The following is a 54,363-nucleotide window of genomic DNA, read 5'->3' as shown; positions in this document are numbered from 1 at the left end:
GTCTTCCTGGACCTCGTCCGCGGTGAGCGCGTACCCCGTGTTGGCGTCGTCGAGCGACTTCGCGAAGACCACGCCGTACACCTTGCCTTCGGGTGTGAGCAGCGGGCCGCCGGAGTTGCCCTGGCGCACGTTCGCGTAGAGCGAGTAGACGTCGCGGCGCACCGTCTTGCGGTGGTAGATGTCCGGGCCGTTGGCCGTGATGCGGCCGCGCACGCGCGCGGGCTGGACGTTGTACGCCCCGTTCTGCGGGAAGCCGGCGACGATCGCGTTGTCGGCGCTGGTGGCGTCCTCGGTGGTGAACTGCAGGGCGGGCGCGTCCAGGTTCGGTACGTCGAGTACGGCGATGTCGCGCTCCCAGTCGTACAGGACGACCGTGGCGTCGTACTTCTTGCCCTCGCCGCCGATCTGGACGGTGGGCTCGTCGACTCCGCCGACCACATGCGCGTTGGTCATCACGCGGCGGTCGCCGAAGACGAAGCCGGTGCCTTCGAGGACCTTGCCGCAACTCGTGGCGGTGCCCATCACCTTGACGATGGACTTCTGTGCGCGGGTGGCCACGGCGCTGTTCGCGAGGGCCGGGTCGGGGGGCTGGACGTCGGTGATGGGCTCGTTGGCGAACGGGCTGAAGACCTGCGGGAAGCCGTTCTGCGCGAGGACCGAGGAGAAGTCCGCGAACCAGGTGTCGGCCTGGTTCGGCAGAGCCCTGGAGACGCCGAGGAGGACCTTGGAGTTGCGGACCTCCTTGCCGAGCGTCGGCAGCGTCGTACCGGCGAGGGCCGAGCCGATCAGCCAGGCGACCAGGAGCATCGCCACGACGTTGACGAGGGCGCCGCCCGTCGCGTCCAGGGCGCGGGCCGGGGACCATGTGATGTAGCGGCGCAGCTTGTTGCCGAGGTGGGTGGTGAGGGCCTGGCCGACGGAGGCGCAGACGATCACGACGATCACCGCGACGACGGCCGCCGTCGTACTCACCTCGGTGTCGTTGGTCGCCCAGCCCCAGATGACGGGGAGCGCGTAGACGGCGACGAGGCCACCGCCCAGGAAGCCGATCACCGACAGGATGCCGACGACGAAGCCCTGGCGATAGCCCACGATCGCGAACCACACAGCGGCGACCAGCAACAGGATGTCCAGCACGTTCACCGCTTCAAGCCCCGCCTCGTCACTTTCCGGTCGCGATCGTCCGGCCGGGGGTCCGGCCCGCCGCACAGCGGCAATGGAACAGCACTGCGCACCCCGGGAGAACACAGCACGGGGGCCACCCTGTCATGCGCGCCAGTCGAGCGGGACCTGCTTCTCACGGTCCCAGGGCAGCTCCCAGCCCGCGTAGTGCAGCAATCGGTCGATGATCCCCGCGGTGAAGCCCCACACCAGGGCCGATTCGACCAGGAATGCCGGACCTCGGTGGCCGCTGGGGTGCACGGTCGTCGCGCGGTGGGCGGGGTCCGTGAGATCCGCCACGGGGACCGTGAAGACGCGGGCCGTCTCGGCCGGATCGACCACGCCGACCGGGGTCGGCTCGCGCCACCAGCCCATGACCGGGGTGACCACGAAGCCGCTCACCGGGATGTACAGCTTGGGCAGCACGCCGAAGAGCTGGACGCCACGAGGGTCGAGGCCGGTCTCCTCCTCGGCCTCACGAAGCGCGGCCCGCAGCGGCCCGTCGGCCTTCGGGTCGCCGTCCTCGGGGTCGAGGGCACCACCGGGGAAGGAAGGCTGCCCGGCGTGCGAGCGCAGCGAGCTGGCGCGCTCCATCAGCAGCAGCTCGGGGCCTCGGGCGCCCTCGCCGAAGAGGATGAGGACGGCGGACTGCCGCCCCGCGCCGTTCGTCGGCGGCAGGAAGCGGCTCAGCTGGAGCGGCTCCACCGTCTCCACGGCGCGCACCACCGGGGTGAGCCAGGGGGGCAGGCCGTCCTTGCTCACCTGCACCTGACCGTCGTGCGCGTTGCCCGTATGGCTCGCGTGCGTCATCGCCACCCCCGTTCTGCTGTTTCCAACGCCGGGCGGCGCCGTGTTCGTTCCGTCATCCGGCGCCCAGTGGGGGTGCCGGGATGCCGCCCGCGTCCAGGTAGGCCTGCGGGGGGTTGAGGCGCTGGCCGGGGAATCCGCCCTTCTCGTACTTCAGCAGCTTCCTGGCCTTCTCGGGGTCCGTCTCGCCCTCCCCGTACGCCGGGCAGAGCGGGGCGATGGGGCAGGCGCCGCACGCGGGCTTGCGGGCGTGGCAGATGCGGCGGCCGTGGAAGATCACGTGGTGGGACAGCATCGTCCACTCGCTCTTCGGGAAGAGCGCGCCGACGGCCGCCTCGATCTTGTCCGGGTCGGTCGCGTCGGTCCACTGCCAGCGGCGCACGAGCCGCTGGAAGTGGGTGTCCACGGTGAGTCCGGGTCGCCCGAAGGCGTTGCCGAGCACCACGAAGGCGGTCTTACGGCCCACCCCTGGCAGCTTGACGAGGTCTTCGAGGCGGCCGGGGACCTCGCCCCCGAAATCGTCCACCAGGGTCTTGGAAAGCCCTATCACCGACTTGGCCTTGGCCCGGAAGAACCCGGTCGGGCGCAGGATCTCCTCGACCTCCTCCGGGTTCGCGGCGGCGAGGTCCTCGGGGGTGGGGTACTTGGCGAAGAGCGCCGGCGTCGTCTGGTTCACCCGCAGGTCGGTCGTCTGGGCCGACAGGACGGTGGCGACCACCAACTGGAAGGGGTTCTCGAAGTCCAGCTCCGGGTGGGCGTACGGGTACACCTCGCCGAGTTCGCGGTTGATACGGCGGGCGCGGCGGACGAGGGCGGTGTGGGACTCGGTCTTGGGCGGCTTCTTGGCAACGGCTGCCGTGAGCGGCTTCTTGGCGGCAGCCTTCGCGGCCGACTTCTTGGCGACGGCCTTCGCGGCCGACTTCTTGGCGACGGCCTTCGCGGGCGGCTTCTTGCCGACAGTCTCCGCGTCTGACGCCCTTTTGGTCGCGGCTGTCGCCTTTTTGGCGGACTTCTTCGCCGCCACCTCCACCGGCCTCGCTTTTGTCGCTTTTGTCGCTTTCCCGCTTCCGCCGGAGGCCTGTTCGCCCACAGCGGAATCCTTACGTACAACCACCCGCCCAGCCCCCTTGGCCTGTGCTCTCACCGGTGATTTGGACACCCGGCCAGCCTAAAGCCCAGCACCGACATCCGCCCTGGACCCAGAAGATCAGCCCCCAATTGGCCCCCTGCCGCACTGCCCGGGACGCCGGTGCGGCAGACTTGTGACTGATCACACTGTTTGGACCGTCCGGCAAGATGGGGAGCACGGTCCCCTGGTAGCACCGGGGAGCAAGATCCCCTGAGCAGGTCGACAAGGAGAGAACTCGTGGACGACGTTCTGCGGCGCGCCCCGCTCTTCGCGGCGCTCGATGACGAGCAGGCCGCGGAGCTCCGCGCCTCCATGAGTGAGGTGACGCTCGCACGCGGCGACGCTCTCTTCCACGAGGGCGACCCCGGCGACCGCCTCTACGTGGTCACCGAGGGCAAGGTGAAGCTCCATCGCACCTCCCCCGACGGCCGCGAGAACATGCTCGCCGTCCTGGGCCCCGGTGAGCTCATCGGCGAGCTGTCGCTGTTCGACCCGGGTCCGCGCACGGCCACGGCCAGCGCGCTGACCGAGGTCAAGCTGCTCGGCCTCGGCCACGGCGACCTCCAGCCCTGGCTGAACGCGCGGCCCGAGGTCGCCGCCGCCCTGCTGCGCGCCGTCGCCCGGCGCCTGCGCAAGACCAACGACCAGATGTCCGACCTGGTCTTCTCGGACGTGCCCGGCCGCGTGGCCCGCGCGCTCCTGGACCTCTCCCGCCGCTTCGGCGTGCAGTCGGAGGAGGGCATCCACGTCGTGCACGACCTGACGCAGGAGGAGCTGGCCCAGCTGGTCGGCGCGTCCCGCGAGACGGTCAACAAGGCGCTCGCCGACTTCGCGGGCCGCGGCTGGCTGCGCCTGGAGGCCCGCGCGGTGATCCTGCTGGACGTGGAGCGACTCGCGAAGCGCTCGCGCTGACCGAACATCTTCACCTCTTCGGAGGACATCCCGTGGTACCTCGGCGGCCTGCTGGTACATCGCCGTAGTGAAGGGCCCTGCCGAACGGCGGGGCCCGTCGCGTGTCGCAGGACGTGGGACGCGGCGCGGCCAGGGTGCTCCCCACCCTCCACGCAGTGAGCGAGAACGCGGAGCAGCCGAGCGGGTCCTGACACGGGAAATGTCATGAGCCCCTGCCGCCCGCCGTTGCACAGTGGTCTCATGCACAACAAGGGGCTCGACGGCCAGGGATACATCGCGCGCGAGGGCTCCCTCGGACTGATCCCGCGGGAGTTCCGGCCGGTGGTCGCCACGGCCCGCGACCGGCTGCTGGACGTCTTCGGGGCGCGGATGACGAGCGCGTACCTCTACGGGTCGATTCCGCGTGGCACCGCGCGCGTGGGCCGCTCCGATCTCGATCTGCTGCTCGCCCTGCGCGAGGAGCCCACCGAGGCGGACCGGGCGGCCGCGCGGGCGCTCGACGAGGCGCTCGACAAGGATTTCGCGCAGATCGACGGTGCCGGGACGCTGCTGTTCAGCCGTGGGCGGCTGCTGAGCGACCTGGAGACGTACGACCTCGGCTGGTTCGTCGCCTGCCTCTGTACGCCCCTCCTGGGCGAGGACCTGGCCGAGGACCTGCCCCGCTACCGCCCCGACTCCCGCCTCGCCCGCGAGACGAACGGCGACCTCGCCCTGCTCCTGCCGCGCTGGCGCGAGCGGATCGATCTGGCCGCCGACACCGAGGAGGCCCGGCGCCCGCTGGTCCGCTTCATGTCACGCCATCTCGTCCGGACCGGCTTCACGCTGGTCATGCCCCGATGGAACGGCTGGACCAGCGACCTGAAGGAGATGGCTGAGGCATTCGGCGCGTACTACCCGGAGCGGGCCGCCCCCCTGCGGGAGGCGGCCGCCCTCGGTCACGAGCCGAGCGGCGACCCCGCCGTCCTGCGGTCGTACGTCGACGACCTCGGACCGTGGCTGGCCGACGAGTACGCGCGCGTGCACGGCGTCAAGGCTCCGCGGCCGGACTGAATCCGGATCAGATCCGGATCAGATGAGGCCGTGCTCGCGCAGGTAGTCCATCTGGGCCCGGACGGAGAGTTCCGCCGCGGGCCACAGCGAACGGTCCACGTCCGCGTACACGTACGCGACGACTTCGGTCGGCAACCGGTAGCCGTTCTCGACGGCCGTCTCGACCTGGGCGAGGCGGTGGGCGCGGTGGGCGAGGTAGAACTCGACGGCGCCCTGGGCGTCCTCGAGGACGGGCCCGTGCCCCGGAAGGACCGTGTGGACACCGTCGTCGACCGTCAGCGAGCGCAGCCGCCGCAGCGAGTCGAGATAATCGCCCAGGCGGCCGTCGGGATGGGCCACCACGGTCGTGCCACGGCCGAGGATGGTGTCACCCGTCAGGACGGCCCGATCGGCCGGGAGATGGAAGCACAGCGAGTCGCCGGTGTGGCCGGGGGTCGGTACGACGCGCAGCTCGAGGCCGCCGACGGTGATGACGTCCCCGTGCGCCAGCCCCTCGTCCCCGAGCCTCAGCGCCGGGTCCAGCGCCCGCACCTTCGTCCCCGTCAGCTCCGCGAACCGCGCGGCGCCCTCGGCGTGATCGGGATGCCCGTGCGTCAGCAGGGTCAGCGCGACCCGCTTCCCCGACTTCTCCGCGGTGTCCACGACATGGCGCAGATGTACGTCGTCCAGGGGCCCGGGGTCGATCACCACCGCGAGCTCGGAGTCCGGCTCCGCGACTATCCAGGTGTTGGTGCCGTCCAGGGTCATCGCGGACGCGTTGGGGGCGAGGACGTTGACGGCACGCGCGGTGGCGGGGCCGGAGCGGACCTCGCCGCGCGGCTGGCCGGGGAGGGCGGCGGCGTCGGTCATGCGGGGGCTCCACCGGTCGGGATGTGCTTGGTGAACTCGTCGTGTCCGGGCCAGGCGAGGATCACTTCGTCGTTCTCCAGGCGGGCCTTGGCCAGGACGGGGGTCAGGTCGCGGGCGGGCGCGGCGGCGAGGACGTCGGCGGGACTGTCGTACGGGACGAGCTGGCGCAGCGTCGCGATGGTGGGCGGCATCATCAGGAGCTCGCCCTTGTCGTACCCGTCGGCCGCGTCCGCGGGGCGGATCCAGACGGTGCGGTCGGCCTCCGTGGAGGCGTTGCGGGTGCGCTGGCCCTCCGGGAGGGCGGCCACGAAGAACCAGGTGTCGTAGCGGCGGGTTTCGAACTCCGGGGTGATCCAGCGGGTCCAGACGCCCAGGAGGTCGGACCTGAGCACGAGCCCCCTGCGGTCGAGGAACTCGGCGAAGGAGAGATCGCGGGCGACCAGTGCCGCGCGGTCCGCCTCCCAGTCGTCGCCGGTGGTGTCGCCGACCACGGTGTCGGGGGTGGGGCCGGCGAGCAGAACGCCGGCCTCCTCATACGTCTCCCGGACCGCCGCGCACACGATGGCCTGAGCGGACGTCTCGTCGACGCCGAGCCGTTGCGCCCACCACGCGCGCGTGGGGCCCGCCCAGCGGATCTGGTGGTCGTCGTCGCGCGGGTCCACGCCGCCGCCCGGATACGCGTACGCGCCTCCGGCGAAGGCCATGGAGGCGCGTCTGCGCAGCATGTGCACCACGGGGGTGCCGTCGGTGTCCTTGAGCAGCATGACAGTGGCCGCACGCCTGGGGGGCACCGGTGTCAGCGTGCCCTCCGCGAGCGCGCGGATCCTTTCGGGCCACTCCGGTGGATACCACTGCCCATTTGCCATGGCGGGAGGCTATCCCGAGCCGGGCGAATGTTCGAGTGGCCGTCGGGGATCACGGGGGGCTGGGCCAGGGGTCTTCGCCCCCGCCGCCCCTACCCGTCCCATCCCTACCTGGGGGCTCCGCCCCCAGACCCCCGTTCGGCCTGGACGGCCTCGTCCTCAAACGCCGGACGGGCTGGGATGCCTGGCGGGGTTTGGGGGGGCGGAGCCCCCAAGGATGGGACAGGTAGGGGCGGCGGGGGCGGACGAAATCCACACCCGGCGTCTCCCGCCTACGCCTCCGTCAGCTCCACCTGGAGTTCGACCTCCACCGGGGCGTCCAGCGGGAGGACCGCCACGCCGACCGCGCTACGGGCGTGTACGCCCTTGTCGCCGAGGACCTCGCCCAGCAGCTCACTGGCACCGTTCAGGACCCCGGGCTGCCCGGTGAAGTCCGCGGCGGAGGCCACGAAGCCGACGACCTTCACGACCCGCGCGATACGGTCCAGGTCGCCCGCCACCGACTTGACGGCTGCGAGCGCGTTCAACGCGCAGACGCGGGCCAGCTCCTTGGCCTCCTCGGCCGTGACCTCCCCGCCCACCTTGCCGGTGACCGGAAGCTTGCCGTCCACCATCGGAAGCTGGCCGGCGGTGTAGACGTACACCCCGGACTGCACGGCCGGCTGGTACGCGGCCAGCGGCGGGACGACGTCCGGCAGACTCAGCCCCAGCTCCGCGAGCCTCGCCTCGACGGCGCCACTCATGCCGACTTCTCGCGCTTCAGGTAGGCCACCAGCTGCTCGGGGTTGTTCGGCCCGGGCACGACCTGGACGAGCTCCCAGCCGTCCTCGCCCCAGGTGTCCAGAATCTGCTTCGTGGCATGGACGAGCAGAGGCACGGTTGCGTATTCCCACTTGGTCATACGGCCGACTGTAGCCGTTGCCGTCCGGGGCCTCGCGCATACGTTGTCCACAGCCTCCTGCGTAGTCCGGCGGCAGACTGGTTAGGCTCGAAGACGTGAGCAGGCTCCAGGTCGTCAGCGGCAAGGGCGGTACCGGCAAGACCACGGTAGCCGCGGCCCTCGCGCTCGCCCTCGCCACCGAGGGCAAGCGCACTCTCCTCGTCGAGGTCGAGGGCAGACAGGGCATCGCGCAGCTCTTCGAGACAGAAGCGCTGCCCTACGAGGAGCGGAAGATCGCCGTCGCTCCAGGGGGCGGGGAGGTGTATGCCCTCGCCATAGACCCCGAACTGGCCCTTCTGGACTACCTCCAGATGTTCTACAAACTGGGCGGCGCCGGCCGCGCCCTGAAGAAGCTCGGCGCCATCGACTTCGCGACCACCGTCGCGCCCGGCCTGAGGGACGTACTCCTCACGGGGAAGGCGTGTGAGGCCGTACGCAGGAAGGACAAGAGCGGACGGTTCACCTACGACTACGTGATCATGGACGCGCCACCCACAGGGCGCATCACCCGCTTCCTGAACGTCAACGACGAAGTCGCGGGGCTCGCCAGGATCGGCCCGATACACAATCAGGCACAGGCAGTGATGCGCGTTCTCAAGTCCCCGGAGACGGCGGTGCACTTGGTGACGCTGCTCGAGGAGATGCCCGTCCAGGAGACCGCGGACGGCGTCGCCGAGCTGCGGGCCGCGACGCTGCCGGTGGGGCGGATCATCGTGAACATGGCGCGGCCCGCGCTCCTCGACGACGCCGACCTGGAGCTCACCGGCGCCGTCTCCCGCAGCGCCATCGCCAAGTCGCTCTCCGCGGCCGGACTCGGCGGCGCACGCCGCGGAGGGAACGCCGAGCGGCTCGTCGGCCCCCTCATGGAGCAGGCCGAGGAGTACGCCGAGCGGCACACCCTGGAGCGCGAGCAGCGTGCCGTCCTGACCGAGCAGGGCCTGCCGTTGCACGAACTCCCCCTGCTCGCCGAGGGAATGGACCTGGCGGGCCTGTACGAACTGGCCACGGAACTGCGTCAGCAAGGGATCTCATGAGTCCGGACCCGGCCCACACCCAGGGCTCCGAACGCGCCCAGGGCTCCACCCACACACACGACCCCGCCCGCGGACACGACCCGGCCCGCGCGATCGGCTCCGCCCGCATCCTGGACGTCGACCCGCTGCTCGACGACCCGGACACCCGCATCGTGGTGTGCTGCGGCTCGGGTGGCGTCGGCAAGACCACCACGGCGGCGGCCCTGGGACTGCGCGCCGCCGAGCGCGGCCGCAAGGTGGTCGTACTCACCATCGACCCGGCGCGCCGGCTCGCCCAGTCCATGGGCATCGACTCGCTGGACAACGTCCCGCGCCGGGTGAAGGGCGTCGACGACTCCGCGGGCGGCGAGCTGCACGCCATGATGCTCGACATGAAGCGCACCTTCGACGAGATCGTCGAGGCGCACGCGGACGGCGAGCGGGCGGCCGCGATCCTGAACAACCCCTTCTACCAGTCGCTTTCGGCGGGCTTCGCGGGCACGCAGGAGTACATGGCGATGGAGAAGCTGGGGCAGCTGCGGGCGCGGGACGAATGGGACCTCATCGTCGTCGACACGCCGCCGTCCCGCTCCGCGCTCGACTTCCTGGACGCGCCGAAGCGGCTCGGCTCCTTCCTCGACGGACGGCTGATCCGGCTTCTGACGGCCCCGGCGAAGCTGGGCGGCCGCGCGGGGATGAAGTTCCTGAACGTCGGGATGTCGATGATGACCGGCACCCTGGGGAAGTTGCTGGGCGGACAACTCCTCAAGGACGTCCAGACATTCGTGGCGGCGATGGACACGACCTTCGGCGGGTTCCGTACGCGCGCGGACGCCACGTACAAGCTGCTCCAGGCGCCCGGCACGGCCTTCCTGGTGGTGGCGGCCCCGGAGCGGGACGCGCTGCGCGAGGCCGCGTACTTCGTGGAGCGGCTGGCCGCCGAGGACATGCCGTTCGCCGGTCTGGTGCTCAATCGGGTGCACGGCAGCGGCGCCGCCCAGCTGTCGGCCGAGCGGGCACTCGCCGCCGCGGAAGATCTTGACTCCGCGACCGTAGAAAATCTTGACGACACCCGCATTGTCGATCAGGAGGGCGGGAAAGCTGGACTTCGTAACTCTCCCGACACGTACGGCAGTTCAGAATCTCTCGCTTCCGAAGCACCAGTTCCTGACCCTGGTCCTGACTCTGGTCCTGAAACCGATCCCGAGTCCGATGCCGACTCCGATGCCGACTCCGATGCTGGATCCGACCCTGAATCCGGTGCCGAATCCGATCCTGACGAAGGCTCCCCCGCCGCCGCTGACAGGACCGACACCAAGGACAGGGACCGGGCCGCCGCCACGGACGACACCGGCCGGACCGTCGAACAGCTCACCGCAGGCCTGCTGAGACTGCACGCCGAGCGCATGCAGTTGCTCTCCCGCGAGCAGCGCACGCGTGACCGCTTCGCCTCGCTCCACCCCGAGGTGGCCGTGGCCGAAGTGGCCGCGTTGCCCGGCGATGTGCATGACCTCGCGGGGTTGCGGAACATCGGGGACCGGCTCGCGGCCAATCGGCCGGAGCTGCCCGAGTCCGGCGTCTGAGCCGAGGCCGCGAGGGCCTGGCTGACGCCGCGATCGCCTGATCGCCCAGGGGTGGCCCTGCACCGGCCTCATGGCGAAGAGGACACAACCGAGGCACGGACGTGCCCTTGGCCAGGCAGGCCGACGTGACCAGCCAGGCACCGGGCAGGCCGATGCGACCGGGGCCGCGGGCCATGACCCTCGCGGACCCATGCGCGGCCGGAGCCCCGGAGCCGTGGCCCATGCCGGCCCATGCGTGCGCCGGCCCATGCGTGGCTGAGGGGGGCCGGGGGTGACCGCCCCGTCCCACCCGGTGGCCCGAGGGGGACGCCCTCAGCCCGCCGCCGCGTAGCGCTCGTACACCTCTTCCTCGTCGAGGGGCAGCAAGCCCGCACCGCGCTCGTACTCGATACGCGCGGTCTCCAGCAGGCGACGCCACGAGGTGACGGTGGGACGCCTGCGCAGCAGTGCGCGGCGCTCCCGCTCCGTCATGCCACCCCACACGCCGAATTCGACGCGATTGTCGAGCGCATCGGCGAGGCACTCCGTGCGTACCGGACATCCGGTGCACACTGCCTTCGCCCTGTTCTGCGCTGCTCCTTGAACGAACAGTTCATCTGGATCGGTAGTGCGGCAGGCCGCCTGCGCACTCCAGTCGGTTACCCAGCCCATACCGGCGCCGTCCTCTCCCGAATCGAGGCTCCCCCACGGCGGCAGCGGCATATTCACCGCCGCCAGTTGAGGACGTTACGGAAGGTGGGCACAGCGCAACACCCCCTTCGGGCCCAATCTTGAATGGCCCGAACGGACTATGCGTAAGCGACAGATCACCCGGGGGAGTGAGCCGAGGACATGCGTAACCATCCCGGCAAAGCGGGACAGTTCAGCTGAGTCACAACGGACGCCCGGTGACGCATGAGGCTGATTCGGACACGACCTCAACGAACCCCCGACAAAAAAGTTGGGGGACCTCCGGAACGATTCGGGGTCGCCGGACGTATTGATACGTGGCCATACTGCTGTGACAGTTGAGAGCAGCTTAGGCCAAGGCCTATACGCGTGTCCGGCGAATGAGAACGTAGGCTGCCCTCATGCCAAAGAAGCGCTCGGGTGGGGGTCTGTCGGCAACGCAGCAAGCCGCCAAGTTCCTCGGTGTCAGTGTGCTCGCGGGAGCCGTGGCGGCCGGAATCGCGCTGCCCGCCGCGGGCGCGCTCGGCCTCGCGGCCAAGGGATCGGTCCAGGGATTCGACGAGATTCCCGACAACTTGAAGAGTCCGGCGCTCAGTCAGCGCACGACGATCCTGGACAGCGAGGGCGGCCAGATCGCGACGGTCTACTCGCGCGACCGCACGGTGGTCGACCTCAAGGACATCTCGCCGTACATGCAGAAGGCGATCGTCGCGATCGAGGACTCGCGCTTCTACCAGCACGGCGCGGTCGACCTGAAGGGCATCCTGCGCGCCCTGAACCAGAACGCGCAGAACGGCGGAGTGGCCCAGGGGGCCTCCACGCTCACCCAGCAGCTGGTGAAGAACTACTTCGTCGAGGAGGCCGGCGACGACCCGACGAAGGTCGCCCAGGCCACCCAGCAGACCCTCGGCCGCAAGATCCGCGAGCTCAAGTACGCGATCCAGCTCGAGGAGAAGCTCGGCAAGAAGAAGATCCTCGAGAACTACCTGAACATCACGTTCTTCGGTGAGCAGGCGTACGGCATCGAGGCCGCCGCCCAGCGCTACTTCTCCAAGTCCGCCAAGGACCTGAACCTCCAGGAGTCGGCGCTGCTCGCGGGCATCGTCCAGTCGCCCAGCCGGTACGACCCGGTCAACGACGAGGCGGAGGCCACCAAGCGCCGCAACACCGTGCTGCAGCGCATGGCCGACGTGAACGACATCTCCCAGCGGGACGCCGACGAGGCCAAGGAGACGAAGCTCGGCCTCAAGGTCAGCCAGCCGAAGAACGGCTGCATCACGGCGGTCAAGGGCGCGAGCTTCTTCTGCAAGTACGTGGAGAAGGTCTTCCTGAGCGACCCGGTCTTCGGCAAGACCAAGGAGGACCGGGCGAAGATCTGGAACCGGGGCGGCCTGACCATCCGGACGACGCTCGACCCGCAGGCGCAGGACTCGGTGCAGGCCTCGATCAAGAGCCACGTCAACAAGTCGGACTCGGTCGCCACGGCGGCCACGCTGGTCGAGCCGGGCACCGGGAAGATCGTCGGCATGGGCCAGTCGAAGCCCTACGGCTACGCGAAGAACGAGACCGAGTACAACTACTCGGTCGACCGTGACATGGGCGGCTCGAACTACGGCTTCCCGACCGGTTCGACGTTCAAGCCGTTCGTGGCCGCGGCCGCGCTGGAGGAGGGGCGCCCGGTGACACAGCAGTACTCGGCGCCGTACAAGATGTCCTACCCCAGCCCCGTACAGACGTGCGGCAGCGCTCCCTGGACCAACCAGGGCAACGAGACGCTGTCGAACGAGAGCACCTCGGAAAAGGGTCCTTACCCGCTGAAGGAGGCGATGGCCCTGTCGGTCAACACCTACTTCGTGCAGATGATCTCGGACATCGGCATCTGCCCGGTGGTGAACCTGACCGACAAGCTGCACGTCGTTCAGGGCAACGGCGACAAGCTGCCCGAGGTGCCCGCCATCACCCTCGGTTCCAAGGGCATCTCCCCGCTGACCATGGCGAGCGCGTACGCCACCTTCGCCAGCCGGGGCATGTACTGCACGCCGATCGCCATCGAGTCGATCACCCAGCAGGTCGACGGCAAGCAGAAGTCGCTCGAGGTGCCGAAGTCGACGTGCTCGCGCGCGATGTCGGAGAAGACCGCCGACAGCATCAACACCCTGCTGAGTGGTGTGATCGACTCCGGTACGGGTCAGCAGGCCGGTCTGACGGACCGCGCCAACGCCGGTAAGACGGGTACGACGGACGAGCGCAGGAACGCCTGGTTCGTCGGCTACACGCCGAACCTGTCGGGTGCGGTCTGGGTCGGCAGCCCCAAGCAGGACGTCAAGATGGTGAACATCCAGATCGGCGGCGTCTACCACGCCGAGGTCTACGGCGGCCAGGTGCCGGGCCCCATCTGGAAGGACGCCATGACCGGCGCCCTCGCGGGCAAGGAGTCCCCGTCCTTCAATCTCGTCAGCATTCCCGATGTCGAGAAGGACAAGGACAAGGACAAGGGCCGGGGCGACGGCAACAACGGCGGCGGCAACAATGGGAACGGGGGCGGGAACGGGAACACGACCTTCGGGAACACCATCAGCGGACTCACCACCGGTGGCACCGACGGCGGCCAGACCGGCGGCGGCACGATCCCGACGCCTTCCTTCTCGATTCCCGAGGGCTTCATTCAAGGGCAGAACGGCACGGGGGGTCGTAACGAGTAACGGGTGACCCCGTAACCCTGTAACTCCACGACCGGGAGGGCCTGGCCTCACTGGCCAAGCCCTCCCGGTCACGCCGATCAGACCTACGGGCCCGGGCCCGGCCTGTGAGAGGTGCCCCGCGTCGGGGCGGTGAACCCCTGGCCGAGAACCTCCCGGCGCTGGATCAGCCCGCGAGCAGCTGCTTGACCAACGCGGCGACGCGGCCGCCCTCGGCCTGCCCCGCGACCTTGGGGTTCACGATCTTCATGACCTGGCCCATGGCACGCGGCCCCTCGGCGCCCGCCGCCCTGGCCTCCTCGACGGCCTGCGCGACGATCTGCTGAAGCTCCTCGTCGGACAGCTGCTTGGGAAGATAGGCGGCGAGGATCTCGCCCTCCGCCTTCTCCCGCTCGGCCGACTCGGCGCGGCCGCCCTTCGCGAAGGCGTCCGCGGCCTCACGGCGCTTCTTCGCCTCGCGGGTGATCACCTTCTGTACTTCGTCGTCGGAGAGCTCGCGCTTCGTCTTGCCCGCGACCTCCTCATTGGTGATCGCGGAGAGGGTCAGCCGGAGCGTCGAGGAGCGGAGCTCGTCGCGCTCCTTGATGGCGGCGTTGAGGTCTTCCTGCAGCTTCGACTTGAGCGTGGTCATGTCGTCGATTGTCGCAGGTGTGGTGAGCCGGTCGCCTGCTGATTTCGACGCGCGCTGCCCGCGCGCGCCCGAGGTTGTCCACAGGGGGGACGCGGGGGACGCGGGGTCTGACACGATGGTCGTATGCGCGCGCTATACGGAGTACCCCTGGGAATCACGGCGGTGGGCGCCGCCGGACTGTTGTACGCGGCGGGGTTCGAGGCCCGTTCCTTCCGCCTCCGGCGGGTGACGGTCCCGGTCCTGCCACCGGGCATGCGACCGCTCCGTGTCCTCCAGGTCTCCGACATTCACATGGTGAGCGGCCAGCGCAAGAAGCAGCGCTGGCTGCGCTCCCTGGCCGGACTGCGCCCCGACTTCGTCATCAACACCGGGGACAACCTCTCCGACCCGGAGGGCGTCCCCGAAGTCCTGGACGCCCTCGGTCCCTTGATGGAGTTCCCGGGTGCGTACGTCTTCGGTTCGAACGACTACTACGGCCCCAAACTCCGCAACCCCGCCCGGTACTTGGTGGAGAAGACCCAGGGCCGCCACGGGCTGAACGGCAACAAGCCGGTCGTGGACGCCGTCCACAACCCGTGGGAGGACCTGCGTGAAGGCTTCGACACGGCGGGCTGGCTGAATCTGACCAACACGCGGGGGACGCTGAAGATAGAAGGCGCCGAGATCGAGCTGACCGGCCTCGACGACCCGCACATCAGGCGGGACCGTTATGCGCGCGTGGCCGGCGGCCCGTCGGACTCGGCCGACTTCTCGCTCGGCGTCGTTCACGCCCCGTACCTGCGCACCCTCGACGCGTTCACGGCGGACGGCTACCCCTTGATCCTGGCCGGCCACACTCACGGCGGCCAGCTCTGCCTGCCCTTCTACGGCGCCTTCGTCACCAACTGCGACCTGGACACGGACCGCGTGAAGGGCCTGTCCACCCATACGGCGGAGGGGCGGACGTCGTACCTGCACGTCTCGGCGGGCTGCGGCACGAACCGCTACACGCCGGTACGGTTCGCGTGCCCGCCGGAGGCCTCGCTGCTGACGCTGGTGAGCCGGCAGTAGTCGGCCGGCCGGTCGGGGAGGTCGACGGGGCGGTCACCGGCCGCCCCTGGCAGACCGGGGACGGGAGCGACGGCCCGGGCCGACGTCGGCGCGGCGGTACGAGACGGAGGGCGCGGCGGAGTCTCGGCGCGGGGCGGCGAGCTCTCGGCACAGTTCGGCGGACGCTCTGCGCAGCTGGGCGCTGCGCGGTGTCGGTACGGAGCGGCGTCCGCACGGAGCGGCGTCCGCACAGAGCGGTGTCGGCACTGCACGGCACCGCCGTAACTCGCCCAGACGACCCATATCGCCCGATTCGCCCGCCCCGCTTAGCGTGAGGGCATGATCGCCCCGATACCCAAGGACATACCCGGCCTGCCCGCGATCCCGGGCATCCCGGCTCTGCCCCCCTCCATCGTCCCGGCGACAGCGGTGGTGGCCCCCGCGCGTCGCCGACTGGCGGCGGTCTTCCGCATCCTGGTAGCCCTCGTCGCCGCGACGGGCGTGGTCATCGACCTGCTGCTGGGCAGCCCGCCGCGCGTGCTCAGCTACTTCACCATCCAGAGCAACCTGCTGGTAGCGGTGGTCTTCGCCGCGTCGGCCCGCCGGGCATGGACGGCCCGACGCCCGCTACCCCCCGTACTGACGGGCGGCACTCTCCTCTACATCTCGATCACGGGCCTGGTGTACCACCTGATCCTTGCGGACCTGTCCAGCCCCTTCTCCATGACCGGGGACATCGCCACCTTCACGGGCTGGAAGGCGGTGTCGAACCACATCCTGCACACCGTGACGCCTATCGCCGTCATGGTCGACTGGCTCCTGCTGACCAGCCCGGGCCGGCTGGCGTTCCGGCACGCGACGACGTGGCTCTTCTATCCCCTCGCCTACCTGGCCTTCTCCCTCACCCGCGGCGCAATTCTGTCCACGGGCACCCCGGAGCGCTACCTCTACCCCTTCGTGGACGTGGACCAGCACGGCTACATCGGCATCCTCGGCAACGCCGCGATCCTCGGTGTCACCTTCTACGCCCTCTGCCTCCTCGTCGTCGCCCTCGATCACCTCCGCCCCGACCCACTCCGCCGCCGCGGCCGACGCCCCGAAAACCGGATTTCGTCTCCGGCCACCAGTGGGCTAAAGTAAACGACGTCGCCGCGACAAGCAGCGACAATCGGGGTGTAGCGCAGCTTGGCAGCGCGCTTCGTTCGGGACGAAGAGGTCGTGGGTTCAAATCCCGCCACCCCGACGCTGGTCAGAGGCCCATTCGCTTGATCGCGAATGGGCCTCTTTCATGTCCGGGGGGCCAAACAGGGGGCCAAACGAATTGAGTCAGGCCACCGCGTCGCCCTCGCTCTGGTCCTCCGTGACCGACCCTTCCTGATCTTCGGCGAAGATCTCATCCATCGCTTCAGCCCCCTGTGTGATCACGGGGCGGAGCTGCTTGCGGTAGACCGCTTCTGTCGTCGTCTGGCTGCTGTGACCGACCAACAGCGCGATCCGCTCCAACGGGATGCCGTGATCCGAGAGCAGGGACACGAAGCTGTGCCGCAGCTCCCGCGGTGTCCACTCCGGCTTCAGCCCTGCCTTCTTCACGATGGCCTTGAAGTCGCGCCGAACGTTGGCCGCGTCAAGCGGCTCGCCGCTCCGGGTCGTGAAGACACGGCCGGTGGGGCTCCACTCCTTCCCGCTGGATTTGCGCTCCTGCTGCTGCCATCTCAGGTGCTCTTCGAGCACGTCGACCACCTGTTTCGGCAGAGCGATAGTCCGGCGGCTCTTCCTGGTCTTAGTCTCGCCGTGCTTGCGCACCGAGCGCCACACGGCAACGTGCGACGGGACGTCGCCCTTCGTCTCCAGGAAAACGTGATCCCAGGTGAGGGGGCGCGCCTCTTCCGTACGAACGCCGCTGAGGAGTGAGAGCACGAGGTAGGCGTACAGCCGTGACGGTCGTGCGGCAATGAGTACGGCTTTCGCCTCCTCCAAGTTCAGTGCCTTGCTCGGTCGACCGGGGCGCCCCTCCGGTGCGGTGACGAGAAGGGCCACGTTGCGCGCTGCCTTGTCCCGGCGCTGAGCGTGCGCGATGGAACGGCGCAGGATGGCGAGCAGGTCACGCAGGCTTCGCGTCGCGAGGAATTCGGCCCTGTCGTCCAACCAGTCGTCGATGTCGTCCGCGCTGAGTTCCTTCAGCTTGGCCTTGCCAATGAACGGGATCAGGTGCTTGTTCGCCATCGAGCGGTTCTTGCCGATGGTGCCCTTCTCGTCGCGCCCCTTAAGCCCGCGCTCCAACCAGTCGTTCACCGCGTCGGCCACGGTGTAGTTGGCCGGCGCTTTGACGCCGGTCTGCATCTCTTTCTTCAAGTCCCGGATCTTGTTGCGGACTTCGGTCTTCGTCTTGCCGTACACCTTCGGTCGACGGCGTTTGCCATTCGGAGCGTGCCCCAGGGAGACGGCCCCCACGTAGCTCTTCTTGACGGGGTCCCAATAGATCGTGTCCGCACCGTGGCCAGCCTTTTGGGCGCGCTTCGGGGTCTCGGTCATGCTGCGTTGCGCCTCCATAGGACAAGGCCGCGCCCTGAGGGGCGCGGCCCTGTTGCGATGGGTGGTTGGGGAGTTCAGGCGGTGGCTTCTGCCTCGCGCTTGAGGAGTTCGACGTACTGCTCGATGTACTCCGGCGGCACAAGTCGACGACGACCGATGCGGACGGTCTGAAGTCGTCCTAGGCGGATCTCCTCGTAGACCATCGAGCGGCCGATCCTGAGAGCCTGCGCGGCCTCTTCGGGCCTGTAGAGGAGTTGTTCAGCAGGGGCAATGGCGGTGCTCATCCGGTGATGCCTCCTCGGCGGGGAGTCGGGGGGCTCAGCCCCCTCCCGTCAGGTCCGCTACATCCGCTACGCCGCTACATCGCAGGTCAGCGGCGTGTTTTGTGTAGCGGATAGCTCGGATGTAGCGGCTACGGCCGTTCGCGGGGTGCGGGGCGTAGCCGCTACATCGGGGTTTGCCGCTACAGATGCAGGGGCTCTGAGCTGGGATGTAGCGGCGTAGCGGTTGTAGCGGCCGGTGGGGGCGGGCAGTAGCGGGCCCATGCGTCTTCGAGGTCTTTGGTGAAGAACCCTTTGAGGACGCCTCCGGCCGTGCGGATGTTGCGGGAGCCGATGGGCTCGTTGTCCGCGGTCATGTACTCGCTGAGCATCTTGGACAGTCGCCGGTTGTCGAGGGGCTTGCCGTTGAGGTCAGCCCAGGGAGCGTCTTCGAGGGCGTTGAGGCGGTCGAGGATGGCGACGGTGGGCAGCTTGTCGACGCCGATGAGCACGTGGTCGCGCAGGTCGGTCAGCAGCCGCACGCCGACGCTGCCCTTGTCGTTGGACCGGGAGGCCTTGACCAGGCTTGCGCAGGCTTCGCGGGCCCGCTTCGGCCAGGCGCCGCCGACCGCGTCCGCGACGGCGAGCAGGGGTTCCCATACGTCGCCGGGGCGGTCGGAGATGCCGTCGGGCATCTCCGGCCATGCGTCCGTGACCTTGCCCCGGACCTCTTCCGCCCAGGCGGCGAGCCGCTCGCGCAGGTCGTTTCCCTCCTGCTCGTGCAGGCGGGCGCGGAAGGGTTCGACCTTCTCGTTCCTCGCCCGCCGTCGCATGCGGATAATGATCGAGCGGTCGAGGATCGTGTCCGGCAGGGAGCCGAGTCCCGCGACCGCGACGGCGGTGTAGGAGGGGAACGGGGTCACGGTCTGGCTGTCACCGACGCACCTGTAGGTGACGCCCTTGCGGCGGTGTCCGGCGTTGATGAAGCCGCGCAGTTCCTCGTTGTCCCCCGCCTTGGGACCGAAGACGGTATCGATCTCGTCGAAGAGGATCGTGGGCCGCCCGTTGGGACCGGACACGGACCTGAAAAGGGCCGCGGCGGACGCGTTCACGGCCACCATGGGGCGCGGCACGAGGGTTTCCACGATCTCCAGCGCCCGCGACTTCCCCGATCCCGGCTCCGGAGAGAGGAACGCGAGGCGGGGAGTGGAGTCGAAGCAGTCGAGCAGGTGGGCGTGCGCGTCCCACAGAGCGACGGCGACGTAGGCAACCTCGGTCGGGAAGACGTTGAAGCGGCGGTGGAAGGCTTCGACCTCATCGAGCAGGGCGGCGCCGTTGGTGGGGTGTGCCGGCGGTTTGGTGGTCATGCCGCGGCCCTCCCTTCCTGGGTGGTGCGGAGCGGGCAGTTCTCGCGGTGCGCGGTGTGGTCGACGATCAGGGCCAGCACGCGCGTGTGGCCGACGGCGCTGCGGTCACGGCCGCACAGGCACCGTGATGTGGCGGTGGGGATCGCGCCCTTGGGCGCGCCGATGTGAAGCCAAGCCACGGGGTAGCGGCCGTCTCCCTGCTGCGGGTTCGGACCAAGAGCTGAAAGGACGCCTTCGGCGCCGCCCTTCGGCTCGCCCATGGCCGGACGGGGAACGGCTTGTGCGGCGGCGTCCGGGACGTTGAGGGTGCCGGGTTGGCTCTTCAGTGGGGGGTGGGGAGAGGTGCTCATGCCGTCCGCCTCTGCTGATTGCGGGCCACAGACCAGTTCAGACCGCTGCGGATGGTGGAGCGGCACTGCGACGGCGGCAGTCCGGTGCACTCCCCCGCCGACTGAAGAGCGTCTTCAACCACCGATCGCGGGAGATCGCCCCACGCGATGAACCGCCCCAAGGCTCGCGCCGCCCGCAGCAGCGTGTCGTTGCGCTCGCCCTCCGGCGCCTCCCGCACGGACGCGACTTCCGCGTTCAGGCCCGATGTGGCGTAGCTGGAGGCCCGGGCAGACGATGCCACGGCCGTTAGTGCCCGCGAAGTCTGACGGGGCGTCAGGAGCGTGTACAGCCAATCCGGCAGCGGCACGGGCGCGGTGTCGTCGACGACGGCGTAGGCGCCGGTGCGGGTGATGCTGCCGGGGGCGACGACGTAGCCGCCCCATCCGCGGGTGTCGATGTGCTTGCCGAGCCGTCCGGCGGTGTTGCCGAGCCGGACGCCGGGCGGGGTCGTGAAGTACAGGTGGAATCCGCCGCTCGCGGTCCGCACGGTGCGGGTGGTGGGGACGGCCTGTCCGGCGCGCTCGCAGAGCGCCGTGAAGGTCGTCACGCCGGAAGGCGTGTCCGCAGTGCTGTTGGTCTTGCGTTTGGGCATGTCGAGGTCGACGACGACCAGCCCGGACGGGCCGGTCGCGATCCCGACGTTGAACAGCAGGTTGCCCCACGCGCGGCGGATGCGGTCGGGGTCGATGGTGGCGCGCTCTTCCCACTTGCGGTGACCGCCCGCACAGTCGCCGATGCCGGGGCAGACGTCTTCACCGTGCAGGGCCGGACGCTTGTCGCCGGGGCGCAGCGGGAGGACGGACCATCCGCGCTCCGCGGCGTCCAGCGCGGCGTACAGGAGGTGACGGTTCATGCCGTCACCCCCGGCGCGCTCGATGGGGTGGCATGGGCCGGGCGGCCCTCGCCGAATGACGCTCGTTGGGTCATGCTGAATGTCTCCTGCTCTCTTGGAGGGACTGGAGAACCGGGGCGGGCGCAGGCTTTGGAGAGACGGCGTCCGCCTCGGGCTACTTGGCGTTGGGGCGGGCAAGGCGCAGGGTGATGCCGCCGATGCCGATGGGCCCGGCGGCTCCGGCGACCAGGGCCGCGGTGCGCACAGCGAACTCGAACAGGGCGAGCGCCGCGGCGACCAGGCCCATGACTCCGGCGGCTCCGGCCAGTCCGACGGCGAGGTAGTACAGGTGGTCGCGCCGGTTGGTGCGGGGCGGCGGGGCGGTGTGGAGGATGACGATGGGCTGTCCGGTCGCCTCGGCCCGGCGGTAGATGTCGGCGGGGATGTGCGGGGCGAGTAACCCGGGGGTGGCGTCCGGCAGGCGGTTGCGGTTCACGTCGGGCCCTCCTCTACAGGTCGGGGATGGCGGCGATGACGGCGCCGGCGAGTTCGTTGATGGGTCCGGCGGCGCCGGTGGAGGCGAGGAAGAACCCGAACCCGGCGGCGATGAACGCAGCGCCGTAGCCGAGGGACTTGGAGCGGAGCAGGAAGAACAGGACGAGTCCGAAGAGCAGGACCAGGGAGACGGTCACGGCCATGGACGGATCTCCTTTCGAGGGCGGGGCGGGGGTCAGTGGGTGCCTTGGCGGTAGGTGTGGGCAGCGCGGTTGTAGAGCCAGCGGCCGACGCGTATGCGCTTGCCGTGGCCCTTGCAGCGGCGGCAGTTCTTGCCGCGCTTGGGGCGTCCCTTGCGGTCAGTGGTCATGGCGAAGCCGAAGCCGTTGCACTTGCGGCACGTCCCGAACGGCGAGCCCGCACACACCGATGCGTAACCGAACGTGACGAGCAACAGCAGAGCGATAGCGAGCAGGATCGAGGACACGGGAGGCCTCCCAGGGCGGGTTTTGAGGGTTTGCGCAGGTGGGCCGCTATCGGCTAGCGACCTGATCAGACCCCATATGAGGTGCTAGCGGGGTCTCTAGCGCTAGAGGGTCTGGCCCCTAGCGCTAGAGACCCCGTACGGTCAGCCCGCGTCCCGCTTCCGGTCACGCTCCGCAATCGCCGTGACGATGTGGGCGCGCTCGAAGCCGGTCCGGTTGACGGTCTTGCCCTTGACGCGGCGGCCCACCTGACCGGTGGTCACGCCGTAGGGCTTCAGGGCCGCGGTGAGCTGGCGTGCCTTGTCGGCGGGCTCCATGTCGGCCCACGCGCCGTACTTCTCCGGCCGCAGCTCGGCGAGCCGGTCGACCGTGACGTCGTTCCACGGCTTGGCCTCATCCGCGGAACTGACCGCGAGAACGTCGTCCAGCAGCGGATCGGCCGCCTCGCGCCGCTCCGGCTGCTGACCCGCGGCCAGGCCGGTCAGGGTGCCCGCGTCGATACGGGCCTTGCGGGCCCGCTCGCAGATCACGTCCGCGGCCGGGTTGTCGATGTAGTAGCCGCGCACGATCTGCGGGTCGTCGGACGCGCCGACCAGGTAGCCGATGCCCTTGTCCGACTTGGTGAACGAGGTCGCGCGGATGCCGTTCTTGTACGTCGACGTACCGAGGATCATGTCGTTTTCCATCTGGCCCATGACCCGCAGGCAGAACCGCGTACCGACGTTCGCGCTGATGGCCGGGGGCAGCGACTCCTTGTCGGGGCGCTGCGTGGCCAGCAGCAGAATCACACCCAGCGCACGGCCGCGCTTGATGATGGACGTGCAGAGCGCTCCGGCTTCCTTGCCGTACTTCTCGTGCGAGAAGAGTTCCTGGCACTCGTCGATGGCCAGCACGAGCGGGTGCAGTCCGAGCGAGCGGTTCGCGGCGAGCGCGGGGGTGACCTTGTTCTCGGGGCACTTGTCCTTGGGCAGGCTGCTGATGACCTTGGCGCGGCGCTCCAGGTCCTTGTAGACGTAGCGGATCGAGTCCAGCGCCGCCGCGGCCGTGTCGTCGTCCGGGCCGGAGCCGTAGTCGGCCGCGACCTTGGTCAGCGGCTCCAGGTCACCGGTGCCCTTCAGCTCCCAGACCAGCAGCTCCGCAAGCACGTCCAGCGCCGCGGCCAGCAGCGGCGTGCGGAGCGAGAACGTCTTGCCCATGCCGGGCATGGCGCCGATCAGGACGTTGTCGTACATCAGCGTGAGGTCGACGTTCCGGCCGCGCTGGTCGGTGCCGAACGGCAGCGCCTTGAACAGCGACGCCGTGCCGCTCTTGGCCAGCGGCCAGGCGGGCGAGGGCACCTTGTTCAGCGCGCGGTCCCCGACCCACAGCATCATCCGGCCGGCGTGTTCGTCGGCAACCGGCTCCGGCCACACACAGCCCAATGGGCGGCGCAGGCCAGAGGCGAGCTTCTCGCGCCGGTCCAGGATGTCCGGCACGGTCACGCCATACGGGAGGTCGACGTCCGCGCGCCAGCCGGGGCCGTCCCTGGTGATCGGGGCGGGGAACTTGATGCCCTCCCCGCCCTTGCCGAGCGCCTTGTTGATCTCGGCAATGCCGAGCGCGCCCAACGCCCGTTCCACGATGCCGGAGGTGAGCCGCTCGACTTCGGTCGCCACGACCGCGCGGGAGATGACGGGCTTGTCGGAGGGCGCTCCGAGGAAGCCGAGTCCGGCCGTGAGGACCGTCAGGGCGAGCACGGTCAACCAGGCGGGGGCGACCACGTAGAGAACGAGGGCGAGCACGGGCCCGAGGATGAGACCGAGCACCATCAGGATGCCGCGGAGCTTGACCCGGTTGTCGCGCTGCCGCGACAGCTTCAGGTACTGCTCGACATCCTCGCGGCGGGCAGCGACCTGCCGCAGCGGGTCGCCCTCCGCGTCGGCCACCCACCGCATCGCGCCGCCGATGAACTTCGCGGCTCCGGCCGGAGCCTGGAACGCGAGGCGGACCGAGTACCAGGGCACACGGACCGCGTGGAAGGCAACCGAGTGCCCGGCATACCCTCCGAGCCAGCCGAGCGCGGTGAGGAACTCCGGCTTGGACTTCGCCCACGCCGGGATGACCTCACGCCGACGGGCGCCCCGGATCCGGTCCATGAGACCCGGACCGGTCGGCGCGGGCGAGTCGACCATCACGGCCGACTCACCCTCCGACTCGTCACCCTCGGAGTCGGCCGACTCGGAGGCGTCCGGGTCGGGCGACTGGTAGGGGTGCGAGTCGGGCGACGCGGGGGCGGTCGGGTCGGCCGACTGGTCGCGGGCGGATCGGGCCTTGTCGAGGTCGACTACGTCCGCGCCGGAGTCGTCGGCCATCTCGGCTTCGAGCCGGTTGAACAGTTCGTTGTCGTCGGGCTGGTTCACTGGCAGTTCCTTCTCTCAGGAGGAGCGGCGGGACCCGGCCGCTGTCTTGGTCGGTCGTGACCGGGTCCCGCCGACTACAGGTCGAACAGGCCGCACTGATCGTTGGAGGCTGCGGGCAGCCGTTTCCGGGCGAGCCGTCCGGCTCCGGCGTGGCAGTCGGGGCACCAAGCGCGCAACTCGCTCGCCGGGAGGCGGGCGGCGGCGACGTCGGTGGCGAGGGGGTCGGCGGGTGCGGCGATCAGCCGGACCCGGCGGCCGTGCTTACTGGTGTGGTGGTCGTGCTCGTGCGGACATCGGCCGTCGCCCTTGGTGTGGGGCTGGCCGCACTCGCCCTCGCACTGGCAGCGGTGGCCGACGGCCTCCATGACCGTGGTGAAGACGGCGGCGCCGACGATGGGTTGTGACCTCATGCCGCGGCCCTCCCCCAGGTGGCGGGCTCGGTCCGGCTGAGCAGGATGCGCAGGGCGGCGACGGCCTGAGGCCAGACCACCCCGTTGCCGAGCGCCGTGAGCTGTCGGGTGCGGGAGAGGCCGGGCACGGCGGTGACGTGGCCGTCGTCCAGGGCCATCAGCCATTCGACGAACGGCGGGTTCAGTCGTCCCAGATCGTCAGTTGGCCGGGGGGCGGGGCGGCCGATGACCGCCTGCCACCTTTCGACCGCCGCGGCGTACGGTCCCCAATCAACTCCGAGACTTGGTGCAGCGACGGGCGCATCGTCGCTCCCGGGGTCGGTGACTGGTTGCTCGGCCAGCTCGCCGCGGCCGGGGTCGGCAGCAGGCTGGCCACCTCCGCGGCCAGGCATTTGCCGTGCGTCCCGGCTTCCTGCGAGGGACTGCGCCGGGTCTGCCGGTTCTCGTTCGGCGACGCGCGCGGGGTGGGCAGCAGCGAGACGACGTGCCGCAGGTTCATCCCGCCCTGCGCCGCGTGCCCCGCCCCCGTGTTCTCCGAGGTCGACGGCGTCGGCAACAGGGAGACGGCGGTGGGCAGTTGCCCCCTCTGCCCACCGCCGCGCCAGTCCCTCGCTGCCGGAGTCGGCAGGCCAGGCCCAGAAGAACAGCCGGTTGCGCTGATGGGCGGCGCCGATATCCGACGCTCGTACACAGCACCAGTCCGCATCGAACCCGAGGGAGGCAAGGTCTCCAAGGACGGTGTCGAAGCCGAGTGAAAGGTGCCCTGCGACGTTTTCAAAGACCGCGAGACGGGGTCGTAGAACCCCAAGGGCGCGGGCGATGTGCGGCCAGAGGTGCCGGGCATCTGAGGTTCCCTTCCGTTTGCCCGCGGTGCTGAACGGCTGGCACGGATACCCGCCGATGTAGATGTCGACCGGCTCGACGCCGGACCAGTCGACGGCGGCGATGTCCCCGAGGTTGGGCACGGCGGGATGGTGGTGGGCGAGGATGCGCGCGGCGCCGGGGTCGTTGTCCGCCACCCACGCAAGCTCCCCGCCGAACACGGCCTGGACGGCGATGTCCAGACCGCCGTATCCGGTGCACACCGACCCGATCCGCAGCCCCGTCACGCCACTGCCTCTTCCAGGGCGTCCACGGCGTGCAGCGGGCGGCCGTCGGCTCGCTCAGCCTTCAACGCGTCCCGCAACAGGCGTGCGTTGGCAGCCGAGCAGTGCACCGCGGTACGGACGGCTTCCGCGTTCAGCTCCGCGTCCGTCCACTGCGCACTGGCCGCGCGCGCCTCGACGAGCAGCTCGTCAAAGGTGCGCTGTACCTTGCCCGCGGCCTTGGCTTTGGTCCGTTGCCGCGGGCGCGGCGCGGGCGCGGCCGATTGTGCCGGCGCTTTCTCCAAGGGGGTCGGTGTGGGCGTCTCCTGCTCGATGGCGGGGGCAAGTTCGCCCATCCGCAGCATCACGCGCTCGCGCCGCGGGGTCTTCGAGCGCCACCGCCGTCCGTGCTGCTCGCGCAGGTCCGCACGGGCCAACTGCCGTTCCTTCTCCAGCGCCAGAGCCGAGCTGTAGGAAGTGACCTCCCACAGCGTCATGCGCCGCCACAGCGCGAACGTGGAGGGGAAGGCCAGCAACCACCGAGAGAAGCGGATCTTTTCCATACGGCGGCCGGTTGCGGCGCCGATCCGGACGGCGTAGATGTGCGCGCCGATCTCTGAGAAGACGACCCACAGCAGCGGCATGGTGCCGTGGGCGACCTTGGCCGACAGGGAGTGTCCGGCCGCGACGTTCAGCCCGCACGTGATCAGGGTGAGGACCCAGGGCACGAACCGTACCCAGGCCAGCGCCATGTCCATCCGGATCAGGAGCAGGTTGGCGACGGTGAACACCGGGATGGACACGTCGATACCGACCGGCAGCATCCACGGAGCGGAGAAACCCCAGCGAGCCGCAGCAACCGACACCGCGTCGAACGAGGCGATCAGGCCCAGGGCGCCGACTCCGGCCGCGGCGAGTGCGCCGACTCCGGCAAGACCCTTCTCCGGCTTCGTCAGCGGCGGCACGGCCGAAGACTCGATGCTCTGCACGGTCGTCATGCCGCACCCCCGACCAACACCGGGGCGACGATGTCCGCATAGCCGGTCAGACGGACCACCGCGCCCGCGTAGTCGACGGTCGTGCGCAAAACGCGCGTCAGGCCGTCGCTCTGCTCGCGGTAGGTCACAGCCTCCGAGGCGATCCCCAAGGCCTCCCGCCACGCCTCGAAGCCGGGCAGGTCGTCGAAGAACGTCAGCTCCAGCCGGTCCGGGTCGCTGGTGGACACCTGTACCGACGGCGCCGACAGGTGCCCGAAGTCCACCGCCAGCAGACGCAGCGCCCGCAGCGGCACGGCCAATTCGTCCAGCGTCAGCGCGTCACTCATGCCGCCACCCCCTTGCGCGCCACGCGGCGACGACGCACGGGGCGGTTCAGCGGGATGACGTCGAACAGGTCCGGGTTCTCCTCGATGACCTGCGCGGCGATGCGGATCAGGTCGTCGGGAAGGTTCGGGTGGTCGGCAAGGATGTCGCGCGCCGCGTCCTCGCGGGCAGCGCGCTCTTCGTCGCTCTCGCCCTCGACCCCGAGCCACAGTTCGACCGGGGTGCCGAGCGCCAGTTCCGCGAAGTCCTCAGAGGAGATGGCCTGTTGGCGGCCGATGTACGTACGCATGGAAGTCTCCTGAAGTGGAGGGACGGGAAGACCGCCGGGGCGGGCGCAGGCTTTGGAGAGACGGCGCCCACCCTGCGGCGGAAGGGAAAGTCAGACCCGGACCCGGCGGGGTCGGTTGAAGACGTTCATCAGCCCTCCGGCCACCGTGGTGACCGAGGTGAACGACACGAAGACGACCGTGGCCCAGTTCGCACCCAGGTCGCGGACGTAGTGGCCGTTGACGACGGCGGCGGCGAGGCCCAGCACGAGGAACAGCAGCGTGGCGAGCGCGCGCCCGGAGGTCATCGGTTTGGCGCCGCGAGCAACCAGCTCGATGTCTGCCGGACGCACAGGCCGCAGGGTGCGGCCGTTCATCTGGACGTCGATCACGTTGCCGGAACGGTGGGTGGCGACGCCCGCCACCGTTCCCAGGGCCTTGTCACTGCGGACGCGAACGACGTCACCGATGGCAAGCAGCATGGAAGTTCCCCCTCGAAAGTCGAATGGACACCGGGGCTCCGGCTCCCCTCAACCCCGTCCGTACGGCGCCGCGAAGTGCGGTCCGGACGGGCAGGGGAGGCAACCGGCCGCAGCGTGCTGCGGTGGATGAGTGGTCTCTCTTTCGGGGACGCGGCTGCCGGATCAAGGAACAGCTCGCTAGGGCCCCGTTGTAGGCAGAGACCTTCTGCCATCCGGACTGCCAAGGGATCGCCTGCCGCGAGGCAGACGACTGTCCGGTGCCCTCCCCCCGTCCAACGCGGGGCTCCTGGTCGTGCGGTCTTGCAGGTCAAGCACTTGCAGACACAGCGGGCGAAGCCCTTTCGGGCTTGCCGTGCTGATGTGTAACAGCATGTACTAGCACGTGCCATGGCGCAAGAGTCCCGCGCTGTTCTCGTGCTAGGTCGTACTAGGGGTGGGTACGCTCGATGGCGTGATGAGCGCTGAAATCTCGAAAGACGACCCCAGACCGGAGTCCGAGCAGGCGGCCGACATCCTGCGGCAAGAGATCTTGCGTGGCGACATCAAGCCGGGGGCCCATGTGGGCTCCGTGCGAGACTTGACCACGCGGTTCAAGATCTCGGGAATGACGGTGCAGCGAGCCCTTGCGATCCTCCGTGAGGATGGGCTCATCCTGACTACGTCCCGCGGCAGCTACGCCCGCGATCCGCAGCAAGCCACCGAAGCCAGCGAAGCCGACGCGGGTGTCGACCTTCCCGAAGTCCTGCGTCAGCTCGAACATCTCACCTCCCAAGTCTCGGAACTCCGTGGCAGGCTCGAAGCGCTCGAAAGCCGCTCCGTGCCGGGTGGTGCGTGATCTGCAACCAGCATGCGAGTAACGGAGGGTGTGACGTAAGTGACAGCCCGGGGACGTCAGAGCGGAGGAGGGGACATGTCCGGTGACACCCCCCTGTCACCTTCCCTGTCCCCCCGGCTCGCGCGCGAGACTCGGAGTAGGCACTCGGAGGAGGGCGCATGACCGACGAAAGGGCCGCATGGGCGCGGCGCATCGCGGCTGAACGGATGGCGCGCGACTGGTCGCAGCGTGACGCGGTCAGGGCCCTGCGGGCGCACGCTCCCACGGAGCTGCCCGCGGAAGACAGCATGATTCGCCAGTGGAAGCGCTGGGAGTCAGGCCAGATGCCGAACGACTTCTACCAACCGATCATCGCGGCCCTGTTCGGCACCGTGACGCATGCGCTCTTCCCGGCGCCCTCACGGCGAGACGGGGACAGGGAGATCCTGGCAGCGTCCGGAATGGAGACGCTGGAGATCGTGAGCCGTCTCAACCGGTCCGACGTCGACAACTCCACGCTCGATGCTCTGCGGATCACGGCGGACCGGCTCAGCTCGGAGTACCCGTTCATGCCGAGCGAACAGCTCCTCATCGAGGGACGGCAGTGGCTCCGTCGTGTCGTCGACCTCCACACGAAGAGCCTCACGCTCGCGCAGCACCGCGAGGTTCTCGCACTGTCCGGTTGGCTCGCGCTACTGGTCGGCTGTGTCGAGTACGACACGGGCGACCGCCACGCGGCTGAGTCGACGCGACAGGCCGCGCTCTCGCTCGCGATCGAGGCTGACCATGCAGAGGTCGCGGGGTGGGCGCACGAGATGCGGGCATGGTTCGCCCTCACGACCGGCGACTACCGCGGCGTTATCGCAGCGGCGCGGGCCGGAGCAGATGCGGCGCCGCATCACGGCGTGGCTGTGCAGCTCGCGGCCCAGGAAGCCAAGGCATGGGCGCGACTTGGGGACCGCCGGCAAGTTGAGGTCGCGCTGGACAAAGGACGGCGGATGCTCGAAGCAATGCCGTACCCGGAGAACCTGGATAACCACTTCGTGGTGGACCCCGCCAAGTTCGACTTCTACGCGATGGACTGCTACCGCCTGGTCGGTGAGGACAAGCTCGCGCGCACCCTCGCCCAAGAAGTGCTGAGGGCGGGAACGGACTTCGACGGCATCGAGCGCTCGCCGATGCGCAACGCTGAAGCCCGCGTCACGCTAGGCGTCACGGCGGCACGTGACGGCGACTTGGAGCAGGCACTCATCATGGGCGAACGCGCCCTCGAAGGCGACCGGCAGTCGGTGCCGTCGCTCATCATGACCAGCCGCGAACTCGCTGCCGAGATGAGGCGCCGGTACAGCTCCGAACCGGCGGCGCAAGATTACCTCAGTCGGCTCCAATCACTGGCGCAAGAAAAGCCTGGTTTCCTGCCACGGTAAGGTTTCTCGCTCCGAAAGAATCTAGCCCGAGGCTTTAGGCCTCGGGCTATTCCTTTTCTCGGAACAGTGGAATGATGCCCTCGCTTAGGCGTGACGGCTCAGGGCGCAAGTGGATCTTCACGCGGCTACTTGCGGGTGGAGGCCGTTGACAGACGCTTCCGGTCTCGGTGGGGGTGTGGTGTTTACTGCGGTCGGCATTAGGTGGTCGATCCGGCTTGGGCGCCTCCAGTGTGGATTGCCATGGCTACTCTGCGACTGTCGAACAAGGTCTGGAGCGATTCCTGGACGGCTTCCCGATCTAGGTACGTTTCCTGCGCCAGAAGCAGGCGAGCTCCGGCTTCAACCTCACCCCATGCCCGTCGGCTTTCCCTGTTGGCTGCGCGCCTCACGTCACTACGCAGAAAGCCGGCCCCTGCTGAGAACCCGGCGGAGACCAGGGCCAGCCATGCCGCGGGGACACGGGCATCCGCCGACGCCAGCCCAGCGGCTCCGGAGATGCCAGCGAGTACTGCAGCCGGGAAGCCAAGCACGACGTCGATGGCCGACCAAAAACGCACTCGTAGATCGGCGCCGCGTACTCGACGCTCTGCTTCTTCCAGCAACCGTTCGACCTCAACTCGCAGGCGCGTCACCTGCGCTTGCGAGTCGTCAGAATGGTGCGCGCTGCCCCCGGCCACGGCCTCAGGATCTCAGCCAAGGTGCCACGGCGGTAGGCCTTGGAACGGACGCGCCCGTCCATCCGCCGCCGCGGGCCCCGATGTCGCACCCGTTCGGCCGTTGGCCTGAGCAGGATGCGGCAGTAGCGGGACTTGCTGGGGGGCCAAACGGGGGGCCAAACGCGGCAGCCGCACCGAGACGCTCTCGGACCGTAGTGGACAGTGCCGGAGCCGAACCGGCAGGTCAGCGCCCACAAACCATGGTCATGGGCGCCCTGATCGCGTTCGGGACGAAGACGTCGTAGCAAGCCTTGCGACAGCTACGCCTTGCCCAATGTAATGACAGCGGCCGATGCGCCCGTCGATGATGGCGGCATGAGGTGGAGGAAACTGCGTCCGTGGTTCGCGCTGGTTGGACCGCTGTTGGCGGTGGTGATGCTCACTGCGGCGCCGGCAGGCGTGAAGGCCGGTGAACTGACTTGGCCCAAGTGGCTGGTGGCGGGTGTGGTAGCGGCTGGCGGCGTGCTGGTTGCTGTGTGGGCGCCACTGGTCAAGGCACGGACAGATACCTTGGCCGCGCGGACGACGCGCGCCGCAGAACGGGATGCGCAGGCCGAAGAGGCGCTCACCCGCCTGCCGACACTCAAAGGGAAAGTCCTTCTCGCTAAGGATGTCACCGACCGCGCTCTCCTCGGCATCCACGAGGCAATCCCCCTGCCAGCGAACAGCGCCTCCAAACAGGGACTCTCCGCCGAACTACCCACCTACGTCCTTCGCGACATTGACGCGGATCTACGCACTGCTCTCGAAGCCAGAAGCAAGACCGGCGGGTTCGTACTGTTGGTCGGTCCGGCCGCCGCAGGCAAGACGCGGTGCGCCTATGAAGCTATTCAAGCTGTACTCCCGCACTGGCGGCTGTTCATGCCACCCGACGCTGCCACTCTGTCCGAACTCGTGACTGGTGGTGCAGACCTTAAGCACAGCGTGGTGTGGCTCAATGAGACACAGAACTTCCTCACCGGGCCGGACCATCTCAAAGCCGCAACGGTACGGCGGATTCTGGCCGACACCGCCCGCCCCGTGATCTTGATCGGCACAATCTGGCCCACCACCTACGACCAGTTACGCACGGCTGCCACCACACAGGACGAGAACGATGGGGAAGGGCAGGATCTCAACAGAGATGCAGGAGAGGTCCTGGAGTTGGCACGCCGCTTCTCACTTGGCAGCTGGAGTGATCAGGAGTGGGGGCGCGCGGAGGAACTCTTCTCAGTGGATCCCCGCATCGGTCAGGTCTTGCGCCACCGTGAACAGACGGGACTGGCCCAGATGTTGTCGGCTGCCCCTGAGCTCATCCACCGCTGGGAACAGGCTGACAGCCCGTTCGGTCAAGCCGTCATCACCGCTGCTGTCGTCGCCCGACGCTGCAACCACCCTGCGGCCGTATCTGTCCCCGTCATCGAAGCCCTGGCCAAGGAATTTCTCACAGGGAACGAGCGTGCAACCGCTGGTGAAGGGTGGCTAGCCGAGGCACTGATATGGGCTTGCCAGCCCGTACACCACAGTGGCGGCATCGCTCCTCTTCAAGCTTTCGGAGAGACCATGGGCCGAATCGATGGCTACGAGGTCTCCGACATCCTCGTCGATCACTTGGCCCAATCCGCCCCAGTCACTCAAGAGCAGATCACACCTAGCATCTGGGAAAGCCTGGCGAAATGGGCTAACTCCCAAGCTTGTCTGCCGATCGGCACCGAAGCCTACTTCGCCGGCATGCTGGCCACTGCCGCTTCCGCGTGGGAACGTGCGGCGGAATCTGGAAGCACCGACGCCATGTTCAACCTCGGCATCCTTCTCAAGGATCGGAGCGACACCGATGGTGCCCGCACGTGGTGGGAACGTGCGGCGGAATCTGGAAGCACCGACGCCATGTTCAACCTCGGCATCCTCCTGAAAGACCAGGGCGACACCGATGGCGCCCGCACCTGGTACACCCGCGCAGCCGACGCCGGAGACACCGACGCCATGTTCAACCTCGGCATCCTCCTTCAACACCAGGGCGACACCGATGGCGCCCGCACCTGGTACAACCGCGCCATCGACGCCGGACACACCAGCGCCATGTTCAACCTCGGCAACCTCCTGAAAGACCAGGGCGACACCGAAGGTGCCCGCACCTGGTACAACCGCGCAGCCGACGCCGGAGACACCGACGCCATGTTCAACCTCGGCAGCCTCCTGAAAGACCAGGGCGACACCGATGGCGCCCGCACCTGGTGGCAACGCGCAGCCGACGCCGGACACACCGACGCCATGTTCAACCTCGGCATCCTCCTTGAACACCAGGGCGACACCGAAGGTGCCCGCACCTGGTACAACCGCGCAGCCGACACTGGACACACCGACGCCATGTTCAACCTCGGCATCCTCCTTGAACACCAGGGCGACACCGATGGCGCCCGCACCTGGTGGCAACGCGCAGCCGACGCCGGAGACACCGGCGCCGCAGCGGCATTGAGCACTCTCAGAGTCCAGGAGTGACCGACCGCGAACGCCGTACCGTGCTGGGAGAAATCGGGGAGAAGATCTTCTCCCCGTGCCTCATGGGCACCCCGACAGACCAACTCATACCAACAGCCTGACCTGTATGAACGCGCAAGACACCAAGGCTAGATCTCGCCCTGACCTTATTCGGGACGAAGAGGTCGTGGGTTCAAATCCCGCCACCCCGACAGCTAGGTAGCAGGTCAGAGGGTCCTTACCGGGTAGGTAAGGACCCTCTGGCGTTGCTGCGTGACTAGGGCTCCCGATCGCGCTTGAAGATGCCGTCCATGACGACGGCACCGGTCTGGATCACCGGTCGGATCTGCTTCCGGTACACCTCCTCGGTCACGGCCGTGCCGGAGTGGCCGACAAGCCGGGAGATCCCCTCCAGAGGAACACCTCGGTCGGAGAGCAGGGACACGAAGCTGTGGCGCAGCTCCCGAGGCGTCCACTCGTCGGCGTTGATCCCTTCGGCGTCCTTGAGGGCCTGACGGAAGGCGCGCCGGACGTTGGTCGCGTCGAGCGGCTTGCCGACGGCCGACGAGAAGACGAGCCCGTGTTCCTCCCAGCTGTCGCCAGCGGCTAGCTGTACTCGGCCAAGAGGTTGGTGACTCGCGTCGGTAGTTGATCAAGAGAAGACCTCCGGGCGTAGTGGAGATGCCTGTCTTCACCACAACCGGAGGTCTTGGTGACCCACGCTCATGCCCGGCTGACGTTTCACGGCAGATGTCTTCTGGTGCGCCGAGTCGTGCACGACCTGCGTCCGGTGGCGCACGTGGCGAAGGAGCTGGGAGTGTCGCGCCAGTGCGCGCACCGATGGGTGGCCCGTTTCCGGGCCGAGGGATGGGTCGGCCTGCACGACCGCTCCAGCCGCCCCCGCACCTGGTGGCGTGCGCGGGGAGCGTGACTGGTGGGTGCAGAAGGCGCATGATGCTGGAGCGTTGAGGAACCGGAAGGTTCCGCACATGCGTCATCGCCAGACAACGTCACGCGACTACATCAAGAAGGCAGGGCATGGAACCGGATCCCTCGATATGGGAGTTGCTGATCACGTTCCTCGTCGCGGGGATCACCGCCATTCTGACGATGTCGTTGATCGTGTTCCCAATCATCGGGGTCGGGATCTGGACTGTGTCGCGAGTGCGCCGCCGACGTAGCCGCGACCGTTAGTCCAGCACGCTGAGCACCGCGTCGGGACGATAGTGCCGGACATCCAACTAGGCACCGTGCCTCTCGCGTGCCCGGTCGACCGGGAAGCCAGGGGGAAGAGCGGTCGATCATGGATGCCTGACATAGAGAGAGCCTCCGACCGATGTTGCTGGTCAGAGGCTCTCAGCCACTGCGGTGGGTGTGGGATTTGAACCCACGGTGACTCGCGCCACGACGGTTTTCAAGATTGCTCAAGCGGGTTGACTCGACCATTGAAACTCCACCGACCTCACGTGATTTCGGTCCACGGGCCGGTGGTCTCGTCTTTTGGAATCCAGAGCAGTGGTTGCCCCGTGCGGCAGCGCTCGTCCGCTCCCTCTTCCCAAGGGAACCGCCCGGCCTTGTCCGGCCAGAACAACTGCGTGATTGGCAGTGGCGGGGTCTGGTAGAAGTCGATGCCTGCGCCGAAGAAGTCGTGGTACCAGCTGGGGTGCACGGGCCGGACGGCCACGTCGTAGCCGTTGAGGACGTCTCCCCGGCGCTGGTCGGGCTCGAGTGGGTTGCCATCCCGTATCGCTGCCCCAGCGGCGTTCGCTACGCGCATCGCGGCCTGCGACGGCAGGCCGAACACGCTTACCTCGGGGCTACGCAGTGTGTGCCAGAGACCGATGGAGTAGCCCCAATCGCCGGGGGCATCACCGCCGGCCACGCCCATGACGTGCCAGCCGAAGTCCGCGACGCTCTTGGCTGTGCGGCTGTCGCGTTCCTCCGACACGGGGCCGCCCCATTCCGTCGGGGCGCAGAGGAGGCAGAGGCAAGGGGCGTCCATCCGAGGAGAGTAGGCCTGCTCGCACACGGGGCCGTCTCCCGGGGTAGGCGTACAGCAGCGAATACCGCAACCCCAGCAGCCGCCCCCCGACCGGTAGCGTCCCTCCGGGGCCGTGGAGCGACCGGAATGACTGTCGCTGACCGATCCGGCTAGAGCTACGGATCAGAACGCTTCCGACATCTACGGCTGACATCAACGACGCCAGACGAAGGCGTACGCCAGCGTCTCTGTCCGGCCGCCACACCAGTCGCCGACGCCAGCCAAAGCAGCCTCGGATCGAACTCCTAATGCGGTGGTCTGCGAGGGGCGCTGCCGTTCGGCTGGCAGACTGGCCGCTTGCCGTGGGGACTTCGGAGGGGGGCGTGATGAGCAGGCGCACGAAAGGGTGGCTGATCGGCGGTTGGCTCGTGCTGGTTGTCGTCAGCTGGTCGTTCACGGAGTCGATCAACGATGGGATTGAGCCAACGCCGGGTCCCCGGCCGGAGCCGTCGTCATCGAGTTCTTCTTCGGGATGTTCGGCGCCGACGCCGACACCGTCGGCCGACACGGAGCGCGACGTCATCGCCTACGCCGACGAGGAGCCCGATTTCGTTGCCACAGCGGTCATCTGCAAGACGTCAGACTGACGCCGTGACCCCGATGAGACGTAGACGGCCCTTGTCCTCGCGCCAGAGGTGAGTGTCTAACTGCGTGACAACGCGGACGCACAGCGGCGGACAACCACGCACACCTGCGGACCATCGCAGCAGGTGAGCGGCAAACCGGCCCAAGGTGGAGCGTCCAGCCGAGTTGCTTCGGGACGAAGAGGTCGTGGGTTCACATCCCGCCACCCCGACAGGGAAGTACCAGGCCAGGAGCCTGATTCGCATGAGAGAGCCGGGCTTGGCCCGGCCGAGGTCTTGCAGCCAACGCGCGGGCTGAACCATGAATGGTGTCCCGCCGGCTTCCTGGCCGGCTCAAACAGCCGAGACACGCACACGTTGACGAGTCCCGGCTGTCCCCAGCTTGCTTCAGGCTGCGACGCCGCTTCCCCGTCACAGCCGCCCTCTCAGAAGCCCCGGCCGACGGGCGGCGCGGCACTTCTCCACCGACGGCCCGGGTCCGCAGGTCAGTTGGTGAAGTAGATGTACTTCCAGGAGCTGTAGGTGGTGGAGTTGACGTTGTCTCCGGAAGAGTCGTTGATGTAGGCCGACCGGACCCGGACGCGGAGGCCTGCCTCGTCGGATGCGCCGAGGTCGATGACGCTCTTGCCGTCGGCGCCCAGCTCGAAGAACTCCTCGTAACCGCGGTGCCACGCGCCCTGGTAGTAGACGTCGATGTCCAGCCGGTGGCTGCGGCCCGGGTAGTAGCTCATCGTGGTGGTGAACAGCGGGCCGGTGTTCTTTCGGTACCAGTAGTACGTCGAGGAGTTGGTGCTGACCTTGCCGGTCTTGTAGTACTTCGTCAGCGAGGTGGAGACGCTCACCTTGGCGTACGCGGTGACCTTGACCGACTTCGGGGCGGTGCGGGCGTCACCGGCGAAGACCGCGGTGACGGTGGTGTCCCGCTTCATGTCCACCACGGCGGAGACGTTTCCGCTGGAGTTGACGGTCGCCTTCTTCACCAGGACGTTGGGCTTGTCCGAGCCATAGGGGTTGGCCCAGATCTCCACCGTGCGGCTCTTGTAGGTGGTGCCCAGGTGCGCGGTGAAGGTGACGTCCTGACCGTAGGAGTACACCTTGCCGCTGTTGTTCAGGCTCAGCGTGGTGGCGGTCCGGGAGACGGCCACCGTGTCCGAGCTGGAGGCCGGGGCACGGGTCGCGTCGCCCGCGTAGGAGACGGTGTACTTCACGTCGCCGCCGGCAGGCGGGGTGTCGGTGAAGGAGAAGGTGCCGTCCGCCTTGGTCTTCACCGAGGCCAGCGCCTTGCCGGAGGGCGACTCCAGGTCGGTGCGCTTGACGGTCAGCACCGTGCCGGCCAGCAGCGCGTCTGCATTGGCGACCTTGCCGGTGACGGTCAGCGACTTGGCACGGGTGGCCGTGGCGGGCGCGCTCACCGTCACCGTGGTGACGCTGCGGGAGACGGCCACGGTCCGCGAGGCAGACGCCGGAGCATGCCCGGCGTCACCCGCGTAGGAGACGGTGTACTTCGCATCGCCCTCAACCGACGGGGTGTCGGTGAAGGAGAACGATCCGTCCTCGCCGGTCGTCACCGGGGCCAGCGCCTTGCCCGACGGCGACTCCGCATCGGTACGGGTGACCGTCAGCGACGTCCCGGCCGGCAGCGCATCGCCACCGCTGACCTTCCCGGTGACGGTCAGCGACTTACCGGGAACAACCGAGGAAGGCGCGCTCACCGTCACCGTGGTGGCGGCCTTGGTCGGCGCGTTCAGCGTGTTGAGGCGGTACGCGCTGCCACTGCCGGTGACCGCGAAGAGGTGGTTGCCGTCCGGCTCCCAGGCCAGGCCGTCCGGAACCAGGGTGCCGGTGCCGGTGTCGGCGAATTCGTACTTCCGGACCGGCTGGGTGGTACCGGGCTTGAAGATGTAGACGTCCGGCTCGTACGAGCCGTCGATGCCCGCGGCGACGGTGCCGTCCGCGGCGATGTCGACGGCGTTCGGGTAGGCGTCGGTCGGGTAGCTGCCGACTTCCTTCAGGTCGGTGGTGGACAGCACCTGGTGCTTGTAGGGCCAGCCGCTGGCCGTGACGACCTGGTTGCCGTCGGGGGTCACCTCGAGGTCGCGCAGGTTACTGCCGGCCTGGCCCTGGGCGATAAGCCTGGGCGCGCCGGCTCCGGAGACGTCATAGGTCGCCACGGCGGCGGGGCTGATGCCCGGCTCGGCGGCGGCCAGCACACCGGGCGCGGCCGGGTTGGACTCCAGCAGGGGCGCGTAGTACCAGCGGCTGCCGCTGTCCTGGGCCACGGCGAGGACAGGATCCGGGCCCGAGAGGTCGAGGGAGCCGATGTCCCCGTGCGTCGTCGTGCCGTAGCCGAACCACAGCTTCCCGCCGACACGGGCGAGGGTCCTCGGGGCGTCGGCAGTACCGGTCGAGTAGCGCGCGGACTCGGTGAGGCCGGCCGTGTCGATCGCCGCGATCTCGTCGCTGCCCGCGACGGCCACGTACAGCGTCTGCGAGTCGGCCGAGAGTTCCAGGCCGTCGGCCTCCGGGAGCGAGCCGAGCGTCCCGACGACGTTGCCGCTGTAGTCGGTGGCGACGACCTTGCCGCCAGCCCGGTCGCTGACGAAGACGCGCTGGTGCACGCTGTCCACGACGATGTCGGCGACGGAGGCGACGGGCAGGACGGCGTTGCCGTCGGCGTGGGCGGCCGTGGCCCCGAGGCCCGTCAGCGCCACGGAACTGAAGAGGACGGCGAGTGCCGTCGCGGTGGAGATTCTGCGGTTGCGCAAGGTGGTTCAAACCCCATGAGCCGTGGGAGGCCGCGCGTCACCGGAGGTTGGAAGGCACCGGGCGCGGCATGTTCCGGATGCCTATGACACGGGTGTGACAACGGAGCCGTCGGAATGGTTGTGCGCGGGAAGAAGAGATTCCGGGGCCTCTCCCACGGCGATGTCCACAAAGCCATCCCCCTGCACGAAGCCACCCTCACCCAGTACGAGCAGGTCCTCGGCGACACCCACCCCGACACCCTCACCAGCCGCAACGACCTCGCCCACGCCATCTAAAACTCGAAGCTGTGCAGCATGGAAGTACAGCAACCTCAGTGACCATCGCTGAACCTCAAGAGCCGACCACGGCTAGTTGAACAGCCCGAAAGACCTCAATGACCACCGAGCCGAGAGTTCGGGACGAAGAGGTCGTGGGTTCACATCCCGCCACCCCGACAGTGAAACACCAGGTCAGACCACGGTCCCACCCGGGTAACCCTCTACATAGCCCCTCTCCGAGCATGCACTGATCGATGTCCGACGAGGCACCACTACCATCGCCGGTCATGGACTGGCTGGAGCGCACCGCGAAGCTGAGGCAGTGGAGCAGAAGCGGGACCCGTGCTCCGCACAAGCCGCTGCTGTTGCTGTACGCCCTCGGCCGGTTTCAGTGGGATGCCGCCGGCGAACTGCGGTACAGCGCGGTGGAGGAGGATCTGCAGCGTCTGCTGACCGAGTACGGTCCGCCCAACAGGACGACGCCCGCCTACCCGTTCCACCATCTGGTGAGCGACGGAGTGTGGGAGGTGCGCACCGATCGCGGACCGGGCAGTCCCGGCAGTGGCGTGCGGGAGTTGCGGGACGTCGGAGCCGCAGGGCGGCTGGCGCCGGAACTGCGTGCGGCGCTGCGGCGCGAGCCGTCACTGCTCGGCCGGATGGCACGGGTCCTGCTCGACCTGCACTTCCCGCCTTCGCTCCACGGCGACCTGTGCGAAGCCGTCGGCCTGGAGCTGGAGCCGACGGAGACCGGACAGCTCTCAGCCGTGCGGAGGCGGCGGGATCCGCGGATGCGGGAGCAGGTCCTGACGGCCTACAAGTACCGGTGCGCCTTCTGCGGCTACGACGGCAGGATCGGCGCGGTGCCGGTCGGACTCGAGGCGGCGCACGTGCGCTGGTGGGCGTTCGACGGCCCCGACGACGTCGAAAACGGACTGTGCCTGTGCTCGCTGCACCACAAGCTCTTCGACAAGGGCGTCCTCGGCATCGGTGACGGTCTCCGCATCCTGGTCTCGCAGCGCTTCGTCGGCCACAGCCCCGCCGCCCGCGAGCACGTCATAGCGCTCGCCGGCCGCCCGCTCATCGGGCCTCAACCGGGCGCCCACCCCGTCGCGGCGGTCCACCGCTCCTGGCACACCAGCCAGGTCTTTCACGGCAGTCCACGCCCCGCCACGGCCGCCTGATCGCCGCATCGTCGGTCACGTGGCTCACTGGTAAGGAGTGCGATACCACGAGTATGGTCTCCTGTATGGCGACGAAGAAAGTAACCGTGACGATTCCCGAGGATCTCCTGGACGAGATCCGCGCGGACGCGGCAGAGCGGGGCCTGTCGGCGTACGTCGCCGAGGCGCTGCGCTTCAAGCGCGACCGGGACCGGCTCCGGGAACTGGCCGACTGGCTGCAGGAAGAACACGGCCCCGTCACTGAGGACGAGCATGCGGCAGCGCTCGACGAGCTGGAGGAACTCGACGCCGAACACGAGCGGCGTCGAACCACCGGAAAGCACAACACCGGAGAGGCTGCGTGAAGAAGCAAGCCGGTGAGCACCGACAGCGGCCGCTCCGTGTCTTCGTGCTGGACTGTGAAGCCCTGTCTCTGGCCGTGCGTGGCGACCGGAAGATGATCGCCTGGATCGACCTCGCGGCACGAGGGGAGGCCGAAGTCCTGACGTCCCCGATGACCCTGGTCGAGGCGTACGACGGCAGAACGACCGAACAGCGCTGGGACTGGGTACTGTCCCGGCTCCAGGTCGTCGACATCGGGAAGGACGAGGCCCGCCAGGCACGCCGGCTCCTGGCCGACGCCAAGTTGCACGGCCACAAGTACGCGATCGACGCGGTGCTCGCCGTCATCGCACGACAGCAGAAGGGACAGATCACCGTCTTCACCTCGGACGTCGACGACCTCGAGAAGCTGCTCCCGGACACGATCGTCGTCAAGAAGGTGTGACCCGGCTCGCGCCCCTCAAGTCAGGCATATCCGCAGGAGATCGCCGAACCGGTGCTGCGCGCGCGGACGTTTGCGGCGCCGTTCAAGCGCGAACGCATGCCGTGTGTCCGGGCCTGCGGCCGCCGTTCGGATCACCCGAGGCGGCCCTTCAGGTGATTGCCGGACGCCTCATGAGCCAGGCAGCCGTCGCAGGGGTACGACGTCTCAGCGGAGGACGAACCCAGAACGCCGTGAGGAGCTTGGCGATGTACGCAGCAGTCCGGCGGTACGAAGGGGTGACCGGTTCAGCCGAGGCGGCACGTCTCGTGAACGAGGGGTTCGTGTCGCTCATGCGCCAGGTCTCCGGCTTCGTGGCCTACTACTGGATCGATGCCGGGGACGGAGTGATGGTCTCGACCAGCGTCTTCCAGGACCAGGCCGGTGCCGAGGAATCGATCTCGAGGGCTGCGGACTTCGTACGGGACAACCTTGCGTCACTGCTCCCCAACCCTCCCCAGGTCATCGCCGGCGAGGTGGTGGCTTCCGCATGACAGCATTCGGACCAGCCACATGAGATGGCCTCCAAAGCTGTACCGCCTGCAGTGCCCACATGGTCGCCCTTCAGAGCAGTTCTTCGATCCAAGATTTTGGCGATACCCATAGTTATCGCAACTCACAGTGTGTTCAGACCTGCTGAAACAACGGTCGACACCTCCGCCCAGACCGTCTTGCCCACGGGGTGACGAGGCGTCGAGCCCCAGCGCACGGCCAGGACATCCACCAGGAGCAGGCCTCGACCCGACTCGCCGTCGGGGTACGACGAGGGCGGAGCGACAGGCGGCCGTTTCGCGGTGGCGGCGTCGGCGACCTCGATCCGCACCAGGCCCGCCACCTCGTCGAGGCCGAGCCTGAGACGGAAGTCGCGGCCCGGGACGTGGCCGTGCTGGACGGCGTTCGCGGCGAGTTCACCCACGACGAGGGCGACCGCGCACGACGCGTCCGACTCCGGCGGGTATCCCCACTCCTCCATGCGCCACACGGCGCCGCGTCGGGCGAGCCTCGCACCTCGGGGCGACGAGGCGAACTGCGCTGTGAGCACCGGGTGTTCAGTGGCAACGCCGTCGAGCGCGACGGGTTCCACCACAGGGGCTTGGGTGCTCCTTCGGGGTTCTTCGCCCGAGGTCGTCGTTCCTGTCAGCACAGCGTGTCCGTCCTTGCCTGTCGCGTCCTGGGACGTCCCGCCGTGTACGCGAGCCGTCACGTTCCGTACTCAAGAGTCGTCGGGCGGCCCTACGCTCGGAAGGTGACACAGCCTTACTTTTCAGTCCGTAAGGAACGGAAGTGACGCCTTGGCCAACGGAATTGATCCCAGTACGTCGATGGCCGCGCTGTTCGGTTCGCGGGTGCGCAGACTCCGTACGGCGGCCGGGCTGACCCAGGCCGAACTCGGCGACAGGACACACGTGGTGAGCACCCGGATCACGCAGATCGAGCGGGCCTCCGGGGCGAAACCCACGCTGGCACTGGCACGGGCGCTCGACGCTGCCCTGGGCGCGGACAATTTGTTGGTCGAGCTGTGGCCGTATGTGTATCGGGAGGCGTTCCCGGACTGGTCGCGGGCGTTCATGGCGTATTCGGAGCGGGCGGTGTCCATCGGAGAGTACGCAGCGCATGTGGTGCCCGGTCTGCTCCAGACCGAGGAGTACGCGCGGGCCGTCCTGAGCGTCGGCCTCACCCTCAGCAGTGAGGCGCAGTTGGAGGAGAGGCTCACTGTGCGCATGGGACGTCAGGAGCGGCTCGGCTCTGCTGATCGACCTGCGCTGTGGGTCGTCCTCGACGAGGCGGTACTGAGGCGTCCGGTCGGTGGTCATGCAGTGATGCGTGGGCAGTTGGAGCGCCTGATCGAGGCCGCGGCGGAGCCTCATATCGACGTGCAGGTACTGCCGTTCGACCAAGGCGAGCACGACGCGATGGGAGGCTCGCTGACGATTCTCGCGCTGCCTGACGGCTCGGAAGTCGCCTACACGGAAGGCGCGCACTACGGCCAACTCATCGAGGATCCAGCCGAAGTCAGGAGGTTTTCCTTGACCTACGATCGGCTACGGGCGGCAGCCCTGCCCCCGCTCATGTCGCTCGACATGATCCGATCCGTGATGGAGGGCAACCACCGTGGAGCGAAGGTCCCGTCCCGATCTGAACGGCGCCGTGTGGCGCAAGAGCAGCTACAGCAATCAGGAGGGCGGCAACTGCGTGGAGGTGGCGGACGGGTTCCCCGGCCTCGTGCCCGTCCGTGACAACAAGGTCCCGCACGGTCCCGCGCTGTCCTTCGAAGTCGGCTCCTGGGCAGCGTTCATAGGCGAGTTGAAGGCCGGTCAGCACCGCGTCTGAGCCGGCCAGGTCCCGGTCACGGCCCGCCTCCCGGGTCCACCGGATCCTTGCCCGCGAGGGCTCGGCGGGCCACTGACCTCCCAAAGAACCGGGGGAAAGAACTCCCCGCCCACCCACCCTCCCGGCCCACGTCACCCGTCCGAGTGACCGGCTTGCAGGAGCGGGATACGGACGGTTACGTTCGCCGCGACAACCGCAAACAGATACGGCCCCCGGCCGGGATTGCCGTCCCGATCGAGGGCCTGACCGATCAGGAAGAGAACGACTTCCCGATGGCTGACCCGCAGTCTAACGCGCGCCTGCGCGCCGACGCCGGAGCTCCGACCTCCGGCGTGATCCACGTACGCACCCGCCTCACGGCCGACTTCACCGTCATCTCCAACGCCCTCGCGCAGCGGCGCGGCAGCGCGGTCACAATCGGCGTCGCGGTGTACATCCTCTCCCTCCCCGACGGCTCCCCCGTGAGCATCGCCGCCCTGTGCGAGCACTTCACCGAGGGCGAGATCCTGATCTCGCGGGCGCTCAGAGAACTCGAAGAAGCCGGATACCTGGAACGCCGCCGCGAGCGACTGTCCACCGGGCAGATCCGTACCCGGACGTACTTCTACGACATCCCCGGCGGTGATCCCGATCCGGACGGGCCTCCCGAGCCGCCGAAGCCGCGTCGGCCCCGAAAGCAGCGCGCCGCTGCGGGGGCCACGCCCACACCCGCGACCGTGGAGGAAACCGGGCCCGCACCCGCACGGGACGAGGCGAAGGCCCCGGTCCCCCTCGCCGAAGCCAACCCTCAGGCCGTCGCCGTACTCGCCGCCCTGCGTCGGGTAGATCCGCGGCTGATCCTCTCCGAGCAGGAGGCCGCCCGCCTGGCACCGACCGTCGCCCAGTGGCTCGCGGCGGGTGTGGGAGCGTCCCAAATCACCGCGTCGCTCACCACAGGGCTCCCTGACCACTTCCTTACTCGTCCCGCAGCCATCCTCGCCTTCCGCCTACGAGAGACGCCCCTGCCCGCTCCACCCCCGTCGGCGCACCCCGTGGAACGTCCGGCGGCTGTCCTGCCCTTCCAGACCTGCGACGGCTGCGAGCGGGCCTTCCGCGCCTCCGCCCCCGGACACTGCCGCGACTGCCGATCGAGGGACTGTCTCCGTGCGGCCGGCTGAGCTGGTGGGTGGGTGTGCGGTGGGACCTCGGGTGGGAGGCTGGATATGCGACGATGCGAAACCCGGTATCAAGAGGAGGTGGGGCATGGTCGACAGGTTCAAGGACGGACTCCTGACGCCCACGGAGACCGCCTCCTACCTTGAGATTCCGCAGTCGACCCTCACCTCGTGGCTGAAGGGCAGGGCCGCCGGAGCGCCTCTGGTCCACCAGGTGGAGCCGGTACGGAAGGGACAGCCTTCGGTGCCTTTCATCGCGGTCGCCGAGGCGCACGTCCTTCGTTCCCTGCGCTCCCTGGGGCTCCGCATGAGCGAGATCAGGGAGGCGGCCGCCGCCGTACGGGACGCCTTCGACACCCCCTACGGGCTCGTGTCCCAGCGGATCGCGACGGACGGCGTGGACATCTTCATCGAGCACGGTTGGGGGGATCTCCGCAGGGCCCGCGACGGCCAGGTCCCCATCAAGGAGGTGGTCTCCGACTATCTCCGCTACCTCACCTGGGAGCCTGGCGACGACTTCCCCTCCAGCCTGCGGTTGAGGCAGTACCCGGACTCTGTCCCCGTCGTGATCGATCCGAGGTTCGGTCACGGTCTCCCCGTGGTGGCCGCCAACCGGGTCTCGGTCAAGGCCATCACCGACCTGTGGGAGGCCGGGGAGTCCGTCGAGGACATCGCGTACGACTACGACATGACACCTGAGCAGGTGGATGCCCTCTGCCAAGCAGTGGTGCATCTTGCCGCCTGAGTTCTTCCTCGACCGGAATCTCGGCCGCCGTGTCGCCGAGGGGCTGAGAGCCTGCGGGTGGACTGTTCACCGTGCGCGAGGCGGTGTTGTTCTACCTCGACAACCAGCAGCTGCGCAGCATGGAGATGGTCGAACGCCTCGTCGCGCGCCGTGACGCGATCCGCCGGGCCGTCGAGAAGGGCGGTCCGGCGGCCTACGCCGTGCGGCACGACCGCGTCGAGCGCACGTGGCCCTGACGGGCCGGTCGCCCTTGGCCATCTCGGGCGGTCCATCGCCAGTCGTGCCGCGGTCGAACAGGCCCTTCTGCGTGCGTAGTCCTCTGACCGCTCCCCCCGCGTGGAGCGGTCAGAGGCGGCCGCCGCGCTGGTGGCTCGCGGTGAAGTGGGACGGGGGCGTGCCGAAGGCGCGGGTGAAGGCGGCGGTGAACGCTGCGGGAGAGGCGTAGCCGATACGGCCGCCGACCTCGCTGACCGACGCGGTGCGCAGCAGCGGGACGGCCGCGAGCAGGCGGGCGCGGGCCCGCCAGACGGCGGGACTGTCACCGGTCTCGGAGCGGAAACGCCGGGTGAAGGCCCTCTCGCTCATGGCCGTGCTTGCGGCCCATGCCGCGTTGGTGACGCCGGTGTCCGGAGCGGCCAGGTACGCGCGGCAGAGCCTCGCCAGGTCGGCGGAGGCGGGAATCCCCACGTGGAACGGGAGCGGGGCGCGCTCGGCGATCTCGTGCAGGAGGAGCGCGGCGATGCTTCCCTCGCGCCCGGACAGACTGTAGTCGGCGTCGAACTCGACAGCCGCCAGCAGCAGTTCGCGCAGCAGCGGGGGAACGTCCACGACCGTGCAGGTGGCGGGCCACCAGGGGACGGCGTGCGGCTCGATGTACAGGCTGCGGGTACTCACCCCCAGCATGCGGACCCGGTGCCGGGTAGCGGGCGGGATCAGTACGGCACGTTCGGGCGGAACGGTCCAGGTGCCCTCGGCGGTGTCGACGACCATGACGCCGGTGGCGCCGTGGAGGAACTGCGCGCGCCGGTGTTCGTGCCAGTCCAGTACGAGGCCGGGCGGGTAGTCGGTGCCGATGGGCAGGACGGCCCGGTCGACATGGTCGACGTCGGCCAGCGGGACGTTCTTCACCCGTCCACCCTAGTGGCCGAGACGCGAAGGAACTGTGCCGACCATCGCATGCCGGAAGGCCGCCGGGGCTGGTGGGGTGGGGCCCATGGACGTCGTGATGTTGATCGGGGTCGGGCTCCTCACCGGGGTGACGACCGTGTTGTTCGGTTTCGGTGGCGGGTTCGTCGCGGTACCGGTCGTGGTGTGGGCCGACGCAGCACTCGGCGCGGACGCGATGCGGGTGGCGACGGCCACCTCGGCCCTGGTGATGGTGGTGAACGCGGGGTTCGCGACGGCTGTCACACCGCGGCGGGTGCTCCTCGCGCTCCGCGGCAGCGGCAGGCTGCTCCTCCTGCTGGCGGCCGGTGCCTCGGCCGGTGCGCTCGCCACGCGCCTGGCCCCGGCCGATCCGGCCCGCTGGGCATTCGTCGTGTATGTCGCTCTCACCATCGCCGACCTACTGCTGCGCCCCGGCTTCCTGCGCCCGCACACCCGGGCCGGGGCGACTTCCGATACTCCGCGTCCGCTGCCGACCGTCCTCGGCGCACCGATCGGTGCGGTCGCTGCCTTCCTCGGCGTGGGCGGCAGTGTCATGACCGTCCCCGCGATGCGGCGGGCGGGGCACACGATGCATGTGGCGACCGCGCTGGCCAACCCCCTCACCCTCGCCATCGCGCTCCCGGCCACCGCGGTGTCCCTGGGCGTGGCAGCGGTCCCCGCCGCCGCGGACGCACAGGTGCACCTGGTGGGCCTCATCGACCTCCGTGCCGCCTCGGCGCTGCTCCTCGGAGCTCTGCCGGTCATCGCGGTGCTGCGGCGGCGCCCGCTGCGGATCCCCGACCGCCCCTACGCGTGGGCGTACATCGGGCTGCTTGCCGCGGTGGCGGTCGCGATGCTGCTCTCGGCCTAGGACCTGTCCCAGCGGGTACGGCGCCCGGTGTCCGGCCGCACCCGCTGGGCCTTGCCCGTGCCGTGAGGCGCCTACCGAACGCCCGCACCCCGCAGATCGCGCTCGCCGCCTGTGACCCACACAACATCAACACAGGGATGGGTTTACAGCGCCCTCGCGGGAATGGTGGGGTGGCCCAGATGTCACACAGTCACTTCACACCCACATCATTGCTAAGACGCATATTCGTCGATGCAGGTTCACTTGGCGATGCACGGGATGGTGCGTGGTGAGCATGACCACAGCGACGGCACCCGCGGCGCGGACCGCGCCCGGGCGGACACAGTCGCGTGACGCCTTCTTCGACAACGCCAAGTACCTCGCGATCGTGCTGGTGGCGATCGGGCACGCATGGGAGCCGCTGCGCCACAGCAGCCGAACCGTCACCGCGCTCTACGTGGTCGTCTACGCGTTCCACATGCCGGCGTTCATCGTCATCTCCGGCTATTTCTCCCGCAACTTCGACGCGAGCCCGGAGCGGATCAAGCGTCTGATCACCGGCGTCGCCGTCCCGTACGTCGTGTTCGAGACGGCGTACACCGTCTTCACGAGGTGGACCGACCACGTTCCGGACCGCCCCTTCAGCCTGCTGGAGCCCCTGTACCTGACATGGTTCCTGGCGGCCCTGTTCATCTGGCGGCTGACCACGCCCATCTGGAACACCGTGCGATGGCCGCTGCCGGTCGCGCTCGCCATCGCGATGCTGGCGACCCTCTCGCCGCAGATCGGCGACGACCTCGATCTGCAGCGTGTCCTGCAGTTCCTGCCTTACTTCGTGCTCGGCCTGTGCCTGCGGCCGGAGCACTTCCGGCTGGTGCGCCGCCGCGCGGCGCGCATCCTGGCCGTGCCGGTGTTCGCCTGCGCGCTCGTCGTGGCGTACTGGGCGGTCCCGCGGATGAACTCCGCCTGGTTCATGCACCGCGCCGCCGCCGAGGAACTCGGCGCCCCCGGCTGGTACGGGCCCCTGATGACCCTGGTCCTGTTCGGCTGCTCGCTGGTCCTGGTCGCCTGCTTCCTCGCCTGGGTGCCGGGGCGCCGGATGTGGTTCACCGTGCTGGGGGCGGGCACGCTGTACGGCTATCTGCTGCACGGCTTCGTCGTCCAGAGCAAGAGTGTCTGGGGCTGGTACGAGCACGACTGGATCCATCAGCCCGTCGGCGAGATCGTCGTCACCCTCGTCGCCGCGGCCGTCGTGACCGTGCTGTGCACCCCGCCCGTCCAGCGGCTCTTCCGCTTCGCCATGGAACCGAAGATGCCCTGGGCCTTCAAGAACACCCGGACCCCCGTACGACGATCTTGAGGCGAGGCACGGTGGGAAGAGGCCGCCCGGCCACCCGGAGCCGGGGGCCGTTCTCCTGACTGCCACCTCTCAGGAAATTTTCCTGGGCCTTTCCGTCCTGTAGGGCTTCCCCTAGGGCCTTTCCCTTCCCTAGGGCTTTTCCTAGGCCTTTTCCTGGGTCCTGGTTCCTGCGCGCATCCTTTTACGGAGAACCCAGCAGCGCCTTGACAGCGGTGATGACCGGCGTTCCCGCTTCCCCGATGATTGTCGCGATTCCGGCGATCTTCTGGAGCAGCTTGTTGAATCGTTCGCCGGAGGGATTCGAGGCGATCTCTTCGACAGCTGCATCCACCTCCGCCCGATCGCTCTCATCAAGGTGCTGCCTCAGCGCCTGAACTTCCCTGAGAAGGTTGTCGAGCGCCGGTTCCCCTGGCCCCGAGGCATCGACACGTTTCCCTCCGGCCACGATGTCTCCGGAGCCGACATGCTCAGCCTTGCCGATGCTCCCAGCCCCGTACTGCTGGATGTGGTCGCCGCTCATGAGGCCGCGATGTTGCCGGAGCCGCTGTGCTGAGCCTTGCCGATGCTCCCCGCGCCGTACTGCTGGATGAGGTCCCCTTGCACGGCGTGCTGCACGTTATAGGTCACCTGCGCGATGTCCGGGTGGCCGATCGCCTTGGTGATCTCGTAGACGAGGTGCTGGATTTCGGCGCTGTCCGTGGACCACACGGCATCACGCTGGGTGCCGGAGGTATTGAGGACCAAACCGTACAACGGTGGTTTGCTGATGGCCGTCATGAGCCGCCAGACCAGCAGCGCCTCCACACCGAGCAAGAGGATCACCCCGATGGTTCCGGCGGCGGCTGCCAAACTTCCGCCGAATACCAGGCAGATGAGCGTGCGCAGGATGAACTTCCGCCAGGCTGCGCCTTTGTCGACCTCCAGCGTGCGCTGTCCCACATGGGAGATGTTGCGCAGGGGATAGGCTTCGCCTTCCACCCACAACACACCTTCATTCACCCGTACCTGAACTGTTGCGTGACTGGGCGCCACAGTCTGCCTCCTCTGTTTGGGGTGGGGGGCGACAGAATGGACGTTAAGCCGCGCGGTGTTGGCCCTACGGGCTTTGACAGCCCTTCACCCAGATGGGTGAAACCTGGATCCATCACCTGACAACCGACCTGTTATCAGGCCAATGTCGCCGTCCCTCCGCGGAAGTGGTCGCGACCGGTCCGGGCAGGTGGAACCACGCGTCCCTGTGCGGCACTCTTCTCCCTTGTGGGGACCCTTCCGTATCAGAGCTCGTCGACCGACGACTCCGCGCACATGGTGGTGGCCGGGGACGACGCCCTGGCACACCGGCTGGCCGCCGAACTGCGCGGGGTGTACGGCGAGCAGGTGACCCTTGTTGTGCCGCCTGCCCAGCGAAGCGTGCGGCCGCCGGTCGTGGGACGCGCCCGGGGCTCGAATCTGTTCGACCGGGTGTCCGCGGCGGTGAACCGGGCCGCCGGGAACGGTGAGGGGACGCCCGGCCGGACAGCCGAACCACCCGGCTCCGAGCGGGTGTTGGAGGCCGCCGAACTCAGCGAGGTCGTGCTCGCCGAGGCAGGCGTCGAACGGGCCGCCGCCCTCGCGCTCGTTTATGACGACGACGAGACCAACATCCGGGCCGCGCTCACCGCACGCCGCCTCAATCCGCGACTGCGGCTCGTCATCCGGCTCTACAACCGGCGCCTCGGTCAGCACATCGAGGAACTCCTCGATCAAGCCTCGGCGTTGGCCACGGTGGATGTCGACAGCGGTGGGGATGGCGAGGGGACGGCTGGGGGAAGGCAGGGGGCCGGCGCAGGCGATGCGTCCACCACCGTTCTGTCCGACGCCGACACCGCCGCGCCCGCACTGGCCGCCACCGCCGTCACCGGCACCAGCAAGGTCGTCCAGACGGACGGGTTGATGCTCAGGGCGGTGGAGCGGCCGCCGCCGGGGCCGGGGCAGGTCGCCGACCCCGGGCTGTGCACGTTGGCGCTGCTGTCCGCCACGACCAACGACCCCGCCGGGGCCGACGGTTCCGAGAGCAGCGGACCTCAGGGACCTCGGCTGCTGCCCGACGAACGGGCGGTGGCGGCGGCCACCGGGCGCGGGACCGTCGTCCTGGAGACGGTGTCGTACACCGGCCCCGCGCTGTCCGCCCGGCGCAGTGTCATGCCCTTCGCCTCGCTGCTGTCCCGGCGGCTGCGTTGGTCGTTCGCCGGGCTGGTGGGGTGTGTGGTCGGGCTGGCGGTCGCGTCCGTGGTGGTCAACGGAGAGCATCCGCTGCACGCCACATATCTGACGCTGCTCGACCTCTTCGCGATCAACGATCCCGCCATCGGGAAGCCGGTCGGGCAGCAGGTTCTTCAGCTCTTCTCCGGGCTTGTCGGATTGTTGTTGCTGCCCGTGCTGCTCGCCGCCGTGCTGGAGGCACTGGGTACGTTCCGGAGCGGGTCCGCGTTGCGCAAGCCGCCACGGGGACTGTCCGGGCATGTCGTGCTGCTCGGGGTCGGCAAGATCGGTACGCGGGTGCTGGCGCGCCTGCGTGAGCTGCACATTCCCGTGGTGTGCGTCGAGGCCGACCCGGAGGCGCGGGGGCTGGCGCTGGCTCGGCGGTTGCGGGTGCCGGTGGTGTTGGGGGATGTGACGCAGGAAGGGGTGCTGGAGGCCGCGAAGATTCATCGGGCGCATGCGCTGCTGGCGTTGACCAGTGCGGATACGACGAATCTGGAGGCCGCGTTGTACGCCCGTACCGTGCGGCCCGATCTACGGGTTGTGCTTCGGCTGTACGACGACGACTTCGCGACCGCCGTGTACCGGACCCTGCGGGCCGCGCATCCGCAGGCGCTCACGCGGAGTCGCAGCGTGTCGCATCTGGCTGCGCCCGCCTTTGCCGGGGCCATGATGGGGCGGCAGATCCTCGGGGCGATTCCGGTCGAGCGGCGGGTGCTGTTGTTCGCCGCCATCGATGTGGGCGGGCATGCGCAGTTGGAGGGGCGGACTGTGGGTGAGGCGTTTCGTGCGGGGGCGTGGCGGGTGCTTGCGCTGGACACGGCGGATCCGGGTGAGCGGCGGGGTGGCGGGGTGGCGTCTGCGGCGTCCGCGGCGGGGGGTGCCGGGGGTGGGCGGGGGCGCTCTGGGCTGGTTTGGGATCTTCCTTCCACGTATGTGCTTCGTGCGGGGGATCGGGTGGTGTTGGCTGCTACCCGGCGGGGGCTGGCGGAGTTGTTGGGGCGGCGGCCTCGGGCTCGGGCGTAGGCCCTCCGGGGGCGCGGTTGAGCGGGCGCGGTCCGTTGTTGCGGGGGGCGGTTTTCCTCGCCCCCGCCGCCCCTACCCGTCCCATCCGTTCCTGGGGGCTCCGCCCCCAGACCCCGCCAGGGGCGCTGCGCCCCCTGGACCCCCGCTATCGCCCGAAGGGCTCGTCCTCAAACGCCGGACGGGCTGGATACCCCGGCCGGAGCTGAAAGGTTGCCGCCAGGGCTGGGTGAGTAGCGCCTGGGTAGATGGGCGGCTGGCCCCCGGGCTCGATGGGTAGCCGGGCCCCAGGGCTAGTACTCCAGCAGGATTTCGCTGTCTGACCTGGTCTTTCGCCGGGTGGCGGGAGTGTAGCGGGACTTCGATGGTGCGGGGGCGGTCTCACGGAGACCGCCCCTCGATCGTGCGACAACGCCGCAGGTAGTGACAGCGGCGGGGCAGCCTCCGAGTGTGATCACCGAGCATGCCGCCGCGCAGTGGGACCTTGAACTGGACGATCTCTTCCTGACCATCGGGCACCGCTTCGGCCGGGTCGAGCTCCGCCGCCGCATGCGTGACTACGTACGCGGGCTGCTCGCCCCGGTGGCCCGCAAGAACACCTGACAACTGGCTGAACAGGCCGGCCACCCCACGCCCGACGGCCTGCAGCACCTCCTCGCCGGATCGAAGTGGGAGCCCGATGACATCCGCGACGACCTGCAGGCATACGTCGCCGACAAGCTCGGCGAGACGGGCGGAGTCCTCATCGTCGACGACACCGGGTTCATCAAGAAGGGCACCACGTCTATTGACGCCTTGTGCGGTACATGCCAGCATTCCGACGCACGTGACTTGAATCACAGACGACTCGAACATTCACGGGGGGGGATCACCTTGAGAAAAGCCATCCCAGTCTTGGGCGTCGCCAGTGCCACGATCGCCGGCATGCTGACTTTCGCGACGCCCGCAGCGGCCCATCAAGCCAGTGCCTATGTCTACACGTGGGGCGGTTTTGTGACGGCCGCGCAGGTCACGGTCTACGACGGCCACCAGCATGGGCATGTCTGCGACAAAGATGACGACGGTATGGGCGTCTACGGGCGCTTCAAGGTCACCGGCGGCGCCATCTACGACGTTGCCGATTCCGATGGCGAGGGGGGCATCTGCCCCGGGTTCACCGCGCCGAGCGGTAAGTACATCATCGAGTTCGAAGCAGTCTTGCGGAGCGATCCACCGCGCGGTTCCGGCTGGAAGAAGCCCTGAAGACGAGACTTCACGAGGGAGACCACGTTGAGAAGAACCACCTCATTCCTTACCGTCGCCGCTGCCTCGGCAGCCTGCGTGCTCGCCGTTACGACGCCCGCGGCGGCCCACTACGGCTCCGGCTTCGTCAAGGCCGCGGACGGAACGCTGCTCGGGTCGATCTGGTCGTCGTACGACCACAAGACGGGGGTGGTATGCGACGAGAAAGCGGACGGTGTGGGGGTCTACGGCCGCTTCAAGGTCACCGGCGGCAAGATCTACGACGTTGCCGACGATGATGGGGCCGGCGGCAACTGTTATGAGTTCAAAGCGCCGACCGGCACTGTACTCACTCAGATCGAAGTTGTCTGGCGGGGCGGGCGTACTTCCGGCTGGCAAAGCGCCTGACGGCTACTCCAGCAGGATTTCGCTGTCTGACCTGGTCCTTCGCCGGGTGGCGGGAGTGTAGCGGGACTTCGATGGTGCGGGGGCGGTCTCACGGAGACCGCCCCTCGATCGTGCGACAACGCCGCAGGTAGTGACAGCGGCTGGCGACTGCTTGGCGTCGGCGACGCCAGTTCGACCAGCTCAGCGCGTGGTGTAGTCCTCGGTGTCCGCTCAGGTGCGGGGGCCGGGCACGACAAGCTGCCAGGAGTCGCCGAACTTCCGCCACTGTGAGCCCGATGGCCCCGGGTGTCTCACCGGTTCCGCCCCCCTTTCCCAGGGCTGGTGTGCCGTGGCGGCCAGGAAAGCGTGCGCGAGCATGGCCAGAGTGATGTGCCGATACCAGCCCGTGTAGCGGCGGACTTCGTACTGGTCCAGGCCGCACTCGTTCTTCGCGGCCTGGAAGCACTCCTCGATCGCCCAGCGCGCCCCGGCGACCCGCACCAGCTCCTGGACGGTGACCTGAAGAGGTGCGTAGGCGAGGTAGTAGGCGATCTCGTCGGACTTGCTGATGCTGCGACGGGCCAGCGCCCACCGCATCCGGTGAGGGACCTCGCCTTGATAGTCGAACTCGGCGACGGCCGGCAGCCGCACCGCTGCCCAGTGGTAGACGAGGGGCCCCTTCGCGCCATCGCCGCATGAGATCTTCTCCCACGCTTCGTCCGGGGCCTGCGCGAACAGGCCCTCGATCCGTGAACAGCCCCCGCTGAACTGGGACTTGGGAACGGCCAGCACGTAGCCGACACCCGACTGTTCCAGCAGTCGGCGGAACCGGTTGTCCTGACCGTAGGCGGAATCCGCGGTGACCCAGGTAACGGGCAGCGGCGAGGCGAGAGCCCGCAGCACCATGTGCCGGGCCAGTTCGCCCTTGGTGGCGAACTCCCGCTCGTCGGGGACATTTGCGGTGCGGCAGCGTTCTCGGTCCTCGGTCCAGGACTTCGGGAGGTAGAGCTCACGGTCGACCAGGGCCCGGCCGCGGGCGGAGGTATAGGCGGCGAAGACGCCGATCTGGCAGTTCTCGGTCCGGCCGGCGGTTCCGGAGTACTGGCGCTGAACCCCGGCTGAGGTGGTGCCCTTCTTGATGAACCCGGTGTCGTCGACGATGAGGACTCCGCCCGTCTCGCCGAGCTTGTCGGCGACGTA

56 protein-coding genes, 1 tRNA gene and 4 pseudogenes (1 of these 61 only partly in view) are annotated in these 54,363 nt (G+C 68.7%); 29 read left to right on the top strand and 32 right to left on the bottom strand.

The features are described from left to right. The 3 genes from ACX28W_RS17920 to nth all read right to left on the bottom strand — a co-directional run. Positions 1–1,143, bottom strand: partial view of a MarP family serine protease gene (locus ACX28W_RS17920; protein ID WP_458999967.1) — the 5' portion only. 57 nt of this gene lie to the left of the window's left edge; the window shows 1,143 of its 1,200 coding nt (coding positions 1–1,143); it begins with the start codon at positions 1,141–1,143; its stop codon lies beyond the left edge, outside the window. A 123-nt stretch (positions 1,144–1,266) separates the two neighbouring features. After that, complete coding sequence (locus ACX28W_RS17915; protein WP_458999966.1) at positions 1,267–1,971, bottom strand: NUDIX hydrolase; 705 nt, start codon at positions 1,969–1,971, stop codon at positions 1,267–1,269. Positions 1,972–2,023: 52 nt separating this feature from the next. Then, entirely contained in the window at positions 2,024–3,058 is a 1,035-nt protein-coding gene (gene nth / locus ACX28W_RS17910) for an endonuclease III (RefSeq protein WP_458999965.1), read from the bottom strand. A gap of 276 nt (positions 3,059–3,334) precedes the next feature. Here nth and ACX28W_RS17905 point away from each other — a divergent pair, with 276 nt between their 5' ends. Together ACX28W_RS17905 and ACX28W_RS17900 are read left to right on the top strand one after the other, a co-directional pair. Beyond that, on the top strand, positions 3,335–4,009 hold the full coding sequence (locus ACX28W_RS17905; protein WP_016642758.1) for a Crp/Fnr family transcriptional regulator: 675 nt from the start codon (positions 3,335–3,337) through the stop codon (positions 4,007–4,009). A 240-nt stretch (positions 4,010–4,249) separates the two neighbouring features. Beyond that, a complete protein-coding gene (locus ACX28W_RS17900; protein ID WP_458999964.1) occupies positions 4,250–5,059 on the top strand; it encodes a nucleotidyltransferase domain-containing protein in 810 nt (269 codons plus the stop codon). A gap of 18 nt (positions 5,060–5,077) precedes the next feature. On the opposite strand, the gene ACX28W_RS17895 is transcribed toward ACX28W_RS17900, so the two are convergent. The 4 genes from ACX28W_RS17895 to ACX28W_RS17880 form a co-directional block, all read right to left on the bottom strand. Next, a complete protein-coding gene (locus ACX28W_RS17895) occupies positions 5,078–5,908 on the bottom strand; it encodes an MBL fold metallo-hydrolase (protein ID WP_458999963.1) in 831 nt (276 codons plus the stop codon). Continuing rightward, the gene (locus ACX28W_RS17890; RefSeq protein ID WP_458999962.1) at positions 5,905–6,774 is read right to left on the bottom strand and encodes an NUDIX hydrolase; all 870 of its coding nucleotides are present in this window, start codon (positions 6,772–6,774) and stop codon (positions 5,905–5,907) included. Before ACX28W_RS17890 ends, ACX28W_RS17895 begins: the two co-directional genes overlap by 4 nt. Before the next feature lie 269 nt (positions 6,775–7,043). Beyond that, positions 7,044–7,514 carry a RidA family protein gene (locus ACX28W_RS17885; protein ID WP_458999961.1) on the bottom strand — a complete coding sequence of 157 codons (471 nt, stop codon included), beginning with the start codon at positions 7,512–7,514 and terminating at the stop codon, positions 7,044–7,046. Beyond that, on the bottom strand, positions 7,511–7,672 hold the full coding sequence (locus ACX28W_RS17880) for a DUF4177 domain-containing protein (protein WP_075033571.1): 162 nt from the start codon (positions 7,670–7,672) through the stop codon (positions 7,511–7,513). Before ACX28W_RS17880 ends, ACX28W_RS17885 begins: the two co-directional genes overlap by 4 nt. Positions 7,673–7,767: 95 nt before the next feature. Here ACX28W_RS17880 and ACX28W_RS17875 point away from each other — a divergent pair, with 95 nt between their 5' ends. Continuing rightward, positions 7,768–8,745 carry an ArsA family ATPase gene (locus ACX28W_RS17875; RefSeq protein ID WP_458999960.1) on the top strand — a complete coding sequence of 326 codons (978 nt, stop codon included), beginning with the start codon at positions 7,768–7,770 and terminating at the stop codon, positions 8,743–8,745. After that, entirely contained in the window at positions 8,742–10,307 is a 1,566-nt protein-coding gene (locus tag ACX28W_RS17870) for an ArsA family ATPase (RefSeq protein ID WP_458999959.1), read from the top strand. Before ACX28W_RS17875 ends, ACX28W_RS17870 begins: the two co-directional genes overlap by 4 nt. Before the next feature lie 312 nt (positions 10,308–10,619). On the opposite strand, the gene ACX28W_RS17865 is transcribed toward ACX28W_RS17870, so the two are convergent. After that, a complete protein-coding gene (locus tag ACX28W_RS17865) occupies positions 10,620–10,958 on the bottom strand; it encodes a WhiB family transcriptional regulator (RefSeq protein WP_362075244.1) in 339 nt (112 codons plus the stop codon). Positions 10,959–11,377: 419 nt separating this feature from the next. Between ACX28W_RS17865 and ACX28W_RS17860 the strand changes: the two genes are divergently transcribed. Continuing rightward, on the top strand, positions 11,378–13,678 hold the full coding sequence (locus ACX28W_RS17860) for a transglycosylase domain-containing protein (protein ID WP_458999958.1): 2,301 nt from the start codon (positions 11,378–11,380) through the stop codon (positions 13,676–13,678). A gap of 163 nt (positions 13,679–13,841) precedes the next feature. Here the strand turns inward: ACX28W_RS17860 and ACX28W_RS17855 are convergent, their stop codons facing one another. Continuing rightward, on the bottom strand, positions 13,842–14,306 hold the full coding sequence (locus ACX28W_RS17855; RefSeq protein ID WP_458999957.1) for a GatB/YqeY domain-containing protein: 465 nt from the start codon (positions 14,304–14,306) through the stop codon (positions 13,842–13,844). Between the two features lie 123 nt (positions 14,307–14,429). Between ACX28W_RS17855 and ACX28W_RS17850 the strand changes: the two genes are divergently transcribed. From ACX28W_RS17850 to ACX28W_RS17840, 3 genes and pseudogenes are all read left to right on the top strand, one after another. Further along, a complete protein-coding gene (locus tag ACX28W_RS17850; RefSeq protein WP_458999956.1) occupies positions 14,430–15,356 on the top strand; it encodes a metallophosphoesterase in 927 nt (308 codons plus the stop codon). A 318-nt stretch (positions 15,357–15,674) separates the two neighbouring features. Next, a pseudogene (locus ACX28W_RS17845) lies at positions 15,675–16,470 on the top strand (Pr6Pr family membrane protein). A 34-nt stretch (positions 16,471–16,504) separates the two neighbouring features. Next, positions 16,505–16,578: transfer RNA gene (locus tag ACX28W_RS17840), tRNA-Pro, on the top strand. A gap of 83 nt (positions 16,579–16,661) precedes the next feature. Here ACX28W_RS17840 and ACX28W_RS17835 read toward each other — a convergent pair. From ACX28W_RS17835 to ACX28W_RS17765, 15 genes are all read right to left on the bottom strand, one after another. Continuing rightward, positions 16,662–17,867, bottom strand: a complete 1,206-nt coding sequence (locus ACX28W_RS17835) for a site-specific integrase (protein ID WP_458999955.1) — start codon at positions 17,865–17,867, stop codon at positions 16,662–16,664. A gap of 74 nt (positions 17,868–17,941) precedes the next feature. After that, positions 17,942–18,151 (bottom strand): helix-turn-helix domain-containing protein, encoded by a 210-nt coding sequence (locus ACX28W_RS17830; RefSeq protein ID WP_458999954.1) that lies wholly within the window; start codon positions 18,149–18,151, stop codon positions 17,942–17,944. Positions 18,152–18,330: 179 nt separating this feature from the next. Further along, positions 18,331–19,494 carry a DUF3631 domain-containing protein gene (locus ACX28W_RS17825; protein WP_458999953.1) on the bottom strand — a complete coding sequence of 388 codons (1,164 nt, stop codon included), beginning with the start codon at positions 19,492–19,494 and terminating at the stop codon, positions 18,331–18,333. Next, on the bottom strand, positions 19,491–19,844 hold the full coding sequence (locus tag ACX28W_RS17820; RefSeq protein ID WP_458999952.1) for a hypothetical protein: 354 nt from the start codon (positions 19,842–19,844) through the stop codon (positions 19,491–19,493). The genes ACX28W_RS17825 and ACX28W_RS17820 overlap by 4 nt, the downstream gene beginning before the upstream one ends. Then, complete coding sequence (locus tag ACX28W_RS17815; RefSeq protein ID WP_458999951.1) at positions 19,841–20,737, bottom strand: bifunctional DNA primase/polymerase; 897 nt, start codon at positions 20,735–20,737, stop codon at positions 19,841–19,843. The genes ACX28W_RS17820 and ACX28W_RS17815 overlap by 4 nt, the downstream gene beginning before the upstream one ends. A gap of 154 nt (positions 20,738–20,891) precedes the next feature. Further along, positions 20,892–21,212: a hypothetical protein gene (locus ACX28W_RS17810; RefSeq protein ID WP_458999950.1), complete on the bottom strand. Its 321-nt coding sequence runs from the start codon at positions 21,210–21,212 to the stop codon at positions 20,892–20,894. 13 nt (positions 21,213–21,225) lie between these two features. After that, complete coding sequence (locus ACX28W_RS17805; RefSeq protein ID WP_458999949.1) at positions 21,226–21,414, bottom strand: hypothetical protein; 189 nt, start codon at positions 21,412–21,414, stop codon at positions 21,226–21,228. Positions 21,415–21,446: 32 nt separating this feature from the next. Next, positions 21,447–21,698 carry a hypothetical protein gene (locus ACX28W_RS17800; protein ID WP_458999948.1) on the bottom strand — a complete coding sequence of 84 codons (252 nt, stop codon included), beginning with the start codon at positions 21,696–21,698 and terminating at the stop codon, positions 21,447–21,449. Between the two features lie 141 nt (positions 21,699–21,839). Further along, on the bottom strand, positions 21,840–24,095 hold the full coding sequence (locus ACX28W_RS17795) for a cell division protein FtsK (protein WP_458999947.1): 2,256 nt from the start codon (positions 24,093–24,095) through the stop codon (positions 21,840–21,842). 74 nt (positions 24,096–24,169) lie between these two features. Next, a complete protein-coding gene (locus ACX28W_RS17790; protein ID WP_458999946.1) occupies positions 24,170–24,505 on the bottom strand; it encodes a hypothetical protein in 336 nt (111 codons plus the stop codon). Next, complete coding sequence (locus tag ACX28W_RS17785; RefSeq protein ID WP_458999945.1) at positions 24,502–25,614, bottom strand: DNA cytosine methyltransferase; 1,113 nt, start codon at positions 25,612–25,614, stop codon at positions 24,502–24,504. The genes ACX28W_RS17790 and ACX28W_RS17785 overlap by 4 nt, the downstream gene beginning before the upstream one ends. Further along, complete coding sequence (locus ACX28W_RS17780; RefSeq protein ID WP_458999944.1) at positions 25,611–26,588, bottom strand: DUF2637 domain-containing protein; 978 nt, start codon at positions 26,586–26,588, stop codon at positions 25,611–25,613. The genes ACX28W_RS17785 and ACX28W_RS17780 overlap by 4 nt, the downstream gene beginning before the upstream one ends. Then, positions 26,585–26,914, bottom strand: a complete 330-nt coding sequence (locus ACX28W_RS17775) for a hypothetical protein (protein WP_458999943.1) — start codon at positions 26,912–26,914, stop codon at positions 26,585–26,587. The genes ACX28W_RS17780 and ACX28W_RS17775 overlap by 4 nt, the downstream gene beginning before the upstream one ends. Further along, a complete protein-coding gene (locus ACX28W_RS17770; protein WP_458999942.1) occupies positions 26,911–27,201 on the bottom strand; it encodes a hypothetical protein in 291 nt (96 codons plus the stop codon). Before ACX28W_RS17770 ends, ACX28W_RS17775 begins: the two co-directional genes overlap by 4 nt. 90 nt (positions 27,202–27,291) lie before the next feature. Continuing rightward, on the bottom strand, positions 27,292–27,660 hold the full coding sequence (locus ACX28W_RS17765) for a hypothetical protein (RefSeq protein ID WP_458999941.1): 369 nt from the start codon (positions 27,658–27,660) through the stop codon (positions 27,292–27,294). 454 nt (positions 27,661–28,114) lie between these two features. Here ACX28W_RS17765 and ACX28W_RS17760 point away from each other — a divergent pair, with 454 nt between their 5' ends. From ACX28W_RS17760 to ACX28W_RS17750, 3 genes are all read left to right on the top strand, one after another. After that, positions 28,115–28,495 carry a GntR family transcriptional regulator gene (locus tag ACX28W_RS17760; RefSeq protein ID WP_459000060.1) on the top strand — a complete coding sequence of 127 codons (381 nt, stop codon included), beginning with the start codon at positions 28,115–28,117 and terminating at the stop codon, positions 28,493–28,495. 158 nt (positions 28,496–28,653) lie between these two features. Further along, a complete protein-coding gene (locus ACX28W_RS17755) occupies positions 28,654–29,901 on the top strand; it encodes an XRE family transcriptional regulator (protein WP_458999940.1) in 1,248 nt (415 codons plus the stop codon). Positions 29,902–30,896: 995 nt separating this feature from the next. Next, positions 30,897–33,095, top strand: a complete 2,199-nt coding sequence (locus ACX28W_RS17750) for a tetratricopeptide repeat protein (protein WP_458999939.1) — start codon at positions 30,897–30,899, stop codon at positions 33,093–33,095. A gap of 256 nt (positions 33,096–33,351) precedes the next feature. On the opposite strand, the pseudogene ACX28W_RS17745 reads toward ACX28W_RS17750, so the two are convergent. Next, positions 33,352–33,687 (bottom strand): annotated as a pseudogene (locus ACX28W_RS17745) (tyrosine-type recombinase/integrase); the annotation flags it as partial. 99 nt (positions 33,688–33,786) lie between these two features. Between ACX28W_RS17745 and ACX28W_RS17740 the strand changes: the two are divergent. After that, positions 33,787–33,981, top strand: a pseudogene (locus tag ACX28W_RS17740) (leucine zipper domain-containing protein); the annotation flags it as partial. Between the two features lie 555 nt (positions 33,982–34,536). On the opposite strand, the gene ACX28W_RS17735 reads toward ACX28W_RS17740, so the two are convergent. Next, positions 34,537–35,076, bottom strand: a complete 540-nt coding sequence (locus ACX28W_RS17735; protein WP_458999938.1) for a DUF4262 domain-containing protein — start codon at positions 35,074–35,076, stop codon at positions 34,537–34,539. A gap of 365 nt (positions 35,077–35,441) precedes the next feature. Between ACX28W_RS17735 and ACX28W_RS17730 the strand changes: the two genes are divergently transcribed. After that, positions 35,442–35,702, top strand: a complete 261-nt coding sequence (locus tag ACX28W_RS17730) for a hypothetical protein (protein WP_458999937.1) — start codon at positions 35,442–35,444, stop codon at positions 35,700–35,702. Between the two features lie 482 nt (positions 35,703–36,184). Here the strand turns inward: ACX28W_RS17730 and ACX28W_RS17725 are convergent, their stop codons facing one another. Beyond that, positions 36,185–38,464: a beta-propeller fold lactonase family protein gene (locus ACX28W_RS17725; protein ID WP_458999936.1), complete on the bottom strand. Its 2,280-nt coding sequence runs from the start codon at positions 38,462–38,464 to the stop codon at positions 36,185–36,187. A gap of 114 nt (positions 38,465–38,578) precedes the next feature. Between ACX28W_RS17725 and ACX28W_RS17720 the strand changes: the two genes are divergently transcribed. The 5 genes from ACX28W_RS17720 (at position 38,579) to ACX28W_RS17700 (ending at position 41,199) form a co-directional block, all read left to right on the top strand. After that, a complete protein-coding gene (locus ACX28W_RS17720) occupies positions 38,579–38,740 on the top strand; it encodes a tetratricopeptide repeat protein (protein WP_458999935.1) in 162 nt (53 codons plus the stop codon). Positions 38,741–39,009: 269 nt separating this feature from the next. Next, positions 39,010–39,903, top strand: coding sequence for a phosphorothioated DNA-binding restriction endonuclease (locus tag ACX28W_RS17715; RefSeq protein ID WP_458999934.1), 894 nt, complete (start codon positions 39,010–39,012; stop codon positions 39,901–39,903). A 65-nt stretch (positions 39,904–39,968) separates the two neighbouring features. Next, on the top strand, positions 39,969–40,247 hold the full coding sequence (locus ACX28W_RS17710; protein WP_458999933.1) for a ribbon-helix-helix domain-containing protein: 279 nt from the start codon (positions 39,969–39,971) through the stop codon (positions 40,245–40,247). Next, positions 40,244–40,669 carry a PIN domain-containing protein gene (locus ACX28W_RS17705; protein WP_458999932.1) on the top strand — a complete coding sequence of 142 codons (426 nt, stop codon included), beginning with the start codon at positions 40,244–40,246 and terminating at the stop codon, positions 40,667–40,669. The genes ACX28W_RS17710 and ACX28W_RS17705 overlap by 4 nt, the downstream gene beginning before the upstream one ends. 245 nt (positions 40,670–40,914) lie before the next feature. Beyond that, positions 40,915–41,199 (top strand): hypothetical protein, encoded by a 285-nt coding sequence (locus ACX28W_RS17700; RefSeq protein WP_458999931.1) that lies wholly within the window; start codon positions 40,915–40,917, stop codon positions 41,197–41,199. A 122-nt stretch (positions 41,200–41,321) separates the two neighbouring features. On the opposite strand, the gene ACX28W_RS17695 is transcribed toward ACX28W_RS17700, so the two are convergent. Beyond that, complete coding sequence (locus ACX28W_RS17695) at positions 41,322–41,792, bottom strand: ATP-binding protein (RefSeq protein WP_458999930.1); 471 nt, start codon at positions 41,790–41,792, stop codon at positions 41,322–41,324. A 235-nt stretch (positions 41,793–42,027) separates the two neighbouring features. Here ACX28W_RS17695 and ACX28W_RS17690 point away from each other — a divergent pair, with 235 nt between their 5' ends. The 5 genes from ACX28W_RS17690 to ACX28W_RS17670 all read left to right on the top strand — a co-directional run bounded on the left by ACX28W_RS17690 (position 42,028) and on the right by ACX28W_RS17670 (position 45,171). Continuing rightward, complete coding sequence (locus ACX28W_RS17690) at positions 42,028–42,942, top strand: helix-turn-helix domain-containing protein (RefSeq protein ID WP_459000059.1); 915 nt, start codon at positions 42,028–42,030, stop codon at positions 42,940–42,942. Further along, positions 42,854–43,036, top strand: coding sequence for a DUF397 domain-containing protein (locus tag ACX28W_RS17685; protein WP_458999929.1), 183 nt, complete (start codon positions 42,854–42,856; stop codon positions 43,034–43,036). The genes ACX28W_RS17690 and ACX28W_RS17685 overlap by 89 nt, the downstream gene beginning before the upstream one ends. Before the next feature lie 272 nt (positions 43,037–43,308). Next, positions 43,309–44,193 carry a hypothetical protein gene (locus ACX28W_RS17680; RefSeq protein WP_458999928.1) on the top strand — a complete coding sequence of 295 codons (885 nt, stop codon included), beginning with the start codon at positions 43,309–43,311 and terminating at the stop codon, positions 44,191–44,193. A gap of 85 nt (positions 44,194–44,278) precedes the next feature. Next, positions 44,279–44,935 carry a DUF433 domain-containing protein gene (locus ACX28W_RS17675; protein ID WP_458999927.1) on the top strand — a complete coding sequence of 219 codons (657 nt, stop codon included), beginning with the start codon at positions 44,279–44,281 and terminating at the stop codon, positions 44,933–44,935. Positions 44,936–45,006: 71 nt separating this feature from the next. Beyond that, positions 45,007–45,171, top strand: coding sequence for a hypothetical protein (locus ACX28W_RS17670; protein ID WP_458999926.1), 165 nt, complete (start codon positions 45,007–45,009; stop codon positions 45,169–45,171). Positions 45,172–45,280: 109 nt separating this feature from the next. On the opposite strand, the gene ACX28W_RS17665 is transcribed toward ACX28W_RS17670, so the two are convergent. Next, positions 45,281–46,063, bottom strand: coding sequence for an AraC family transcriptional regulator (locus ACX28W_RS17665; protein WP_458999925.1), 783 nt, complete (start codon positions 46,061–46,063; stop codon positions 45,281–45,283). A gap of 85 nt (positions 46,064–46,148) precedes the next feature. Between ACX28W_RS17665 and ACX28W_RS17660 the strand changes: the two genes are divergently transcribed. After that, positions 46,149–46,952 (top strand): sulfite exporter TauE/SafE family protein, encoded by an 804-nt coding sequence (locus ACX28W_RS17660; RefSeq protein WP_458999924.1) that lies wholly within the window; start codon positions 46,149–46,151, stop codon positions 46,950–46,952. A 274-nt stretch (positions 46,953–47,226) separates the two neighbouring features. Next, complete coding sequence (locus ACX28W_RS17655) at positions 47,227–48,291, top strand: acyltransferase family protein (RefSeq protein WP_458999923.1); 1,065 nt, start codon at positions 47,227–47,229, stop codon at positions 48,289–48,291. A gap of 181 nt (positions 48,292–48,472) precedes the next feature. Here the strand turns inward: ACX28W_RS17655 and ACX28W_RS17650 are convergent, their stop codons facing one another. Then, positions 48,473–48,811 (bottom strand): hypothetical protein, encoded by a 339-nt coding sequence (locus ACX28W_RS17650; protein ID WP_458999922.1) that lies wholly within the window; start codon positions 48,809–48,811, stop codon positions 48,473–48,475. Further along, a complete protein-coding gene (locus tag ACX28W_RS17645; RefSeq protein ID WP_459000058.1) occupies positions 48,808–49,290 on the bottom strand; it encodes a DUF6232 family protein in 483 nt (160 codons plus the stop codon). Before ACX28W_RS17645 ends, ACX28W_RS17650 begins: the two co-directional genes overlap by 4 nt. A gap of 306 nt (positions 49,291–49,596) precedes the next feature. On the opposite strand from ACX28W_RS17645, the gene ACX28W_RS17640 reads away from it, so the two are divergent. From ACX28W_RS17640 to ACX28W_RS17625, 4 genes and pseudogenes are all read left to right on the top strand, one after another. Beyond that, a complete protein-coding gene (locus ACX28W_RS17640; protein WP_459000057.1) occupies positions 49,597–51,558 on the top strand; it encodes an NAD-binding protein in 1,962 nt (653 codons plus the stop codon). Positions 51,559–52,005: 447 nt separating this feature from the next. Continuing rightward, a pseudogene (locus ACX28W_RS17635) lies at positions 52,006–52,347 on the top strand (transposase); the annotation flags it as partial. A gap of 132 nt (positions 52,348–52,479) precedes the next feature. Beyond that, entirely contained in the window at positions 52,480–52,797 is a 318-nt protein-coding gene (locus ACX28W_RS17630) for a hypothetical protein (protein WP_459000070.1), read from the top strand. A gap of 27 nt (positions 52,798–52,824) precedes the next feature. After that, positions 52,825–53,184, top strand: coding sequence for a hypothetical protein (locus ACX28W_RS17625; RefSeq protein ID WP_326608295.1), 360 nt, complete (start codon positions 52,825–52,827; stop codon positions 53,182–53,184). A gap of 210 nt (positions 53,185–53,394) precedes the next feature. On the opposite strand, the gene ACX28W_RS17620 is transcribed toward ACX28W_RS17625, so the two are convergent. Further along, positions 53,395–54,363: IS701 family transposase (locus tag ACX28W_RS17620; RefSeq protein WP_458999920.1), on the bottom strand; the 969-nt coding region annotated here is incomplete at its 5' end.

It is taken from the genome of Streptomyces sp. SD15, assembly GCF_054462255.1.
Note: the sequence above shows the minus strand (reverse complement) of the source record. Positions and strands in the feature narration are given on the sequence as shown.

Excerpts from the sequence above, each read along its gene's own strand:
- ACX28W_RS17890 (WP_458999962.1), bottom strand. The coding sequence starts at position 6,774 with ATGGCAAATGGGCAGTGGTATCCACCGGAGTGGCCCGAAAGGATCCGC.
- ACX28W_RS17730 (WP_458999937.1), top strand. The coding sequence starts at position 35,442 with ATGAGCAGGCGCACGAAAGGGTGGCTGATCGGCGGTTGGCTCGTGCTG.
- ACX28W_RS17815 (WP_458999951.1), bottom strand. The coding sequence starts at position 20,737 with ATGAACCGTCACCTCCTGTACGCCGCGCTGGACGCCGCGGAGCGCGGA.
- ACX28W_RS17855 (WP_458999957.1), bottom strand. The coding sequence starts at position 14,306 with ATGACCACGCTCAAGTCGAAGCTGCAGGAAGACCTCAACGCCGCCATC.
- ACX28W_RS17895 (WP_458999963.1), bottom strand. The coding sequence starts at position 5,908 with ATGACCGACGCCGCCGCCCTCCCCGGCCAGCCGCGCGGCGAGGTCCGC.
- ACX28W_RS17760 (WP_459000060.1), top strand. The coding sequence starts at position 28,115 with ATGAGCGCTGAAATCTCGAAAGACGACCCCAGACCGGAGTCCGAGCAG.
- ACX28W_RS17765 (WP_458999941.1), bottom strand. The coding sequence starts at position 27,660 with ATGCTGCTTGCCATCGGTGACGTCGTTCGCGTCCGCAGTGACAAGGCC.
- ACX28W_RS17680 (WP_458999928.1), top strand. The coding sequence starts at position 43,309 with ATGGCTGACCCGCAGTCTAACGCGCGCCTGCGCGCCGACGCCGGAGCT.
- ACX28W_RS17735 (WP_458999938.1), bottom strand. The coding sequence starts at position 35,076 with ATGGACGCCCCTTGCCTCTGCCTCCTCTGCGCCCCGACGGAATGGGGC.
- ACX28W_RS17720 (WP_458999935.1), top strand. The coding sequence starts at position 38,579 with ATGGTTGTGCGCGGGAAGAAGAGATTCCGGGGCCTCTCCCACGGCGAT.
- ACX28W_RS17820 (WP_458999952.1), bottom strand. The coding sequence starts at position 19,844 with ATGAGCACCTCTCCCCACCCCCCACTGAAGAGCCAACCCGGCACCCTC.
- ACX28W_RS17770 (WP_458999942.1), bottom strand. The coding sequence starts at position 27,201 with ATGCGTACGTACATCGGCCGCCAACAGGCCATCTCCTCTGAGGACTTC.
- ACX28W_RS17880 (WP_075033571.1), bottom strand. The coding sequence starts at position 7,672 with ATGACCAAGTGGGAATACGCAACCGTGCCTCTGCTCGTCCATGCCACG.
- ACX28W_RS17650 (WP_458999922.1), bottom strand. The coding sequence starts at position 48,811 with ATGAGCGGCGACCACATCCAGCAGTACGGGGCTGGGAGCATCGGCAAG.
- ACX28W_RS17885 (WP_458999961.1), bottom strand. The coding sequence starts at position 7,514 with ATGAGTGGCGCCGTCGAGGCGAGGCTCGCGGAGCTGGGGCTGAGTCTG.
- ACX28W_RS17750 (WP_458999939.1), top strand. The coding sequence starts at position 30,897 with ATGACAGCGGCCGATGCGCCCGTCGATGATGGCGGCATGAGGTGGAGG.
- ACX28W_RS17675 (WP_458999927.1), top strand. The coding sequence starts at position 44,279 with ATGGTCGACAGGTTCAAGGACGGACTCCTGACGCCCACGGAGACCGCC.
- ACX28W_RS17755 (WP_458999940.1), top strand. The coding sequence starts at position 28,654 with ATGACCGACGAAAGGGCCGCATGGGCGCGGCGCATCGCGGCTGAACGG.
- ACX28W_RS17830 (WP_458999954.1), bottom strand. The coding sequence starts at position 18,151 with ATGAGCACCGCCATTGCCCCTGCTGAACAACTCCTCTACAGGCCCGAA.
- ACX28W_RS17640 (WP_459000057.1), top strand. The coding sequence starts at position 49,597 with ATGGTGGTGGCCGGGGACGACGCCCTGGCACACCGGCTGGCCGCCGAA.
- ACX28W_RS17690 (WP_459000059.1), top strand. The coding sequence starts at position 42,028 with ATGGCCGCGCTGTTCGGTTCGCGGGTGCGCAGACTCCGTACGGCGGCC.
- ACX28W_RS17865 (WP_362075244.1), bottom strand. The coding sequence starts at position 10,958 with ATGGGCTGGGTAACCGACTGGAGTGCGCAGGCGGCCTGCCGCACTACC.
- ACX28W_RS17780 (WP_458999944.1), bottom strand. The coding sequence starts at position 26,588 with ATGACGACCGTGCAGAGCATCGAGTCTTCGGCCGTGCCGCCGCTGACG.
- ACX28W_RS17660 (WP_458999924.1), top strand. The coding sequence starts at position 46,149 with ATGGACGTCGTGATGTTGATCGGGGTCGGGCTCCTCACCGGGGTGACG.
- ACX28W_RS17860 (WP_458999958.1), top strand. The coding sequence starts at position 11,378 with ATGCCAAAGAAGCGCTCGGGTGGGGGTCTGTCGGCAACGCAGCAAGCC.
- ACX28W_RS17655 (WP_458999923.1), top strand. The coding sequence starts at position 47,227 with ATGACCACAGCGACGGCACCCGCGGCGCGGACCGCGCCCGGGCGGACA.
- ACX28W_RS17805 (WP_458999949.1), bottom strand. The coding sequence starts at position 21,414 with ATGGCCGTGACCGTCTCCCTGGTCCTGCTCTTCGGACTCGTCCTGTTC.
- ACX28W_RS17850 (WP_458999956.1), top strand. The coding sequence starts at position 14,430 with ATGCGCGCGCTATACGGAGTACCCCTGGGAATCACGGCGGTGGGCGCC.
- ACX28W_RS17870 (WP_458999959.1), top strand. The coding sequence starts at position 8,742 with ATGAGTCCGGACCCGGCCCACACCCAGGGCTCCGAACGCGCCCAGGGC.
- ACX28W_RS17825 (WP_458999953.1), bottom strand. The coding sequence starts at position 19,494 with ATGACCACCAAACCGCCGGCACACCCCACCAACGGCGCCGCCCTGCTC.
- ACX28W_RS17630 (WP_459000070.1), top strand. The coding sequence starts at position 52,480 with ATGCTGACTTTCGCGACGCCCGCAGCGGCCCATCAAGCCAGTGCCTAT.
- ACX28W_RS17835 (WP_458999955.1), bottom strand. The coding sequence starts at position 17,867 with ATGACCGAGACCCCGAAGCGCGCCCAAAAGGCTGGCCACGGTGCGGAC.
- ACX28W_RS17790 (WP_458999946.1), bottom strand. The coding sequence starts at position 24,505 with ATGAGGTCACAACCCATCGTCGGCGCCGCCGTCTTCACCACGGTCATG.
- ACX28W_RS17710 (WP_458999933.1), top strand. The coding sequence starts at position 39,969 with ATGGCGACGAAGAAAGTAACCGTGACGATTCCCGAGGATCTCCTGGAC.
- ACX28W_RS17900 (WP_458999964.1), top strand. The coding sequence starts at position 4,250 with ATGCACAACAAGGGGCTCGACGGCCAGGGATACATCGCGCGCGAGGGC.
- ACX28W_RS17700 (WP_458999931.1), top strand. The coding sequence starts at position 40,915 with ATGTACGCAGCAGTCCGGCGGTACGAAGGGGTGACCGGTTCAGCCGAG.
- ACX28W_RS17915 (WP_458999966.1), bottom strand. The coding sequence starts at position 1,971 with ATGACGCACGCGAGCCATACGGGCAACGCGCACGACGGTCAGGTGCAG.
- ACX28W_RS17775 (WP_458999943.1), bottom strand. The coding sequence starts at position 26,914 with ATGAGTGACGCGCTGACGCTGGACGAATTGGCCGTGCCGCTGCGGGCG.
- ACX28W_RS17715 (WP_458999934.1), top strand. The coding sequence starts at position 39,010 with ATGGACTGGCTGGAGCGCACCGCGAAGCTGAGGCAGTGGAGCAGAAGC.